Source organism: Mesorhizobium zhangyense, assembly GCF_011045115.1.
Lineage (GTDB): Bacteria > Pseudomonadota > Alphaproteobacteria > Rhizobiales > Rhizobiaceae > Mesorhizobium_M > Mesorhizobium_M zhangyense.
This window is the reverse complement of record NZ_JAAKZG010000016.1, coordinates 1-57,671: the sequence shown is the minus strand read 5'-3', so window position 1 is coordinate 57,671 and position 57,671 is coordinate 1. Positions and strand designations below refer to the sequence as shown.

The following is a 57,671-nucleotide window of genomic DNA, read 5'->3' as shown; positions in this document are numbered from 1 at the left end:
TCTTCAATGTCCCGTGGGACAACAATATTGGCGCGGCCATGGTATTCGGCGCGGCGTTCCTCATCGACGGACTGTTCCGGATTGCCACTGCCTTCCTCGTTCGCAGTCCCCGCTGGCGTGTGGGCATCGTCGCCGGGCTGATCGAAATGTGCCTGGCTGTCATGATCCTGTCCGCATGGCCCGTGCCGCATCGACTGACGGTGCCCTTCTGCTTCGCGCTGCTGCTGCTGACCTCCGGATACGCGTTGTTGCGCATGGCCCTGCCGCTTCGGCAACTGCCAGACAGTGCATCCGTGACCTCGCTTCCCCTTTACGCCGCCCGCAATTGGCAAGGCGGCAAGGTCCATCCGATTTTGAGCGATGCTTCTCATGCCAACGAGGATGATAATGCTCTCAACGTCTATGTGTGGACCGCCATCGGCTCCGCGAAGGACCCGGAGCGACGCCTGCTGATCGACCGCTATGTCGCCGCCGTCGACAAAAAGGGCGCGATCTCAACCGGGCATAGCGCGCTGGAAATGCCGCCCGAGATCTATGTCAGTCATTATCCGGCGAACGACATCGATCACAGCCCGGACGATTTTCGTGCGCTTTTATCGGCAGGCCATGAGAACGACGTGCCGGGGCGCTTCAACGAATCGTTGGCGATCGAAGCTGCCGCCTGGTGCATGCCAGACCAGAAAATCACCTTCCGCCGCTTCAATCCGCAGGCATTGAAAAGCTTCTGGGAGGCCTATTCGAAAGACACGACCTATAATCTCACCGCGCGCAATTGCTCGACCACGGTCATCCAGGCGCTCGATGCTGCCACTGAGGGTGCAGCTCATACCGGCCGGCCCTGGCGTGATCTTTTCCGGATCGTCAGCGATCCGCATTTCTGGCTGATGCGCATCGTGCGTGGCCGGGCTGAGGCCATGACCTGGACTCCGGGTCTTGTGCTCGACTACACGCGGCTGCTTGAGCAGGTGATCGAACACAGCGAGCACCGCTGGAGAAGACGGATCGGTGAAGCCTTCCGTGCGAGGCGGGAACTCATCCACAAGGACGAGCAAGCTGGCCGCAAGAGGGCAGCAGCATGACCAGGTTGGCAAGAACGACAGCGGTCGTGATTCTGACTGCTGCCACGTTCGGGCTGACATACGGCCTCAGTGCGCCGCTGATCTCGCTGGAACTTTCGGATGCCGGATATTCGGAGACGTTGATCGGCGCGAATAGCGCGATGTACGCAATCGGTGTTCTGCTCGTTGCGCCCGCACTTCCCGGCCTTTCCAGGCGTCTTGGATTCAACAAGCTCGCCAAGGGTGCGCTACTTATGGCCGGCGCGCTGTTCGCGGTCTTCCCGGCCGCTCCTTTCTTCTGGCTGTGGTTTCCCCTGAGGGCAGCATTGGGTGCTGCCTCTGAGACGTTGTTCGTGGTTTCCGAGGCGTGGCTCAACCAGATCACCAGCGAGGCAAAACGCGGCAAGACCATCGCGATCTACGTAACCGCCTTGTCGGCGGGCATTGCACTGGGGCCAGCGATTCTCACGCTTGTCGGACGCGAAGAAGCTCTTGCCTTTCTAATCGGTGCGGTGCTCGCGCTCCTTGCCTGCCTTTTCCTTCAGTTCAGCCGGCCTCACGAAGTAAGGCCCGAACGCGAAGCGGACGAAAGCCCATTCCGTTACCTGCGGCTCATCCCGGTGGCGGTCGCTGCCGCGGCACTCAACGCAGCGCTGGAATCGGCGGGGCTCAGCCTGCTTCCGCTTTATGCGATGCAGCTCGGCTGGCCAGAGCAGTCCGCCACTTTGCTGCTGACGGTCCTGCTCATCGGATCGATCCTGCTCCAACTCCCGATCGGCTGGGTTGGCGACAGGATGAACCGCCGTCTGCTCGTCGTCATTCTCGCGGCAATCTCGGCCGTTGGCGCGCTTGTCTGGCCCGCAGCCCTCGCTCATGCCTGGCTGGCCTATCCGCTCCTGTTCATCTGGGGCGGCGCGTTCGTCGGCATCTACACGACCACCATGGCCATTCTCGGCGATCGCTACAAGGGCGGTGAACTGGTCAGCGTCTATGCCCTCTTGTCCATCGCCTGGGGAATCGGGGCGCTCGCAGGTCCCCTGATCGGTGGGATGGCTATGGAAATTACGCCGCATGGGCTACCGATCTTCGCCACGCTCACTTGTGGTCTTTTCACGGGTTTTGCCATGTTCGACAAGGCCAGAAACAACAATTCCGGAAAGGGAATCGAGACGGACCCCGCGTCAGAAACGAGCTAATGAGACTGATTTCCCGTATATGCCTCCTATTTTGCCTGCTGATTGGAACTGCATTCTCCATCCAATCATCACAGGCGCAGAATGAAACTCCTCCTCAGCCGTTGATCGTAGGCGTTTATGTAAGCCCGCCCTTCGTCATGAAGGACGGCGCACATTACTCCGGCATGGCGATTGAACTGTGGGAGGCGACCGCCAAGCCACTTGATCTCGACTATTCCTACCGGGAGTATCCGACATTCGAGGCTTTGATCGCCGCAACCGAGCGCGGCGAAGTCACGGCCGCCGTCTCCAACCTGACGATCACCAAGGATCGCGTCGAGCGCATTTCCTTCTCGCAGCCCTGGTATGACACCGGCTTGCGCATCATGGTGGCGGAAAGCGAGAACGCAGGCTTCTGGCAGGTGATTGGCGGCCTGGAGCGTGCGGGCCATCTCCGCGCCATGGCTTGGCTCGCCTTCATCGTGCTGGTTGCGACGCTTGTGCTTGCCCTGTTTTACCGCCGCTTCGACAGCAGCTTTCCGCGAAGCTGGCATGAGGGCTTGTCCGAGAGCTTCTACGAGGTTGGTCTGCCCCCTGAAAAGTGATCTTTCTTGAGGTATGGCTATGAGCCTAAGAAGAACATTGAAATGGCAGCGAAAAGACACAAGGCGGAAGAGATCATCACGAAGCTTTGTCAGGTTGACGTGCTGAATGCCCAAGGCAAATCGATGGCGGAGGCGATCCGGTCGATAGGCGTGACGGAAGTTACATATTACCGCTGGCGGGCAGAGTACGGTGGCCTGAAGGGCGATCAGGTGAAGCGCCTGAAGGAACTGGAGACCGAGAACGCTCGCCTGCGCCGGGCAGTTTCCGATCTGACCCTGGACAAGATGATCCTGGCGGAGGCTGCCAGAGGAAACTTCTAAGCCCCGCTCGCCGCCGCGCTTGTGTGGATCATGTCACTGCAGAGCTGGGCGTGTCCGAACGACGGGCATGTCGGGTTCTCGGCCAGCATCGTTCCACGCAGCGCAAAATCGCAAAGACCCCGAGTGATGAAGCGGCATTGACCGCGGACATCACAGCGCTCGCCCTCCAATATGGCCGATATGGCTACCGTCGCATCACCGCGATGCTGCAGCAGGCAGGTTGGATCGTGAACGTCAAACGGGTCGAGCGGATATGGCGGCGGGAGGGGCTGAAGGTACCATCCAAGCAACCTAAGCGTGGTCGGCTCTGGCTGAACGACAGCTCGTGCATCCGGCTTCGGCCGGAATACCCCAACCATGTCTGGTCTTACGATTTCGTCGAGGACCGCACGCACAATGGGAAAATCCGCATGTTGAACGTGATCGACGAGTTCACGCGAGAATGTGTAGCCATCAGGGTCGAGAGAAAGCTGAAGGCTGTCGACGTCATCGATGTGCTCTCCGATCTCTTCATCCTGCGCATATTCGTTCGGACAATGGTCCGGAATTCATCGCCAAGGCTTTGCGGGAATGGATTGCGCTGGTTGGTGCCAAAACGGCCTACATCATGCCGGGCAGTCCGTGGGAGAACGGTTACTGCGAAAGCTTCAATTCCAAACTCCGCGACGAACTGCTCAACGGAGAAATCTTCTACACGCTCAAGGAGGCAAAGATCATCGTCGAGGGCTGGCGACAGCACTACAACACCGTGCGTCCACACTCATCACTAAACTATAAGCCGCCGGCACCCGAAGCCATCGTGTGGACGCGCCAGAACGGCCCGGCTTCAACGCCAGCAGTGGCAGAAAGGCCCAGCATGCACTAACATTAAACCCGGATCACGCCACGGGGGCAGGCCAGGACGCCCCCATCGCAGCTGTCAACGGCATAAACGCGATCAGCATATGTTCAGCATATATCTCGAAGACATCTTGTTTTTCTCGGCTATTCTGCTGGCACCGGGCAAGCAAGGTCGCCCTCCTGACAGTTCAGGTAGACTTTCAACTGCTTGGTGCGACTCTTGGTCAATTCAGCCTGACATGTTGCAGCAACCATTGGCGCCGCAGAGCCGCCATCATCGCCGCTGGATTGAAAAGTGCATTCGGCGTTGCGGAACGCGATCCACACTCTCTGCGTCTTGACGAGGCGCGTCTTGCCGTCGGCATCGTCGGCAAGTCGTTTCTGAACCTTCTGGAAAGTCTGGTTCAGTGCCTGGTCGGCTTTTTTAAAGTCTGAAGTTGGATCTGCAAGAGCGGCTATGGGAAACGACAGCATCGCGACGGCAGCAAGTAGAAAACGCATGGTTGTACTCCCCCTCAGAATTGAAGTAATCACAGGTAAACACGCATAACGGCGGCAGGCAAGGATCGGGATACCGTATAGTAACAGTAGCCGTTTCCGCCTGAACCTCTACTACTGATTGCTGCGGCAAAAGCTGACTAACTGCTTCCGTGAGGAGTCGCTGGCGCCGGCAGCGTCAGCCATTGGTCGCGCAGTGTCGCTGCGATGATACTCTTGAGCTCTTCGGGCAGCCGTTTGCGGCGACTGGCGGCAGAGCGAGCCAGCAGCCCGAGGAGATTGTAGATTTGCCGCGACGTCAGCTGCAGTTCGGTCGCCGCGCGGGTGACGGCAGCCTGCCTCGATACTGCGTCATCGAGAACTTTGTCCAGCTCACGGGCAGCGCGGCGTGCCATGGACCATTGTTCATTCGAAAAACCCCGCACCGTGTTCGCATTCCGATTTTGCAGACGTTTCGGCATATGGATCATCGTCGAAATCCTTAGCGAAAAGTTCCCCTCTTTTTACGGGCTAAGCCTAACAAGCACATGACGTTTCCAGATCTGAAATTGTAAAGTAAACGCCACAGTGGAGCTGATCGGCGACGACCGCGCCATCGTCCTCGGCGCGCTTCTTTGGATGGCCGACAGACTCAAAGGCGAGCAGGGCGGAGACGCGCGCGGCATCTGGACAAAGCTGGGGAAAACGGCCTTTGAGGCAGAATACAAAGAAGAGACGCCCGCTGTCACGCTTGAAACCGTCGCTGAAATTGGCTTTGCCCATAAGGCCTTACTTAAAACTAGGAAAGAAGGCGTCTACAAATCCCGGGGCTATTCAGATAGCTTTTGCGGTGCCGAGTTCACCTGATATTTACAGGTACGCGTTATCTCGTCCTTCATGAACGGAGGTTGGTGCAGAGAGTTGGTCGCCCTGTGTTGTCAGGCATGAACTATTACAACGTCATCGGCCTGCTGAATACAAGTATGTCAGCAATCTTCTGCGCGTCCCTGTTCGCGATTTGGCACCATCACCGTCACCTTAAATATATTGGTATATTCGGCCTTTCATATGCGGTAAGATCGCTGTGCTTCGGCATCTTCTATTTTGCCTTTGCTCTAGAGAATTCGGCTCTACGGCTGCTGGCCAACGTGTTCTTGATGCTAGCAATGCTGCTGTTGTCCATCGGGTTGTCCAACCGGTGCGGACAACGGCCTCGCTATGGCGTCCTTTTGACCATCGCGGCGATTACGTTGGGGGCACTCTATTACAATCAGTTCATAGAAATAAGCCTGCTTGCACGGGTTATTTACCTCAATACTGGGCTCGCTGCCGTCGGTCTTTTGATGCTCCTTGATGTCGCAAAGCTCTCAGATCGCACTCCGGTCGAGCAAGTGCTTTTTGGCCTAATAATCGTTTCGTGCGTAGGCTTCCTTCTTCGCCCCCTGTTCTTGCTTGCTTCCGCTATCCCGGATGAACGATTTGAAGGAGCTTATTGGCTGGTCGTCTCGATCTCGGATGCTCTTATTTGCGCGATGACGGCAGTTGGGATATTCGCGGTGATCGCGAGCGACGTGATGGACAGTATCAAATCAGACGCGCAAATCGACGCATTGTCGGGATTATTCAATCGTCGCGGCTTCGAACCCCGCGCTCTCGACGCGCTGGCGCGACAGACTACCAGCGAACCGGCTGCGATCATCATGAGTGACCTCGATCACTTCAAATCGATCAACGACCGCTTCGGACACAGCGGCGGCGACAGAATTATTCAAAGCTTTTCCGAGATTCTCAAAGAGAAAGCTCCCGGTGATGCGATCATGGCTCGCCTTGGTGGCGAGGAATTCGCGGTACTGCTCCCACCGGGAAAAGCCGGCACTGCGCACCTCTTGGCCGAAGAAACTCGGTCAGCGTTCAAAGAAGTCGCGCCTGGTATCGTTGCGGGTGAAGCCTGCCCAACGGCCAGCTTCGGAATTGCAATTGCGCGCGAGAATGAAAACCTCCACGCGTTGATGGATCGTGCTGATCGCGCACTTTATCAAGCCAAAGCCGATGGCCGCGATCGCGTTCGACTTGTCGAATAGAGAAGTCTGTGAATTCCCCATTAGGTCCGACATAACGGTTGAGGGTAACCGAGGAGAGACATGGCTGGGTTCAAGGTTCACCTGCATTTAGCTGGCTGCTTGTCGATAGCACTCACGGATGAGGTTTTGGATACTAGAACCGTCGAAACGCAATGCTCTCTATCCACATCTGCCAAAAACAGCATTTAGATTATCATCAAGCCCAGGTCTGAAAGTTCATGTTTTTCGATCAGGTTACCCTTCTGCTCGCGATCGGCGTTTCCAGCGGGGCGCTGTGCGTGACCCTGTTCGGGGCCTGGATCGGGTCGCGCCGCGATACCTTTCTGTTCGACTGGTCCGCTGGCCTGGGTTCCATCGTCCTGGGCGTCGTGCTGATCAGTGTAATAGGCCGCAACTATGATCCCGTGCTCCAGGCAGCGTCCTTCACCACGCTTCTCATAGGCTTCGGGTTCATCTATGCGGGTTCCATGCAGTTTCGGCTCGGCACGACGCATTGGGTCAAGGTGTGGGCAGTCACGGGACTGGGAGCTCTCTCAACGATCGGCGCCTTTGCCTTGGGATTTTCCGGCATAGGCACAATAATCGCCAATCTCGGGATCGCGTTCCTTCTCGTACTCACGGGGTGGCAGTACTGGGGCGGTCGCTCGGAGGCGCCGATTGCCATGGCAGCGAGCGCGATACTTTACGCCATCAGCGCGGTCTCGTTTGCCTTGTGCGGTCTGGTGATAGCCCTTGAGCGCCAATGGATCCTAACAGCCCTTCCGACAAATTGGGCCGAAAGTATCAACTCCATTGTCGTCATCATTGGTTTGACCGGCATTGGCGCCCTGTCGCTCTCCGTCAACCAAGCAAGAATTTCTCGGTTTCATCGCATGGAGGCATTAACGGACCCACTTACGAAACTTCTCAATCGGCGGGCGTTGATGGATCGTTACACGGCAGCGGCTCGCCCCCGCACCGCCGTTGTCCTGTTCGATCTGGACCATTTCAAATCGATCAATGACAGCTATGGCCATGCAATGGGCGACCTCGTCCTCTGTCATTTTGCCGAGATTCTCTCGACCAGAATCCGAATTTCGGACGTTGCCGCTCGGGTGGGCGGGGAAGAGTTTTGCGTCATCCTTCACAACGTCGACCGGCAGATTGCTATGAAATTTGCAGAGCACATTCGAGCGAAGATCGAGGAAAAAGCAGTTACGACGACCAAAGGGCCGATAAGCGTGACGGTCAGTGTCGGCGTCGCGTATTCGTCAGACCGTGGAGAGAGCTTCAACGCGCTCTTGGAGCGGGCAGATCAAGCACTTTACAAAGCAAAGACGGGCGGCAGAAACAGAGTCAAAAGCGCTACCGTCCGCCTCGTAGGATAGCCTGACGAGTGAAAGCGCCCCACTGACTTAAGGCGCTGGCCTGAAACTTGTTCAATACGGCTCAGGCGCGCCTCCGATCGAGCCACCTCTATTAGCGCTCATTGACAAAGGGTATCCATAGTTGACAGCTGCAATGGCGACGAAGCTGAGATAGGATTCCTTGGTCTTGTCGTATCGGGTGGCGACCCGCCGCCAGTTTCTTGAGTCTGTTGAAGAGCCGCTCGATCTGGTTTCGCCATTTGTACTTGGCTTTGTCGTGAGGGATCGGGTCGCGCCTGTTGCTCTTTGCCGGGATAACGGCCTCGATGTCGGCGCTGGCGATCTCTTCGCGAATGGCGTCGGCATCATAACCTTTATCGGCGAGGAACGCCTCGATCCGGTCGGAAATCATCCGGAACAATCGTGCAAAGCCTTGGATGTCGTGCGTTTGCCCGGGCGTCAGGACGAAGCCGAGCGGGCGGCCTTTCGCATCGCACCGGGCATGAAGCTTGGTGGTGAAGCTGCCGCGTGATCGACCAAGCGCCTCGGCCTCCTGAGCCCCCTTTTTATGCCGACCGCACAGTGGTGTGCCCGGACAAAGGTGCTGTCGATCATGTCGGCGGTTCGATCGCGCTCGACCATATCTGCCAGGGTTTCGAGCATTGCCTCGAACACGCCGGTCTCGACCCAGCGTCTATAGCGCCGGAAGACGCTATTCCACTTGCCGAATTCATCAGGCGGCTGTCGCCATTGTGCGCCGGTGCGCGCCATCACATCATGCCTTCGAAATACCGTCGATTGTCCTGAGCAGGGCGGCATCCCGCCCTCGTTCAGCAGGGAGAAGCGGACCGATCAGCGCCCATTCCTCGTCCGTCAACCCAATCGGTTCGCCCAAAGCTGCCTCCAAATGGAAGCCTTGAATCAAAACCGGATTCCGCAGTCAACCTTTGTCCACGTGCGCTAGTTACCACTTCATGCGGAAGCCGAGCTGTCCCTTGACGGAATAGCTGTCGCCGAAGTTATTCAGGCTAGTGTTGACAAGGCCTTCGCCGTAGATCGAGTACTTGTCATCATCCCAATTGTAGGTTCCGCCGATGCCGACGCCGCCCCATACGCGGTCATTGCGGCTGGCAAAACTCACGCCATTAACATCGACCTGCGTCCCGTCAAGGAACTCGTAATAGAGATTGGCAATGCCGTAGACATGGGTGCGGTTGAGCATGCCCTTGTCATTCTGCCACGAGTCTTCATGATCGAGCGTCAAGCCTAGGCGGCCTTGCAGGCTTTCACCACGATCGAGGCTGATACGTGAACCGAATACATCGGTAAATGCATCAAAATCGACATTGGAATAGAGCAGCTGGACTTGCGGTGTGATGGACCATGCTGGATCGATGACAATGCGCTTGCCGCTTTCCAGCGACAGCGTATAGCCAAAACCGTCATTGCCATCGGTAAGGTTTGTGCTGGCAAGAACGGAATTCAGGCCGCTTGTGTACCACGTCACCTGTCCCTGACCGTCGAGGTAAAAGCCGTTCTCGCCGTACCATGTCAGTGTACCGCCGAAGCCGTAACCGTCTGTGCTGATCTCGCCGTCGCCGTAAACAGAGCTGGTGTCGGTTCTGCCATGAACGTAGTGAACCGTGAGTCCGCCGATCAGCTTACCGTTTTCCGTTTCGGTCAGTAGCCCATCAATACCGGCCTGAAGCTTGAAGGCGCTCTGGTCGTAATCGGTGCCTGAGGTTGAGAAACGCGGTTCGATGCTGTTATGAGCACCTTCTATACGGCCCCATATGCCATTGCCTTCAATCGCAACACCGGCTTCTTCCGGCGTTGCATAAGGTGTGCCAACCGAATCGGCTCCCTGTGCGACGACATTATTACCGTTACCGGCCCAGAAGCGACTGCCGACGCGCTGCTGCAAGGTTGGTACGCCGTTAAGGCCGAGCAGTGATTGCGGGTAAGCTTCATAGGTTGGAACACCGGCCTGATAGAGGGGGTCGCCGGGATCAACTGGGTCGGTAGGATTCAATTGAGAGCGCAGATACCAGTCGCCGTCAGTCGGCGTCAACGTACCGCCCTGATAGAGCTGGTAGGCATAAGCGCCGGCAACCGCGGCTGGCCTGCCATTTACCAAATAGTCGCTAATGAGCGAAAATTCACCGTTGGAGGCACCGTTGATTTCAATGATACGGATACCTTCATCGGTTTGCGCGCCGGTTCCGCCAACATTGTTGATGCCAACATTTGTCGTGCCGGACGTGTCACCATTGATGACGACCCTATCCGTCCTGGAACGATCGTCGCCAAGTGTAACGTCGAACAGCATCTGTCCGCCATCACCGACATAATTGCCACCGATCGTAACGACATCGCCAACGGCATTATCTACCGTCGTGATGGTTCCGGCGTTTGCTACATCGCCGCTGAACGAATAAACGCCGATTCCGTCGCCAGTGCCACCAAAGATGGACGTGGCATCGATCGTCATATTGCCGTTGAAGTCGAGCGACGCCATACCGTCGAGTGTGGAACCATCATTGAGGAAAACGCCCGTTATTCCTTCATCTGGCTCACCGACATGCCATGCCCCGTCATCGATCGACAGATTGGCCCCATCCAGATTGACAATTTCCCAATTGGTGATCTTGCCGCCGTTCGTGGTTGCTGTCACACCCTCGAGCGTAAGCGTATCGATCATGCCGTCGGCAGTCGACGTGTCATCGCCGCCGTCAAGCGTCTGCGACCCGTCATAAGTCGATGCACTAACGGTTGCGGTGTCAGATCCATCCTGACCGTACAAACCACCGACCAGTACGCCACCCGTCCAGTTGAACGTATCGTTGCCTTCATGATTGGCGACACCGTCGCTGCTTTCAGCGTCGTCCCTGTCGTCGCCGTAAATATTGCCGGTATAGATTCCACCGGTCAGATTGAACGTGTCGTCGCCGAGGCCGAGGATCGCATCGCCGGTTACAATGCCGGCGTTGTTCACGACGACATCGCCGCCGATCACGTCTGAGTCAGTCGGGTCAAGCCAAGCGTTAAAGACGCTGAAGTCGGCGCCACCGTCGCGGATGGCAATTCCGGACGTTGCCGAGACCGTTGCCGATGCTGCAATATCGATGGTCGCGCCGTTTGCCGCTATCGTCTGGATAGCAGCGCCGTCTGTTCCGCTCACCTCGCCCGCAACACTGACCAATGACGGCCCGGTGCCTTCATTCTTCAGCAGAATGCCAGTAGTGCCGGTAACGGAACCAGCAGTCTGCTCCACGCTTACGCCGGTTGTCTCATCGCCGCCACGGGCTGCGATGCCAAACCTGCCGGTCCCGGTCACATCACCCGCAACGCTAACAGCGGTCGCGCCCGTTCCGATATTCACCGCAAGAATGCCAAGAGATGGTCCGGTTATTGTTCCTGCGGTTTGGTTTACGGTCAGATCGGTGGTCTGGCCGCGATTATAGGCATAAACGCCGTAAGTGCCGGTCGCGATCACATCTCCGGCCAACGTGACCGTCGTTGTGCCCGTGCCCGTATTTTCCGCAAAGACGCCGTTCCGCCCCCCTTCGACCGTTCCCTCAGTTTGTTCGATGACAATATCCGTGGCATTGCTGCCATTAAAGGCCCAAAGACCGGCACGTTCGATAGCCGTCACGTCGCCGGAACTGATAATCGCTGTTGCGCCGGTGCCCAGATTGTTGCCGAATATGCCATACCAATTGCCGGAGATCGATCCCCCGGTCTGGTTAAGGGTAATATCCGTCGCATTTGCCGCATTGTATGCATAAACGCCGAAGGTATCAGAGTTACTGGAACCGGTCTGGGTCTGCACTATTGTTCCGGCCGTGGTAACCGTCACGGCGCCGTCTCCGTAATTATCGACACGAATGCCGTGCGTCAGACCGGTAATCGTACTATCTTCTGTCTGCGTCACCGACACATCTGTTGCAGGCGAATTGTTCACCGCCCAGATTGCGGCATCACCATTGCCGTTAACATCGCCCGAAATCGTCATATCGAGCGTACCGGAGGTGCTTACACTGGAAAAAATGCCGGTCGACGAGCCTGTAATCGTGCTTCCGTTTTGTTGAGTGAAGTTGATCCCACCGTCGTTTGAACCGATATAGAGACCCTCCCCGGCTCCATTGGTGGCGTTAAAGGTGCCGTCTGCAGTAATCGTCAGCGGCGCTGCATCGCTTATCACCTGGCCGCCTGAAACGCCGGAGCAAAAATAACTGCTGTCCGGCTGCACCGTGCAGTCTGCCCATGCAGAAGAGGTTGCGCTAACCGTCGCCAGAATTGCAACCGAGCCATAAAGACCCGCGACGGATGCAGCTTTGCCCCGCCATTTGGTCATGCGTCCGCCACGATGACAGACCGTTGAATCACCCGCGAATTTTCCAGATTTGCGCTGCGCTGATTTCAAGATCGTGCTCCCCTCGTCACACGGAATATTTATTCCCTGCGCAAGAAAACGAGCCCGCCCTACTCGTATTTCATTGTGGAGCCTGAAATCAGTTGCGTGTTCTTGGCACCCACGCATTTCATTTTCCAAATACCGTAAAGCGACCCTGATTCTTACGCGGTACTTCAAGCAATAAACCACCGGTACAGACATAAATTAGAGGATGCAAGAGGGTGCATTACCCTTCGAATGCGTAACCAGTGGTTGCGCTTCGCCGCTATGCAATAGATCAGGGCGCAGTCCCCAATTGGTGGACTACTCGATGACCAAGGGCGGTATACACGCCTTACCAGAGCTCTCGTCGGCAATCTGATCGCCCGGGGCATACGGGTTAACGCAATAGCCCCCGGCCCGGTCTGGACGCCTCTCAACCCGTCCGACGAGGAAGCGCAGGACGTTTCGAAGTTCGGCGCAAAAACGCCGATGAAACGGCCGGCTCAACCTGAGGAGATCGCACCAGCCTATGTCTTCTTAGCCTCGTCCCATTGTTCCAGCTACATCACTGGCGAGATCTTTCCCATTGCCGGCGGGTATGAATGACTTTGGAGAATGTCAGCCGAGACAGACCGGTGTTGCCCATTGGAACATTGCGCCGGTTCGGCAAGAGCACGCTGGTGCGGGCTATCGCGGGTCTGTGGCCGTGGAGCGGCGGTAGCGTCAACTTTCACGCTGACAGACAGCTCTTCGTGTTGCCGCAGCGTCCCTACATCCCCTCGGGCACGCTTCGCTGTGCGGTCGCCTATCCAGCCCCTGATCTGATCCCTGAAAACTGGACCGTTCAGAATTGGAGTTTTCCGCTGTAGTTTCCCGGCTGGGAGAGGGGCGGAGAAGATGGCGGCTCTCAGATTTTGCTGATCGACCCATCCGGCAACGTTGTGGAGCTGTTTGAGCAAGCGCGCAGCTAGTTTCCGATCTGGTGGCAACGTCTGACGCGGATCGCAGCAGATTTCGGAGCGACTACGCGCTGAGATACAAATTTATTGGACATCGCCGCAGCTCATTCTACCTCTATTCCCCAAGCGGGTCGTCTGGGAGGAGCTTGTGATGAAGTCCAAGGTTCTTGTGTTGGCTGTGTCGGCGCTGGCGATAGCCGTACTACCCATCAATTTTACCTCAACCACGATCGGCCTCGAATGGATCGCCGCTTACGCCAAGGGTGGTAACGATGGCGAAAATGGCGGTGGAAAAGGCGGCGGGGGTGGCAAGGGTGCCACTGGCGAACATGGCAAGTCCGCCGATGCGAGGGGTCGTTCAAAAACCTCCCGGGGTAGTCAAGCCGTCTCGCAATCGATTGGCAGCGTCTTTGGTGCTGTTTTTGGCAAAGAACGTTCGCGTGTGAAGGGTTCAACTGCCAAAGCATTCCCCACCGGAGCGAAATCCGCGAAACTTGCAAGCAAGGCTGCCAAGTTGGCGGTTCTGCCCGCAAATGTGGCCCTGCCGGAAGCAAGGCCGAAGAATTTTCACGCCAAACTGGCTGGACTCAATTCACTGAAGCGGAACTACCATGCCTATCTGAACAGCAAGTCGCCTCGCATGGCTGCGATATCGGCTTTCGTAAAGGCCTCGGCAAATTTCGACTTGGCAAACGCAAAAGTCACGGCAGCGGCGGCCGCGCTTGCCGAAGCGAAAACAAGCTTTGCAATCGCAGTCGAGACAGCGGCAATAACGCCTTATGACGATGCGATCAGCGTCTACGACAATCCAACAGTAGAAAGTCTTGCCTCCCGGCTTGAGGATTTGAATGCAGCCACTGTTGCACCGGAGGATGTAGTGTCCTGGGAAGCCGAGGTTGCCACGGTAGAGGGATTGCTGGACAGTGCCGCGGCAACTGCTGTGAGCCAAGCCGAGACGTCGCTCAGCCAAGCCGAACTTGCTTCTGAAGCCGCAGCCGTCGGCACTGACGATGAAGCCCTCAGAGCAGCTCTATTGGATGCGGCAAACGACAACCGCGTTGCGGCCTACGGGGATAACTATGTCGACGACGAGATGATGGACTGGGCCAAGGACGTGCTTGGGGTCGGGGATGCTTACGGCAAAAATCGATGAGGTAAGGGAGACACTCGACCCGAGTAGCGAATAATAGGTCCACACGCGAATATCGCCGGTGGCGTATCGTGGGGAAGCGATCCGCCTTCGATCTTACCTCATCGACATTAAGTTCGTGATCAGACCGGCCTTAATTTCAAGCCTGGGTCGATGGGCCTCCTGATGACCTATGTTCTTTAGTTGTTCGGGTGTCAAATCTGACAGCGCCCTGCGTCTTGCAACCGTCCGCCACCACTTCCCAAAGGTAGCCATCATTGTCGCTACGCTTTTCCGCCCGGCCCCAAACAAGTGTCTTTTCGACGCGCTGCGCCGGTACGAGTTTCTGCGTGAGCCATTTTTTGCGGGCCGGTAGCTGCCCCTACCCCCATCGGGCGACCGGCTCATCTTTTCATTCGTCTCCCGTAATCGCGACGCAGGATCGATAATGGGGTCTGGCCATCGCTAGCACTGTGTCAGCGGAGGCTCGACGCCACCCGCCCAAACCCCGCGCAAGTACGTCGAGCCTCTCGATGTGGCTATGCCCTTCCTTCTACCCTGCTACACGTCTCGGGCTTCTCTGCCCGATATCTCATCAATCCAAATTGCAAAGAAAATTGGTTCGCTCGGGGTGCCGGCTTCGGGATCAATCGGCTTAAGCGCGGCAGGCTCCACCCGAGCCGGGAATCCTCAAAGTGGCCGTTGATCACTACACTTTTCCATTCACGACTTATCGGTGACCGACTAGCATTTTACAGAAAGATCGCCTTCCACTACCTTGCGACCGGCCAATCTCTTCATTCGTCTCGCATAATCGCGACGACGGATTTTCGTGCAGTCGAGAGTGCTCATGTTTCGCACAATCATCATGGCTCTCCGGCGTGCAATTTCGCTTTGGAAGCATTGAGACGCAGCTCATTGATCATTGCAATGCTCTCTGAACGGACAAACCGCCACGCGATCCCCCAACGGCATTCCAGAAGGTCGCGCTACGGGTACATCGACAGATGACGGGGCCAAAGTCGCGGGGCGTGCCGGCACGAAAACAACCGCATCTGTATATGATCGCGCAAGTCTCGAAGCTGCTGAACGATTTGCGAAGGCTCGGGCGCGAGCGAGGGGTATAGGCCGAACGCTTGAAACAATCTTAGTTCGGGCATAGCCCATTCGATCGATAGCCTCTCCACACCTTGATGTTATTCTATCGGGGCGGCTGCCGCATCGCCGCATTGGCCGGCGCGCAGGGCTGTCCCTCAATAGACCCTATCCATCGCGCCGGCCAGTCCTGGTTAATTACGGCCACCACCGATCTTGGTTCTGAAGGTTATCGAATTGTCGGCTCACGCTATATTAGCTGATGCTACTGCAGCCGCGTGAAAGACCATCAGCTTTCACGATGGCCGGCGTGGTGGTGACCAAAAAATGTTCCCCGCATGGTTCTCAATCTCTTCATCGGCACTGTCGTCATGGGACGCCAGCCAAATTCGCTTCGCAGCGTGGCGGGAATTAATCCCAACTGGAGTAAATTACTTGTTGCAGGTCAGGGCGTTGCCATATCGGCAATCATTCCTGCGAATATCAGCGCTTCTTTGCAACGCATCGATTTGCCATAGTTCCCGGAAGCGAACGGAGATGGTTCCGGAATGGCATATGTCGTCACAGAGCCCTGTATAGACGTTAAGGACGGCGATTGCACGGACGTCTGCCCGGTGGACTGTATCTATGAAGGTGGCCGAATCTTCTACATCCATCCCGAGGAATGTGTGAACTGCGGGCTTTGCCTGTCGGTCTGCCCCGTCGATGCCATCATCTGGGACGAGGAGGCTACGCCGGCCCAGTCGGCTTTCATCGCTATCAACCGCGATTTCTTCGACACATCCGTCAGTGGTCTCGGTTCGCCCGGTGGCTGGGACAAGCGTCTTTCCACCGCCACCGACCATCCCGCGGTCGCTCAATATAAGAAATCAGCGCCGTCGCATTCCTGACGGGATGTCCGGAGGAAACATGCCAGAATCAAAATTGTCCGGCCTCATCGCAGCCGTTCCCACGCCTTTCGACGCACGGCGCAAGATCGATTTCGCAGCCTTCATCGAACATTGCCGCTGGTGTCTCGCCAATGGCTGCGACGGGCTGAACGTGTTGGGCACGACCGGCGAGGCCAATTCACTCTCGCCCACCAGTCGCAAGGCAATCATGACGGCGGCAGCGGAAAACCTCGATCGATCGCGGCTGATGGTCGGCACCGGCACACCGGATCTAGAGACGACCATCGACCTGACCCGTCATGCCCATGCGCTCGACTACGCGGCTGCGCTCTTGCTGCCACCCTACTACTATAAACCGATTTCCGATAACGGCCTGTTTGCCTGGTTCGCGGAACTGATCGCGCGGACCGCAGATGCGCCGATCGGCATCTACCTCTACAACTTCCCGCAGCTTACCGGCATCGAGTTCAGCCCCGCTTTGGTGGAGCGGCTGGCCCGCGCGTTTCCCGAGCGCATCAACGGTGCGAAGGACAGCTCCGGCAATCTCGACTACGCGCGCCGCCTCGCCGAAATCGACGGCTTCGATGTCTTTCCGAGCAGCGAAGGCACCCTGTCCAGGGCCGAAATCGACAACTACGCCGGCTGTATTTCAGCGACCGTCAATATCGACCCCGCCTCCTCGGCCGATCTGGCGATACATCAGGACGATGCCGCGCTACATAAGCAGGTGCTCGGCCTGCGCCAGTCGATCTCGGCCAATCCGCTCATTCCTGCGATCAAATATCTCGTATCGAAACGCACGGGCAACCCGATCTGGCTGAATGTTGCTCCGCCGCAATTGCCGATCTCGGAAAGCGCACATGTCGCGGCACTCGACGGGATTACAAAGAGCTTGGACGAGCGACTTCACCAGCCGGCGTAGTAGGCGCGGCTTGCCTCTGCCAGGGCGCGGACACGGCCGCGCTCCTGCCGTAGACGGGGCATGTCCGCCCGCGCCTGAGCCATAAGTTCCTGGCGCGCGGCATTGAAATCCACGGTCATAAGCCTGCCCGCCGCCACGATCTCGCGTCCTTCGACATAAAGCGCACGGACATGCCCGGCGGTCATGCGCGCAAGCAGGACCTCGGCCTCGTCGACGTCATCGAACAGGCTGTCCTCGATCAACTTTTCATAGTCGACGACGACCCTGTCAGATCTCTTGCCAGCGCCTATGATGTCGGTGGCAGTCGACGTCGCCGCATGGAAAAGCGCCGCGGCCGAGAAGCCGCGTGTCAGTTCACGGTCGCCTTGCAGCAGATAGGCGACCCGCATCTCGCGCCAGAGATCCTGGTCGTCGTCCATGCCCGTTCCATCCAGTCCGATACCGAATTTCAGGCCTTTGGCTACCGCATCCCGCAAAGGCGCGATACCGGACCGCAGCCTGAGATTGGCGGTCGGATTGGATGCAAGCTGAACCCCGCGCTCGGCCAGTAGCGCATATTCGTCCGGCCTGAGCTGGACGCCATGCGCGACCGCCAGCCGTGGTGACAGGAATCCGATGTCATCGAGATAGGTGACGATGCCTTGTGGGAAACGCCGGTCGAGCCATTGCCGCTGACGCGGGCTTTCGAGCAGGTGCATGTGGATTCGTCGGCCGTTCAGCGCTGATGCTTCCGCGATGCCCTCGAGTAGCGCGTTCGAGCACCATTGAGGCCCGATCGGCCCATATTGCACGCTCACCAGCGGATTGGAATTGGCCGCCGCTACGGCGTCCACCGCCGCGATCTGCGCCTCGACTGGAGCGTAACGCGGGATGGTTCGCGAAAGGCCGTTCCAATCGGCCTCGGAAAGATACGGCTTGAGCCGTTCCGGCCCGCCATCATAGGCCCAGGCATCGAAGTCGAACAGGGGGCAGGACAGGCCGAGCAGGATACCGACATCGCCCGCAGCCCGGACCACCGCCAGCGTTTCTTCCATCAACCGGTCGGCGTTCAGCGAATTGTGGCAATGGATCGTGCCGGCGATGCCGCCCTTTGCCATGCGGGCGAAAGCGACCAGCGTTTCGAGATAGGGATCGGTGCGTGGCCTCAGCCGGAGACTCGGAATCCAGGCTTCGAGCGCATCGTCGACGCTACCGAAATCCAGCGTGCGCAAGCCATAACCGTGATCATGGGCATTGAACGGCGCGGCCATCAGCAGGTCGCCGATTGCCGGCCTGGAGGCGCCTTGCGGCAGCAACGCGGTCAGGTCGTCAACGCGGGCGGCCCTCTGGCGTCCGGGCAGGTCTAGGACCCTACCCGGCACGGCTTCACTTGCGGATGATGTCATCGATTTCCCGGCTTAATTTATCCAGTTCCTGGCTGAGGAACTCGATCACCGATTCCGTTGCATGGGTCAGCTGCCGGTCGCGTGGCGCGACGATGCCCACCTGCATGTTCTGCAGATGCGATCCCGCGATCGGCACCGCGACCACGTCGCCGGCTCGCAATTCGTCAAGCAGCCCGAGAGGCGTGAAGAAGGCGACCCCCATGCCCGACAGGATCAGCGGCTTGAGCATCATCTGGTTGTTGGTCGCGACAAGCGTGCGGCCGATGCGGTCGAGCGCGGCGAGTTCGAAGGCGATCATCGAACTCATCACCTCATTGTCCAGTTGCAGCAGCAGCTTGAACTGGGCGCATTCCTGCAATGTGACGGCCTTGAGCCTGGCGATCGGATGGTTGCGCGCCACAATCGCCATCAGCGGCATCGGCACGCCATGAACGAGCTTGATATCCTGCGGCCGCGCCAGATCGAAAGTGATGCCGATGTCGACGTCGCCTTCGGCGACAAAACGGAAGATATTGTTGTAGTTGTCGGTGCGGATGCGGAAATCGACGGCCGAGTGCTTCTTGTGGAATGCCATGATCTGCGTCGGCATGAAGTGGATTGCCAGGCTGTCGAGGCAGGCAATATGCACACGCCCCGTCTTCTTGCCCTGCAGGTCGCCAAGGTCGCTTTTCATAACCTCATATTGCTGCAGCGTCTCTCTTGCGTGGCGCAACACGATCTTGCCGGTGGTGGTCAGCCGCAGACCGTCGGAAAAGCGGTCGAACAAGGGCGTGCCGAGCTCGTCCTCCAGCTTCTTGATCTGCCGGCTGACGGCCGACGTTGCCACATGCAGATCCTCCGAAGCCTTGCGGATCGAGCCCGACCGGGCCACGGCGACGAAGTATTTGAGAATGCTGGCGTGCATCGGCTGCCCCCGGATAGCTGTCCGGCTATACCATGCTCACCGGCCGCGCCAAACAGGCGCCCGCTTCTCCTGGAAAGCCGCGACCCCCTCCAACGCATCTTCGCTGGTCAGCGCCCTGACCAGCGCCGGGGTGCGTAGCGACTGCGCTTCGGAGGGGCTCAGATGCCCGGTGCGGTTGACCGTCTGCTTGATCGCACGCAATGACAGCGGCGCGCAGGCGACGATGTCGGCAGCCCAACGGTCGACCACGGCATCGAGCTCGGCGTCATCCGCCACCTCATTGACGATGCCGAAATCGAACATCTCCTCGGCGGTGAATTGACGGCCCGTCAGCATCATCCCCATCGCACGATTGAAGGGGATCTTGCGTTGCAGAAGCACCATGCCGCCGTCGAGCGGCATGCGGCCCACGCGCGCCTCCGGCAGCCCGAATTTCGCCGTTCTGGCCGCCACCACGATATCACAGCCCAGCACCATCTCGAACCCGCCACCCAATGCATAGCCGTTGACGCGGGCGATCACCGGTACGTCCAGGCTGCGGCGGAAGGAAAGTCCGGCAAAACCATTCGGCCGGCTTTCCGCCCAGTATTCCAGACCGGACTTGTCCACGCCCTTCAGGTCGGCTCCCGCGCAGAACGCCTTTTCGCCGGCCCCTGTCAGCACCACGCAGCTTATGTCGTCGCGGCTTTCGATCTCGCTCCAGATAGTGTCGAGCTGACGCTCCACCTCGGCATTGACGGCGTTCAGCCGCTCGGGCCGATTGAGCGTGACACGGGCGATTCGCCCTTCGACCGAGAACTCGACGCTCATGCCGCGTTGCCCCGCACCATCCGCTTCTCGGCGAGGATTTCCTCATTATGCTGGCCGAGCGTGGGCGGCGCCAGCCGAACCGAAACGGGCGCGGCCGACATGTCGATCGGCGAGCCGATGAGCCTGACAGGACCGGCGGCGGTTTCGCCGGCCTCAAGGATCATCTTATTGATGAAGGTCTGCTCGTCCTGAAGCGCCTCCGGCAGCGAACGGACAGGCGCGCAGAGGATATCGACCTCTTCGAGCCGTCTCAGCCAATGTGCCGTCGTGTTCTTGGCGAAGTTCTCGCGGAACACCGCCTGAAGTGCCGGCCGGCGCAGCATCTGCTGGTCGAAATCCTCGTATTCGGGCCTCGCCGAGAGATCCTCGATCTCCAACGCGTTGCAGATATCCTGGAGCGGATTCTGCTTGAAGGCGCCGACCATGACGAGCGCGCCGTCCGTGGTATCGAATACGCCTGTCAGCGGGAACGCGCCCCAGTTCAGATCCTTGCCGCGCATCATGTGGGCAGCACCTTCCTGCATCTGCATGGCAAGCATGGAGCTGTAGAGGCTGACCGCCACCTGCTGGCCCTCGCCCGTCTTCTGTCGGTGCAGCAACGCCAGAAGGATGCCCTGCACCAGATGCATGCCCGCCGAATAGTCTGCCAGCGGCGTGGCATAGATCGACGTCGGATGCGAACTATCTGACTTTCTGCGCATGACACCGGTCAGTGCCTGCGCCAATATGTCCTGCCCGCCCTTGTGCCGGTACGGGCCTTCAAGGCCGAAGCCGGTGCCAACGGCAAAGATGATGCCGCGATTGAGCTTCTTCAGATTCTCGTAGCTGAAACCCATGCGTTCCATAACGCCTGGGCGGAAGTTGTTGACCACGACGTCGGCGGTTTCCAGCAGCGCAAGCACGGCCTGCCGGGCATCCTTCTGTTTGAGGTCGAGTGCAAGGCTCTTCTTGTTGCGGTTGAGGGAGCAGAAGACCGGATTGTTGAGACCGTCCGGATCGGAGCCGAGCGACCAGCGCGACAGGTCGCCGATGCCGTTCTTTTCGATCTTGATGACCTCGGCGCCATAATCCGCCAGCATCTGGGTGCAGCAGGGTCCGAGCATGACTTGGGTGAAGTCGACGACGCGAATGCCATCGAGGGGTAAAATGCTCATTCTGCGGCCTCCAGGTAAGTAGCGTTTTCCGAGGGCATGTCGCCGGGGTCGGCCCCCTGCGCCCGCATCATTTTTTGAATCTTGGCGACATTGGCCTGCCGCACGACCACACCCGCATTCAGCGCGACGGTGGCGGCGACACCGGCAGCCTCCCCCATCGCCATGCAAGGCGGAATCTCGCGGCTCGACTTCTGCGCCTGCGGCGTTGCGGAATAGTGCCGGCCGGCGACGATGAGCTGCTCGATTTCCCGCGGCAGCATGGCGCGGTAGGGCGTGTAGTAGTCACGGCCGCGGCAGACGGTGTCGGCGAAATGACGACGGTTGATCACGTCGTCTTTGCTTACGACATAGGCGCCTTCGAGCAGGCGGGTCTGGCGTACGCCGGTCTGCGGCGCGAAATCGACGATGTAGGACTTTTCGAAGCCGGGGAAGTTTGCGCGCGCGAAATCCAAGAGGTTCTGGATGCGGTTGCGGCCTTCCAGTTCGGCATGAGTCAGGTCCTCGACCTTCAACCCGTTCAGCTTGGGGATGTGCGGGCAATTCAGCCAGATCACACCCGGCAGCGGCGTCTTCAGCCACCAGAACGACCAGCAGCCGCCGATCAGGCGCTTGGCCTCGTGATCGAGCCGCTTGAAACGTTCCGGCTCCTCGAACTCGAAGCGTTCGGCAGCTTCGGTATCGACGCCACCCCAGCGCGACACGGTGGTCAGGATGAAGGAACCTTCGGTGTGCTGTGCGCCCGCATTTGCCGCCACGTCCAGATCGCCGGTGGTGTCGATCACCACATCGCCAAGGATAGCCTCACGGCCTGATTTGGTCTGACAGATGACGCCCTTGATGGTGTTGCCGTCCATGATGGCCGAAGAGAACCAACTGTGGGCTCTGAGCTTCACACCGGATTCACGGATGACGTCATAGGCGGCTCGCTTGAAGCCGTCCGGATCGAAGGCGGCGGAATAGCACACGGGATGCGGCATCGATTGTGTGTGGAAATCGAACAGGCCCCAACGCGCCCAGCGCCGCCAGGCTTCGGGCGTGTCGCAAATGTCGAGCTGCCGGTCGCGGTCAGTCGGCGTCACGCACAGATCCCATTTCTTCATCCGCTCGATCATTTCCATGCAGATGCCCTGCACAGTGATTTCGAGCTTGTTGGTCATGTCGTCGAGCACCAGCACCATGCCGCCGGCGGCCAGTCCGCCGACATAAGGATAGCGTTCGAGAAGCGTCACACTCGCGCCGTTGCGGGCCGCCGATACCGCGGCCGAGATGCCGGCCGGGCCGCCGCCCACCACCACGACGTCGGACCGGTCGATGATGCGGACATCTCCGCCGGGCTCTCTGATGGTTGCTGTCATGTCCAGTTCCTCCCGTTTGAGGTCGCAGAAAACCCTGCGCCGGCAACGATGGCGTCAAAGTCTCGCGAAAAGTTCAGTTTCAGTGTTGAGCGTCAGGCTTCCAGCGGATCACCCTGGATTCGATGAAGGAGACGACGAAGAACAATGCCACGGCCAGGCCCGCGGCGATGACCACGGTGGCGTAGAGCAGCGGCGAGCGGAAATTGTAGGTCGCTTCGATGATCAGCGCGCCAAGCCCATAGCTCGAACCGATCCACTCGGCGACGATCGCGCCCATCACACTGCTTGTCGCCGCAATCTTCAGCGCCGCGAACAGGAAAGGCAGCGATGCCGGCAGGCGGACCTTCCAGAAAACCTCCGCGTTGCTGGCCGACAGCACCCGCATCAGGTCGAGCATCGCAGGGCTCGCAGCCTTCAGTCCCTGCACCATGTTGACCAGAGTCGGAAAGAAGCAGATCAGACCGGCGATGATGATCTTGGGCGCGATGCCATTGCCGAAGATCAGCACGAGTATCGGCGCCAGCGCGATGATCGGGATAGACTTGACGATCACCGCAATCGGATAGAAGGCCTTTTCGGCGGTTGAACTATAGACGAACCAGACCGCCAGAAGAATGGCGATGAGGTTGCCGAAGATAAAGCCGAGAAAGGCTTCCAGCAGTGTCGGAAGCAGATTGGCCCAGAGGATCGCGCCATTCTCACCGAAGGCATGGAACACCTCGACCGGGCTCGGCGCCATGAAGGTCGGGACCGCGAAAAACCAGACCACGAACTGCCAAAGAGCGATGCAGCCCGTGACGGCAAGGATTGCGGGATAATGGCTGGCGAAGAAGCCCATCACGGCCTCCGCCACGCCGTTGCGTTTTTCCAATGGCATGGCAACGCCCTGTTTGGAACCGTGCGTGAAATCAGTCATCAGCATTCTTCCAGCAGTGCGCGAAGCTTGGCGGTGATGCGAATGAACTCCACCGTATCGCGCACGGCGAGCTTGCGCGGGTGTGGCAGGTCCACCTTCATGAACTCCTTAACCCGGCCCGGAAGCGATTCCAGCATCAACACATATTCCCCTAGGAACACGGCTTCCGGAATGGAGTGGGTGACGAACAGGATCGTCGTCCCCGTTTCCTGCCACAGCCGCAGCAGCTCTTCGTTGAGCTTGTCGCGCGTGATTTCATCCAGCGCGCCGAAGGGTTCGTCCATCAGGAGGATGCGAGGGCGCGTGACCAAAGCACGCGCAATCGCCACGCGCTGGCGCATCCCGCCAGAAAGCTCGTGCGGCAACGCTTTTTCCCGGCCCTTGAGGCCTACCAGCGCAAGCATTTCCTGCGGATCCGCCGTCGGCAGTGAACTGTCGTGTTTGCCGACTTCCAGCGGCAGGCCAACATTGTCGATGGCGCTCCGCCACGGCAAAAGCGTTGCTTCCTGGAATACGAAGGCGAAATCCCGGCCTTCGCGCGCCTTCTTCGGCGGCTGTCCCAGCACCGAGATGGAGCCGTCCGAGACATGGACCAGATCAGCCACGGCGCGCAGCAGCGTGGACTTGCCGCAGCCCGAAGGCCCCAGCATGGTGACCAGCGCGCCTTCCGGAATCTCGACCGAGACATCGGACAGGGCGGTGAACTCGGCCCCCTTGCCGCCGAAGCGGATATCCAGGTTCTTTACGGACACCGCCGAACGTGTCGCTTCGGCCGGTTGCACAGGCTGCTGCATCATCCGGGCGACCCCAAGCATCGCGCTCACCCGACCTGCTTGCGGATGTCGGCGGTGGCGTCAAGCAGAGCCAGGCTCATGACGTCATCCACCGTCGGCACCGTGCCCTTGAACTGGTCGAGATCGGCATAGGTCTTGATCTGGGCTTCCCAGTTTTCCTTGCTCATCGCGCCCCAGCCATTGGCCGCGGTAGTCTCGTTGAAAGCGAATTTCATCAACGGGCCGATGGCTTCCAGCTCGCTTGCCTTGTCGAGGTTCGGATAGGCTTTCACCAAGATATCGACAACCTCCTCCTGGTTGTCGCGGGCATAGCCCCAACCCTTGGCGGTACCTGCCATGAAGCCGGTCAGTTTCTCGGCGTTGTTCGCGAGCTGATCGTCTGTCGTATAGTAGACGTTGGCGTAAAGCTGGATGCCAGTATCCCATAGCATCATGTCGACCCGGTCGGCGCCCAATACCTTCAGCGCATTGGTGTTCGTCAACCAGCCTACGACGGCATCGGCCTGGCCGGTGACAAGCTGGTTCATGTCGGCGCCCATATTGACTACGGTGACCTGGTCCTCGCCGATGCCGTTCTTGGCCAAGAGCGCGCGCAGCAAGATGGCGCCGGTCGGCTGGATCGCCACTGTCTTGCCCACCATGTCCTCAGGCTTTGCGATCGGCTTCGATTTCTTGGAGAAGTAGGCGTAAGGATGCTTCTGGTAACCGGCGGCGATCGCTTTGATCGGAACGCCCGCCGAGCGGGCCAGCATCACCGAAGGGCTTGACGAGATCTGGCCGACATTGGACTGGCCGGACGCAACGCCGGCAACCCCATCGACATTGGGACCGCCGGGCACGATCTCAAGTTCAATGCCCTGTTCGGCATAAAAGCCCTTCTCGATGGCAACGACTTCGCCCAGCAGGCCATTGGAGGCCAACCAGCCAAGTTGCATGCGGACCTTGGCGAGTCCCTGGGCATCGGCGCCGGAAACGGTGAGCAGGTTGCAGCTTGCGGCCAGGCCGCCCATCAGCGCGGCATTGGTCAAGAAACCGCGGCGGTTCATGGTGGTGAAGTTCGACATCGTGTTCCCCTTCTGTCGTTGGCTTCGATCAATGCGGCTTCTTGTCTGACTGGGGGAGCCGTCACCGGACTGTGAGGATGATGGCCCGATTTCGCGTTCGATAAAAGAACAATTTTTCGCGATGTTGATTGCCGATTTGGCAACACCAAGTTCGGCAGGCTTGATGACGCCAGCGCGGTTGTTAGTAGTGTTGAAACCAACCTCGTTGATGCAGGTCAAGGCGGCCAACGCCACCCTGTGATTTCCTTAGCACTACGAGTTCGCATTAAGCTTCACTTGGCTGAGACTTTTAACGAGGCTGCCCGCAGGAAACATTGATAAGGATCAAAGACGCATTTTCGATGTCGGGTCGCTGACGAATCGCCAATAGATATCGAGTAACGTTCGGAAAAGGGTCGGGAGGGGTGAATTGGGGATGGCGTTCCGATCAAGCCTATGAAGAAGAGCAGCGGGTGCCTGTATTGCATCTGATAGCGATCCGTCATGCCCTCGAAGCAGCGGATGTCAAATCTCTCTCGGAGAATGGCGAGGGACCCGGCGTACGGTTGGCGCGTCCGTCATAAAAGAAAATGATCCTGTTCGGCAGGAGCGTTTGTCGCGATGCTTATCAACGACCCTCGTATCCCGCCTCTCCTGACGTGGGAACTCCGCGAAGATGATCGATGCGGGGCGACCCAGATAATGCAGCTTTCCGAAAGAAATCGAACGCAAGGGTGGCGGTCGGCGCTTTCCAAAACTGATCGAAGAACGTGCGCGCGCCGTCAACACCAGACCGTCCCTGCTTACCGCAACCACTTCGACGGACGGCTTGCGGAATACCGCGCTATCATTGCTGATGTCGAACGTTCTGGGCGGACGCCTGCGCTTTGTTTCAACGTAGAAACCTCCCGATTGCTGCTTTCCTGTCGATCCTGGTCCTTGAGGAGGTGGAAAAACATGTCGCTTGTTTCCCAACGATTTGGAATGACATCCTCCACGCTTTTGTTCAGGGCCATCAAGGGGTGCCGACCGGGGCTGGGTCAGATCGTTTGCGCCAGCAGCGGTCAACCTTGCCGGCACCGAGATGGTTCACATAATGCGCAAACGGCAGGGACGTTTCGCTTTCAACCCCGCACCAACCTTGGATCAGTTCGAGGCAAGCGCCACCTGAAATCCGTACAGCGGTCGGCTATCATAAGGTTACCTGCCCGCAGCCCGCCTCCTATCATAGCAACTGCTTATGCAACCGACCCGAAGCTTGAAAGCACGATCCGGCTCATCTGCGGAAACATTTCGGGATGATCTTCGCAAAGAACTTTGCCCTTCGTCATCAGCGAGATCGTCAGCGCCGGTTCACCCGGCTTCTGGATCCTGGCGAGGTCATGTTTGAAATAGGAGGTCCGCTCATCACCGGACCAGGGGTTCCAGCCGCATTTGCTCCATAACAGCCAATCCGCGGGGGCACCCCCGCCGAGATAGTTGTCAACCTGAAATTTTGGCATCTTGGCCTCGGGGGAATTGCGATCCCGAAACATGATGCGCTGGGCGCGTTCGCGCCCGGCCTCGGAGAGAGGCAGGTTGCCGTCGAAAAGTTCATGCACCAGACGCGCGGCCACCAGCGGTGTCAATGCGTTCAGATATCCACCATCTCGCGAAGCGTAGGTCGCCTCCCTGCCGTAGCGGATGTCGCCCATCAGTTTCTGGGAGATGTTGCATCCGGCATATTCGGGCCATTTCAGATCGTGAAAGAAGCGGTTGAGGCCTTCTCGCCTGTCGATCCATGCTTCCAGTTCGTCGCCTTCGAGCAACGTGTCTCCAGTCGTCTTGGTCAACAGGTCGATCACATAGTTCGTAGCTGTATTGGAGGACCAAAGGATCATGTCGCGCATCGCCCGATCGAGATCGTCGTGAGGCGTCAGCAAACCTGCATCGAGCGCGTGAAGCGCATGTACCAGGTGAAAGGATTTGACCACGCTGCACGGGTAGCAGACCCAGTCGCCCCGCCAGGAAAACCCCTCCGGTTCCGCACCCTTGGCGGGTTGCCGAACTATCACCATGCCGAAATTGTCTTCCTTGAGCCCACGATCTGCGAACGTGTCCAAAAATGTCGAGACACAGGTTTGTCCCAGCCCGGACATGGCATCGCTTTGTATGAAGAACATATCTTTCCCAAGCCTTTTGATGGCCCCTCGCCATCAGGATTGGAAGCCTATGCGAACCCCGGAGCACTGGAAACGCAATTTATTTCGGCAGCCCATAGTATATTTGAGGGGTTGGTCCGCACCGGAGGCGCGACGTCAGAACAGCTTTCCGCGGGCCGTGACCGGCCAGATGGCTTCTACCCGTTCGCCCCGCACTGCGACATACCAATCGTGAAGGTTGCAGGTCGGGTCGCAGTGTCCGGGCACGAGCAGCAGCCGATCGCCTACATCGAGGACACGTTCCGGATCGTCCAGAACCCCGTGTTCGTCCGTCGCGCGAACGTACCGGATTTCCGCCCGATCGACACGGGGCAGGCCGCTGTCGACAGCGAGCGCCTTAAGGCCGGCATCGCAGACGGGCCTGCCTGGAATGGCCGTGCTCATCACGCCGGCCATGACGAATAGAGCATTCTCCATCCCGCCCGGTTTTCCGCCGCCATCTTCTTTCACGCGATCGTAATGGGCATCCATGAAGATGTATGAACCGCATTGAAGCTCGTTGATGACGCCGAGCTCGGCGTCCATTGCAAACGACCCCGTGCCGGCGCCGCCCACCGTGCGGCATTCCATTCCGGCAGCCGCGAGCATTTCGACGGTGGTGCGGGTTGCCTGCGCGGCCGTTTCGGCATTCCGTCGTCGTTCGACGGGAGCCTCGATGTGCTGAAGACTGCCCTGATAGGCCTGCAGTCCTTCGAACCGGAGTGCGGGGGCCTCATTCACGGCGCAGGCGAGGTCTACGGCGGCCGCACCCGGCGCCACGCCGCAGCGATGTGCCCCGCAATCGATCTCGACCAGAACTTCCAACGTGCTGCCGTGGCGCTGGGCAGCCAGGGACAATTCTCCTACAGAACGGATGTCATCGACGCAGACAATGATCCGCGCCTTTGCGGCGAGCCACGCGAGGCGATCGGCGCGCGCATCGCCGCGGACCTCATTAGAGACCAGGATGTCAGTTATTCCTGCCCTGACGAACGCCTCCGCCTCCGAAACCTTTTGGCAGCATATGCCGCACGCTCCGCCCTCGACTATTTGCCTCAGAGCGATATCGGCCGACTTATGGGTCTTGGCGTGGGCTCGCAGCCGCAGGCCATGGCGCGCGATGAAGTTGCGCATCCGGCCGAGGTTGCGCTCGAACCGGTCAAGGTCAATAATTAGGGCCGGAGTTAAAACCTCGACGACCCGCTGACCGGGACGGGCGGGGATGTCGTAGCCGACCTCAAGTGTCTCTAAGTCCATAGTCTGCCTGTTCTCGTTCAAGGTTGGCGAATTTTGCCGGCAAAGTTCGTAGGGAACCGACAGAATCCATGCCCAATATCACGACACTTTGCGATAGCGCAGCCCGTGTGCGAGCCAGCAGCCAAGCACACATCCCGCTACGGCTCCGTTCATCCCGCGTCTGATGCTTAGCGTCCATTCTCCCGGCGCAGGGGCGTCCAGTGTCCGGCGCGTCGCGACGGTCCACGTGTCCGGTCCTGCGGGGCTCACGAGTTCCATGGGGCCGACGCCGAGGAAGCCTTCGAAACGTGAATAAACCCCACAATCTGCGGTCTCGATGATCATGGCCGCATCGAGTTCGTCGCACGCATAACGCCCGGCGATCTCTATGGCATCGGCTGTCTCGACACGCTCCAGCGGCATCAGGCGGCTGACGAGGTTCTCTTTCGGCCGCGACATCGTCAGTGTCGTTCCGGTTCTCGTCATGCTGGTAATTGGGCCATGAAGGCTTCGGTCCGAGGCTGACGTCAGTTTTTCCCGCCCAGTCGCAAAGTTGAGGGTCGCCCCTGTCTCGCCGGTGTCGACACGGCAGATGAGGCCGGTCTCGGAACACGTCCACTGTCCGCGCCAGCTTTCGTCGACGGCGGCCGTGCGCTGTTGCGGGATGCCGAGCGCGGCTCTACCAAGATGCAGCGCAGCATGGTGCGCGTCCGCTTCATGGTTGAATGCCACGAAGACGGACAGCCGTTCGGAAGCGACATGCAACCGATGGGCCCGAAAGCCCCGCAGCGCCCCGCCGTGCCCTGTCGTCTCGAAATCTCCGAGCTTCCCATGTGCTACCCCGAAGCCGTAAGCGGCTGGTGTGCCATCTCTGAATTTCACTGGCCGCGCCAGACGCGCGTAGAGCGCGTCGGCATCATCGCGATATTTGTCGATCCAGCGTTCGTAGGCCAGCATATCCTTCAGCGATGCCGAGATTCCGGCGTCACCAACCCAATAGATGCCGTTGGCGGCCGGGAAGAAACCGGATGCGGCGTTGCCCTCGTATCCGATCACGTCATCAACCGGAAAACGCGTATCCGGGGCTGAGATTGCCGTTTCCATCCCGGCCGGTTTCCAGATCACGTCACGGTAATGGCATTCCAGCGGTCTGCCGCTTTCTGCCTCGATCATTTCTGCAAGGAGCCGGAAGTTGCCATTGGAATAGGAATAGCGCGTGCCAGGCGCAAAATGGCTGCGCTCCATCGTGGTGAACATTCGAATTGCGTCTTCGCGGTCGAATATCTGACCAGCGGAGGCTCCCAGCAACACGGTGAGCGCCCAATAGTCTCTGAGACCCGATTGGTTGTTGCACAGTTCCTCTATTGACGGCAGTGCCTCCTTGAACCTGGGAAGAAGCCGCGCCACGCCCGCATCGAGACGATCGGGATGGGCAAACAGGGAAATCAGAACGCCGCAGGTGAACTGCTTGGTGATCGAGCAAATAGGCAGTCGGGTGCCGGTTTCCATCGGACGATGCCGGGTAAGATCCGCATAACCCCAGGCTTTCGCTGCGATTATCCTGCCTTCGCTGACCACCCCCGCAGTGCCGCCCGGCCCAGGATAGAGGCGCGGCAGCGCGTCGAGCGCAAGTTCAAGTTCGGCAAAGTGCAGATTGCTCATGGCTCGGGAGCGAACAGGAGGGGCAGTACTGAGAGCACCCTAAGCCAGCACATGTCCCGGCCTCGAGCCGGTAATCTCTCCACACTTCCATACAGCGGTCCCGTTGACATAGACTGAAGCGATGCCTTCCGCCGGTTGCACCGGCTTCTCATAGGTTGCGCGCTCGCTGATCGTCGCCGGATTGAAAACCACGATGTCGGCAAAATGCCCGGCGCGAAGCCTGCCGCGCTCCTTCAACCCGAAGCGATCCGCCGTAAGCGAGGTCATCCGGCGAACGCCTTCCTCGAGCGAAAAAAGCCCGACGTCGCGTGCATAGTGGCCCAAAACCCTTGGAAACGTCCCCCAGACGCGGGGATGCGGATGCGTGCCCCCTGCGATGCCGTCCGAACAGATCATCGTGTGCTGGTAGCTGAGGATCCGCTGCACATCCTGCTCGTCCATGATGAAGAATATCCCTGTGGCCGGCAGCAGCCTTTCGACCGCCTCGTCGAGGTCCACGCCCCATTCCGCCGCGACGTCGGCAAGGTCACGGCCTGTATGTTCGGGAAACGGTTCCGATTCCGCGACGATCACGCGCTCCGCCTGACGGTGCCGGCCGGAATTTAGGATCGTCGAGCTTGCCGTCCACGGGGTGGTGTCGAGACCGACGTCCTGAAGCTTCATGGCGGCGTCGATCATTTCCAGCGTGCGAACCGAAACGCCGAAGTTCGCAACCCCCGCGCATTTGTGGTGCGAGATATGCACGCCGCAGCACGAATTCCGTCCGATCTCGAGCGTTTCCTCGACTGCTTCGACGACACGGTCGCCTTCGTCGCGCATATGTGTGACGTATAGCTTTCCGTGCTGCCGCGCGACACGTGCCATCTGCGTCAGTTCATGGGTGGAGGAGGCACGGGCTGGCGCATAGAAAGGCCCCGTCGAAAGGCCGATCCCACCTTCCGCGAGCGCCTTGTCGAGCGCGCGGCTCATGGCGCGCAGCTCTGTCTCGTCGGCGGCGCGCTCCAGGTCCGCGACCTCGTTGACCCGCAGCGTGCCATGCCCGACAAGACAGCCGGAATTGACGGCCGGCGGTTCCGCGCGCAGGCGATCTCGATATTCTCCAAACGACGCAAAACGTGGTGCATTGAGCCCGAAAAGCATCCTCAGCGGCTGCGGCACCGGGTCTGGCGCAGTCAACGGAGCCAGTGAGAAACCGCAATTGCCATTTATGATCGTCGTCACACCTTGGCTGACCACGGACGCCATGTCCGGGTGGGTGAACACGGCCAGGTCGTTGTGCACGTGTGGATCTATGAAGCCGGGCGCCACCGCCAGCCCGGAACAATCTTCTTCACGCCCTCCCGCCATCTCGGAAAGTTCGCCAATGGCGGCGATGCGATCACCCGTGACAGCGACATCGCCCTTGCGTCTCGGGCCGCCCGTTCCGTCGATAATGTCGGCATTGCGGAAAATGATGTCTGCTTTCAACTTTTGGTCCTCTCGGCACAGGGTCGGGCTCGGCAGGCCCTCGACCGAGCGACACGGTCTCCGGCTCCCCTGACGCGAAAGTATATGCGGCGCACGCGCGCCGGATAACAAAATATGCTTTCCCATCTTATAGCATTATTCTATATAGTATGACCTATGAGGCGACTGACACTTCAGCGTATCCAGGTCTTTTGCGCGATCTACAAACACGGGTCGATCAACGTCGCCGCGCGGCAGCTCGGGATCTCCCAGCCGACCGCGAGCCGTCATCTCCAAGATTTCGAGGCGGCCCTGAAGGTCGTGCTTTTTGAGCGCCGGCAGGGCAAGCTTCACCCGACTCATGAGGCCCATTCGCTCTATGAGGAAAGCCGCATTCTCAATCATGGCATTTCGCGTCTCGAGCGGCATGTGGAGTCTATGGCGCTGGGCATGGGTAAGCAGTTGTCGATCGCCACGGTCAGCCTCTATGGCCGCGAGCATCTTGCCTACGCTTCCGAGCGTGTTCTGGCCCGATTTCCGGACCTCAACCTAAAGATCACGATCGGGCTTGCCGAGCAGCAGGTGGCGCTGATCCATGAGGGGCGGGTCGATCTCGGTTTTGTCTCCGGCACGGTCGATACACAGAACCTTCATTCGACCAATGTGGGCCGTGGCCGGCTTGTGGCACTGGTGCCGGAAGGATCGTCACACGTCGAAGACAACCTTTTGGAACTCGCGAAGCTCGATCCTGGCACCTCGATGATCAACATGTCGCCGCGCGGCGCCATCGGACACATCGTGAACGAGGCACTGGCGCGCCACGGCATCGCATCGGACGAGCGAATCGTCAGCCACTCGCTCGACGTGCTGCCGTTTCTGGCCAAGCAGTTCAACCGCCTGACCATTGTCGACATTTTCACGGCGCGATCGGTCGTGCTCTCAGGCATGCGGATCGTCCCGATCCGCCCCGCGCTGACATTTGAAGTGAACATGTTGTCGAGCGCCCCGGTCCGCAACGGAACTGTGGCTTGGCATTTCTTCAGGGCCATGAAGCAGGCGCTTCAGAACGAAGAAGTCTGACTCCAGAGCGATCCGGATTTGCTTTAAAGCGGCCGGAAATTGCGGAAGTCCCAGTGGCGCCCGGGCGCTGCATCGATGAGCGCGCGTGTATAAGCGTCACGTGGATGAACCAGCACCGCTTCGGCCGAGCCATGCTCGACGATCCGCCCCTTGTTCATGACGATCACGCGGTCGCATATTTCGGCAGCAACGCGAAGATCATGCGTGATGAACAAAAGCCCGACGTCTGTCTTCTCCCGGATTGATTCCAGAAGCTTCAGTATCCGGGCCTGGACGGACACGTCGAGGGCGGACACGGCTTCGTCGGCAACCAGCACCTCGGGTTCCATTATCAGCGCCCGTGCAATGCTGATGCGCTGGCGCTGTCCTCCCGAGAACTGGTGTGGAAAGCGGTCGAGAGCGGAAACGGGAAGACCCACGAGCTCCATCAGGCTTTTGGCTCGCTCCATGGCGAAGGCGCGCGGAACACCGAAATTGGTCGGACCTTCGATGATGGATTCGCCGACCCGGACGCGGGGATTGAGCGACCGGTACGGGTCCTGAAACACCATCTGGATGCGACGGAACCGTTCGCGAAACGCGTTTCCCCGAGCGTTCACCAGTTCCTCGCCGGCGAGGACGATCCGGCCGGCGCTCGGCGTCTCCAGGCCGATGACGCATCGCGCGAGGGTCGATTTTCCCGAGCCCGACTGTCCCACGATGCCCAGGATTTCACGACGGTGCAGCGTCAAATCGCAGTCTACGGCCGCTTCGACCACCGTCGATGGGCGTAATATACGGCGACGGACAAAGATCTTGGAAAGTCCCTTTATCGAAAGAACGACATCTCCTGTAACGGCCTCGCGCGACTGCGGCACGAGGCTGGGAACCGACGAAACCAGCATCCGGGTATAATCATTACGAGGCGAGCGCAGGATTTCGTCGCGCGATCCGGTCTCCACCACTTCGCCCTGGTTCATGACCACAACTTTGTCCGCGACATCAACCACGACACCGAAATCATGGGTGATGAAGAGAACAGCCGTGTTGAACTTTTGCTGCAATTCGCGGATTAGCGCGAGGATCTGCTTTTGGGTGCTGACGTCCAGCGCCGTCGTCGGCTCGTCCGCGATCAGCAGCTTCGGATTGAGGATCAGCGCCATGCAGATGACGACACGTTGCCGCTGACCGCCCGAGAGCTGATGCGGGTAGGAATCGAAAATCCGCTGCGGATCGGGCAGGTGGACCGCTTCGAGCATCTCCAGAACGCGCCGCCGCCGGGTGCGGGCATCGTCGCTGCAATGGATCTCCAGCACTTCCTCGATCTGCGCCCCGATACGTTCGACCGGGTTCAGCGCAGTCATCGGTTCCTGGAAGATCAGGGACATGCGAGTCGCACGCAACTCGCGCAGGCGGCGCGGCGTTACTGTCAGGACGTTCTCGTCCTCAAGCAGGATTTCGCCGGCGGTGCAGCGCAGGCTCTCCGGGTCCAGAAGTCCCATGACCGAGTAGGCCGTCAGCGACTTGCCGGAACCGGATTCGCCAACCACACACGTGATCTCGCCCGCTTTGACCTCGATGTCGACGTCGCGAAGCAATTGCTTGCCGCCGCGCCCGGCCAGCGCGACGCACAGACCCTTGATCTGCAGGACGGTTTTGTCCGACATGGCCTTCTGGGCATCCGTCATGCCCGCTTCTCCATTTTCGGATCGAGCCGGTCACGCAAGACGTCGCCGATGATGTTGACGCTAAGCAGCGTCATCGCAAGCGCGAAGCCGGGAAAGAAGATGAGGCCCGGCTTGAGCTGAAAATACATGCGCCCGTCAGCCATCATGTTCCCCCAGGATGGGATCTCGCTGGGGAGTCCCGCACCGAGGAAGCTCAAGGTCGACTCCGTCAGGACGGCCGACGCGAAGACAAACGTCGCCTGAACAGTCAGCGGGGCGACTGTGCTCGGTATGAGATGCCTCCACAGGATGCGCCGGATGGGACTGCCGAGGGTGATCGCGGCCTCTACAAAATCTTCCGATCTCACGCTGAGAATGACACCCCGTACAAGACGGACGACGCGAGGGACCTCGGGAACGGTAATGGCCACGAGAACGGTGGCCAGCGAGGCACCCGTCAACGCGATCAGTGCGATCGCCAGAAGAATACCCGGAATGGCCATGAGGCCATCCATCACGCGCATAATGACCATATCGAAGGCGCGGAAATATCCCGCGAATACTCCGACGACCAGCCCGAGCGCGACACTGAAGACTGTCACTCCTGCGCCGACCGTCAGCGACAGGCGCGATCCGTAGACGATGCGCGAAAAGGTATCTCGACCGAGCGCGTCCGTTCCCAGGAAATGGGCGGAAGTAGGCCCGAGCAGGCGTTCTGCCGGTGCTATCGCGGTGGGGTTGGCGGTGGCGATCAAGGGAGCGAAGACCGCCATCGCCACAACACACATCATCACCACGGCGGCCAGCCATGCCGGGATGCTCGAGAGCGCGGCGCGCAGAATAGCGTTTGCGCCAGCTGGCGCGGCTTCCTCACGGCGTATCGGTCCTGACTCTTGCAATGACGACATTCGCGGCTCAGTACCTGATCCGGGGATCGAAGACGGTGTAGAGGATATCGACGATCAGATTGACAAGGATGTAGATGAACGAAAACAAGAGAATCAGCGCCTGGATGACCGGGTAGTCTCGTGCAAGGACCGCCTCGACCACCAGCCGCCCAAGGCCTGGCAGATTGAACACAGATTCCGTGACCACAACGCCAGTGATAAGGGACGCGACACCCGCCCCAACGACCGTGACGATGGGAATGGCGGCGTTGCGCAAGGCGTGGCGGATCAGGATGGCGGTTTCCGTGGCGCCCTTCGCACGGGCGGTGCGAATGTAGTCTTCGCCCTTGACCTCGATGATGCTGCTGCGCGTCATGCGTGCGACGAGCGCGATATAGGCGCCACTCAGCGCGAGAGACGGCATGATCAACCGCTGTGCATGAGCCCAAAAGCCGCTCGACAGCGGCTCGTAGCCCTGAACCGGCAACCATCGAAAGCTGATGGCGAAGGCATACATCAGCACATACCCTATCACGAAGACGGGCAGCGACAGTCCGAGTGTCGAAAGGCCCATCAGAGCCCTGTCAACCAGATGGCCCGGCTTGCGGGATGCGAGGACCCCAAGAGGGATCGCCACCATCATAGTGAACAGGAACGAGCTCGTGCTGAGCGCGATCGTAGGCCCGATGCGGTCGCCGATGAGATCCAGAACTGGGGCGCCCGAAATGAGTGAAACGCCCAGATCGCCGGTCGCCAATCGCTGCAGCCACGTCCCCAGTTGAACCAGGATCGACTGATCCAGACCCATGCTGACGCGAATGGCTTCGAGTTGCGCCTCCGTCGCATCTTCGCCCGCCATGATGGTGGCGGGATCGTTCGGCGTAAGTCGTAGTGCGGCGAAGACGATTATTGCCACAAGGACCATGACCGGCAGTGCGGCAAGGATGCGTCTGAGCACGTAGAACAACAACATGCGCCTTGGACTTCCTGGGGTCGTCGCGGGCTCCGTCTAAGAGACAAGCGACATGCTACTAGGATTCTGGAAACGGGACCGGAAGGAAGCCGGCCCCGTTGACGTGCTCAGTGTTAGTCGGCGGCTTTGCGGACGTTCCAGAATACGGTCACTGGCGCCTCCAGAAAACCGGTCCACTTGTTGCTGAAGGCCGCAGGAACCTGGAACTGGCCGAGCGGTCCAGCCGCCACTTCCTCCATGGCCTTATTCTGAATCTCGACCGTGATCGCCTTGCGTGCTTCGGCGTTCGGAGCCTTGGCGTACTGCATGCGCAGGTCGAGGATCTCCGGAACATTGGGACGGGTCACAGCCTTGCCGTCAGTTGCCAGCATCGAATTGCCGAACGGGTCCTTGGCAATCGCTATGCTCGCGCCGGTGATGAAGATGCTCCAGCCACCCTCGTCAGGGCCTTTGTCATTGGTCAGGTTGCTGACCGCTGACTGCCAGTCCATGGTCTTCAGTTGCACGTTGAAGCCGACGCTTCGCAAAGCCTCGCCAATGACGACCGGCTGGGTGGAGAAAAGTGCGATGTCGGTGGGATGAAGAATGACCACGGGCTCGTTGTTGTAGCCGGCCTCCGCCATCAGAGCTTTGGCCTTTTCCTTGTCGGCTTCGACGATCCATTCCTTGCCGGTCTCGTCTCCGTTCACCGTCCCGCACCCCATGATCGCGGCGCAGGGCTTAGAGTATTCGGGGTTGCCGACCATGGCATCCAGAATGTCCTTCTGTGCAACGGCGGCGAGCGCGGCCTGTCTGAGCAACTTGTTGTTGAATGGTGGCTGCCGGGGGTTCATCGTGAAATATGTCCATGAGCCGAGATGGTCCAGCACCTTCACGGTTACGTCTGGATTGTCCTTCAGAAGCGGTATCAGGTCGTAGGGGAGTTGCTGGATATAATCCACCTCGCCATTTGCCAGCGCGTTCACCGCCGTCATCTGGTCGGGCATCGTCACCCATTCCACGCGCTCGACACCCACAACCTTGCCGCCAGCGGTCCAGTCAGCGGGCTCGTCACGTGGGATGTAGTCGGGATTCTTTTCGTAGACGGCCTTAATGCCGGGCTGGAACTCTTCATTGACGAAGCGATATGGCCCAGAGCCAGTGTAATCGGTGATTGCCTCGGAAGCAGGGGTTTCCGCGACCTTCTTCGGCATGATGAAGAGCGGCCGGGCGCCGAGCTTCGAGAGACCTTCAAGAATGAGTTCGGTGGGCTGCGTCAGTTTGATCTCGAAGCTTTTTTCGTTCAGCGGCTTCATTTCATCGACCAGCGTCATTAGCGGGCCACCGGTTCCGTCGACTTCAGCCCAGCGGCGGATCGAGGCGATGCAGTCTTCCGATGTCACCGGCGAGCCATCATTCCATTTGAGGCCGTCCCGCAGCGTGAAGGTGTATACGAGACCATCTTCCGACGTCGTCCAGTCCGCCATCTGCGGGCGCACCTGAAACTTCGAATCGAGGCCCAGAAGCGTGTCGTAGATCATGTAGCCATGGTCGCGGCTGATGTAGGCCGTCGTCATGATCGGGTCCATGAGGCGCAGGCCCGTTTGCATGACGACGCGCAGCGTGTCCGGCTGCGCATGGCTCGCGGCGGGATTGATTATCAGTGTACCGAGCGCCAGCAGGCAGGCGCGGCTGATCGAACGGATCGACGGTGGTTTCATGCGACATCTCCATAGAAAGAACCGGGGATACGCTTGAGAGCGGGCGTGTCGTAGACGCAGGGCAGAATCGGCATTGAATGCATAACTGCATCAATGATGCCTTGGCGACTTTCGCCCACACTTTCGCCCTCACCAGATGACATATGTTCCCCATTTTTGTCGTGTATCTTGCATCGGGTGCAGTGCCGGATGATAGGGAAACACCCGGGGGCAAGAAAGAAACTTTCTTTTCGCGTTCTATAGCATATTGCTATCGGCTTGAGGAGGCTTGAGCAAGCGGCTTGAACCTGGAAAATATGCGGCGCGCTACGTTGTCCCGGCAACAGGTTGGAAATTTTCGGCCCACGGCACCGCCATCGCCGGTCTGATAGGTGCACGACCGGTGTCTGCTCAAGGTTTGCCGGTAGAGAGTCCGAACAAAGTGTCGATCAATCTGCCCTTTGCCGGCGTAGACCCCTTCTGCCGGATCGTTCCGATTTCGACGAATTTCGACCCCGATCCGGAACAGCTCATCTTTGCCTCTATGCCGAACTCATCAATGCCGATGTTATCGTGGTTCCAAGGGACATACCCGACCCGAGGCCGGACGCTGGCCGCTTGGCGCCGAAGAAGTGTCTTTTTTGACTTTGGAATTTTTAGTCCCGGAAGCACTTGCCACACGAGCCTTCGGTTATTTAGCCTTCTGAGAGGCTTGTTCTTTCTTAGGCGTTTCCTGTGCAGCGGCGATTGGGCTGTCTGCCCGCTTGGTTTCAGCGTCTTTCAATTCAGCCATTATCTTTCTCCTTGATCAAGTTCCTAAACCTTGGCTTGCGTGGCAAGCATTAAAGAAGAATGTCTGACAGTCATCGACCGGCCGGAGTCTTAAGAAGTGGTTTGAAAGCAGATGGTCCTGGTTTGCCGTTCATAACGGCCCGCCCCGGGGTACACCCGGGGCGGTTTTGCGTTCGTCACCGGCCCTCCCATAGAGACTATTCTAGACCCTCATAGCCTTGCGCTTGCGAAAGTTCCTAGAGTGGGATTGGTCCATTCGTCTTGACGTTTTCCATAGAAACGCAGGTTCGAAAGCTTTTGACGTTGCCACCCTCGAAGAAGAGCTCACGCGTCATTTCATTGTATTCGGCCATGTCCTTGACGTTCACGATCAGAATGAAGTCCATTTCCCCGGTTACATAATAGCACTGCTGCACCTGCCTGCAGCGAAGGAACCGATCCTTCATGGCGTCCAATAGATCCAGGCGCTCATTCTCTGTCGTCACGTGAACGATAATCGTCAGTGGGCGGGCCACGGCCGTTTCGTTCACGATTGCGATGTCCCTTCTAATGACACCGCTTTCACGAAGCTGTTGAAGCCGCCGGGCAACCGCCGGAGCCGAAAGTCCGATCCGGTCCGCAATTGCCCGCTGCGGCATCATGTTATCGACCTGAACCAGCTGGAGAATCTTTAGATCGAAATCGTCGACCGTTACCACCGGTTGCTTCTTCACCAGACCCTCCTAATCTCAGACAATTTGCAAGAAACTTGCACATTCATATCCAAATGAGAGCACAAATAAACTCTGTCTTGGAATATTCTCTTAGAAAATCAGGCAAGAGAGTTCCATGCAGTTGCATTTCTATAAAGCCGCCGATCGTCAGTTAAATGAGGCGGACAGACGCATCGTCGGTGTTGATGCCCCTGATATCGTGCGCCCGTTTCTCGCGCTGTGGGGGCAGAACGAGACCCCTCCCTTGATCTCACTTCCCGAGCTGGCAAAGCAGACAGGGACCGGACACGTCCTGATCAAGGACGAAGGGCAGCGATTGAATCAAGGTAGCTTCAAGGCGTTGGGTGGAGCCTACGCCGTGATGGCGATCTTTAAATCCATGCTGGAAGAACACCTGGGAAGCGAAGTCGCAATACCCCAACTTGTCTCCCCCACGGCCAGAGAATATGCAAGATCCATAACGTTCTGCTGCGCGACAGACGGCAATCACGGGAAGTCGGTCGCTGCCGGCGCGCGACTGCTCGGTTGCAAGGCGGTTATCTTCGTCCATGAAGGGGTAACTCCCGCAAGGGCCAATGCCATTGGCGCTGACGAGGTCATCCGGGTTGATGGAAACTATGACCACTCCGTCGCGGAAGCAGAAAGAATAAGTGCAGAGCGCAAATGGATTCTCGTGTCTGACACATCCTGGCAGGGCTACGAGTCAATCCCAAGTCTGGTAGCACAAGGATATACAGTCCTCGCGGACGAAGCGCTTGAGCAATTTGCGCTCCAGGGACTTCAACCGCCCACTCATGTCTTCCTTCAGGCGGGTGTCGGCGGCTTTGCCAGCAGTATCTCGGGGTATCTTTCCGAAGTCCTGGGGCGCGACAATATTACCGCGATCATCGTCGAGCCGGACCGCGCTGCGTGCCTTTTCGAGACGGCCACCGCAAGCGAACTGCGCTCCTTTACGCCAACCCAACCAACCATCATGGCGATGCTGGAGTGCTATACGCCGTCGCTTGTCGCATGGCGGATACTGCAAAGGACAGCAGATGCTTTCATGACTGTTTCCGAAGAGGACGCAAAGCATGCGATGCGTTCGCTCGCGTTCCGTGGCCAGGATCAAGAGGGAATTGTGGCAGGTGAAAGCGGGGCGGCCGGGTTGGCAGGACTTCAGGTGGTAGCCGCAGATGCCGAGGCCCGCGCGATCTTGAAGCTGGATGAGCACAGCCGCGTGCTTCTCATCAACACGGAGACTGCCACCGACCCGGCTTCCTACGAGGAGATTGTCGGAGTATCGCCCCAGTCAGTATCCGGCGCTCCTGCCCGCGCAGGTACTCCGACCGCCCTGGTTCGATAGACGGATCAATCTGCCTACGCCCTCGGCGTAGAACGCACAATTTTGGAAGGACATGCTATGCAAAACCAACTGATTGTTCCGAGGAGAGGCTTCTCGTCCGCGGAATTCGAGGCACGCGTAGCCCGTGCTCAAAAGATCATGAGCACTCACGGATTTGATGCACTCCTTGTCTCCGCACCACCGAACGTAAGATACTTTACGGGATTTGACTCTCAGTTCTGGGAAAGCCCGACAAGGCCGTGGTTCATCGTCGTTCCTTCGGCTGGAGAGCCTATCGCCGTCATCCCGGAGATCGGCGCACCAGAAATGGCCCTGACATGGATGAAGGACATACGGACCTGGCCAGCTCCGGTGCCGGAAGACGACGGTCTTTCTCTCCTCAAGGCAACTCTGGAAGGCCTACCGAAACGCTTCGGGAGGATCGGTGCGGAAATGGGCCGGGAAATGGCGCTGCGCATGCCTGTCTCGGAATTCCTCAGGCTTCGCGAAACTGTCGGGTCCAGTATCGAGGACGGTTCGCCATGCCTTTGGGAGATCCGCATGGTGAAGACCGTCGCTGAAATCGAACACATCAACTACATCTGCCAGATAGCGAGCGACGCCTACGAAGCATTACCGTCGCAGATATCCATCGGCGAAAGCGAACGCGAGGTTGCCCGCAAATTGCGCATCGACATTGCTCGCCGGGGGGCGGATTCGACTCCGTTCCTACCTGTGATTTCCGGTCCCGGAGGGGTCGAGCAGATCGTTTGCGGGCCTCACGACCGTGTTCTGGAGAAAGGCGACATCCTCTTCATCGATACCGGATCGACATTCGACGGCTACTTTTGCGATTTCGACCGCAACTACGCCGTCGGTACCGTCTCCGATGATGCGCACAGGGTGCATGAAGCACTGTGGCTTGCGACGGAAGCAGGGATCAAGGCTGCAGTTCCCGGTGCCACCACCGATGACATGTTCCGCGCGATGTCGAAGTTCATCGAGGACGCCGGCGCGATCGGAAACAATGTCGGCCGCCTCGGTCACGGGCTTGGGCTTCAATTGACCGAGCCGCCATCACATCGGCTCGGCGATGGCACCGTAATCCTCGAAAACATGGTCCTGACCATCGAACCCGGAATGGAATACGCGCCCGGCAAGATGATCGTCCACGAGGAAAACATCGCAATCACCCGCGATGGTCCACGCCTGCTGACGAAAAGAGCGCCGCGGGAACTGCCAGTAATTCGCTGAGGACGAATGGGAGGAGAACCGTCCATCTGAGACAGATGGTCTGTCTCACAATCAAGGGGAATAAAAAAATGAAACTCAACATCAAAATCGCAGCTGTCGCCAAATCGAGTATGGCGATGGCAATTCTTGCGATCACGCTGGGCTCTGTGGGAGCTGCCCGTTCAGAAGATGTCGGCACGATCACCGCTGGCAAGCTTCTTGTTGGATCAGATCAGGTCTACCCGCCCTATGACTATTTGGAGAATGGCGTCACCAAGGGGCTGGATGCCGACGTCCTGGCCGCGATCGCGCCCAGGCTCGGGCTTGAAGTCGAGTTTGTCGACACTCGCTTCGCCAGCCTCATCGGAGGGCTTCAAGCCAACAAGTACGACGTCATCGCATCCGCTCTCTATGTCACGGCTGCTCGCGCCAAGGTGGTGGACTACATTCCCTATGCCAAGACCGGCGGTTCCCTGATGGTGCGCAGCGACGACGATTTCGCGCCGAAGAAGCCGGAGGATCTATGCGGCAAGCGAGTGGCAAACCTCAAAGGCGCGGCCTGGGTTCCGGAACTTCAGAAAACGTCCGACACCAGCTGCGCATCCAATCCCATTGACGTCAAGGAATTCGCCACGTCCGCCGAGGCGGCACAGGCGCTCCTGTCTCGCGGTGCGGACGTCGTTTTCGATGATGCGGGCGTTTCGAAGGCTGCCGTCCTTGCAACGGGAGATCGGCTGAAAATCACATCCACCGAGATTCTGTTCCCTGTCGTGATGGGAATTGCCGTCAAGAAGGGCAATACCGAGCTGCTGGATCGGCTCAAGAACGAGTTGCAGACGCTGGTCGCATCGAAGGAATACGATGCAATCCTCGCGAAATATAATCTGGCGCTGCCCTCTGAAGAAGAAATCGCCAGGTCACTCTCCGAGTAAAACTAGCAAGCCCGCGCAATCGTAGCCCCTTTGGGGCTACGCCTTGTTGGCAGCACCGGAAACGAAACAATGGAATTTGACTGGTCCTATACGATCGGGCTTCTCTGGAGCCGCGACTTCTGGAACGCAACCCTGCTTGTTGTCGAACTCAGCCTGGCGAGCTGGATCATCAGCGTGATACTTGGATTCTTCGTCGCCCTCGCACATCGGTCCAGTTTTCTCGCAGTAAGAAAGATCGCGTCTGTCTACGTCTGGTTCTTCCGGAGCCTACCGCTACTGGTGCTGCTGATCTTCGTCTACAATCTCCCGCAAGCGTTCCCGTCGACAGGGGCTTTCCTCTCGATTCCCTTCATCTCCGGTCTGATCGCACTCGTTCTAAGCGAGACAGCCTATATTGCCGAGATTCACAGAGGCGCGCTGGTTTCCGTCAGCAAGGGACAATATGAGGCGGGAAATGTGCTTGGCCTCTCGCGCTCCGGCATCCAACGGCTCGTGGTCATTCCGCAAGCGCTACGAATTGCTCTCCCGTCGCTCGCAAACGAGTTCATCTCGATCGTCAAGCTGACCTCGCTCGTCTCCGTCATATCGCTGGCTGAAATACTTCTTGTGGGCCAGCGCTACTACACACAGAACTTCAAGGTTATCGAAACCATGGTAGCGGTCGCGTTCTACTACGTGCTGATCGTGACAGTTTTTGACACTTTGCTCAAGGCGCTGGAACGGCACCTCGATTTCTCCAATCGCCTCACCGCGCTTTCGAAGGCTGGGATTGAAGATACGGATTCGCCGGCCGCGCCGTCGGTCATGGAACGGGACGACAGCCAACCGGTAATCCGACTTGACCGCGGCGGGAAATCCTTTGGCGACAATTCCGTATTCAGCAACTTGAATCTGGCCGTTCGTCAGGGGGAAGTTGTCTCGATTATCGGACCGTCAGGGTCTGGAAAGACCACCCTTATCCGGTCACTGAACGGGCTGGAGACGCTTGATCAGGGCGTCGTCTATCTGAAGGAGAAGCCCTTCATAGCCGGTCGTGAAGAGGGGCTCAGCATGAGCCTGCCGAAAGCCAAAACCGAGATGCTGGAACTCGGGATGGTGTTTCAGAGCTTCAATCTCTTCCCTCACAAGACGGTACTCGGGAACGTTACGCTAGGACCCCATTACCACAATCGTGGAAGTGTCGGCGAGATCCGGGCCAGTGCCAGGGCGATCTTGAGCCAGGTCGGAATGCTCGCGCACGAAAACAAGTATCCGCATCAGCTTTCCGGCGGGCAACAACAGCGTGTCGCCATTGCAAGGGCTTTGGCGATGAACCCCTCGGTCTTGCTGTTTGACGAACCGACGTCAGCGCTGGATCCGGAAACCGTTGGCGAAGTGCTTCGCATCATGGCCGATTTGGGAAAATCCGGCCGGACTATGATCATCGTGACGCATGAGATGAAATTCGCGCTCGAAGTCTCGGATCGGGTGATTTTCATGGAAGGCGGGAAAGTTGTCTTCGAGGGCTCACCGGATGCGCTGCGTGACGAGTTTTGCGGGATGCCCGTCTCGCCGATTTCGTCCGCCTTTGAAAATGAAGGAACCAGATGACCGCCTTGATTGTCGATGGCGAACGGCTTGTTCGCCGACTGAAGGAACTGGGGAGCCTCGGCGTCGACAAGGACGGCCGATTGACAAGGCTTGCTGCCACCGACGCCGACAAGCTTGGCCGTGATCTGTTTGTGCGCTGGGCGAAGGAAGCCGGTCTGGTGGTTTTCATAGACCGCATCGGCAACATTTTCGCGGTTTACGAAACATCGGAAAATGCTGGGGCGGCACCCGTCATGATGGGCTCGCACATCGATACGGTCATCGATGCAGGGATTTTTGACGGATGCTATGGCGTTCTGGCGGGGCTTGGCGTTATTGAAGCGGTCAAGTCCGCGGGAATTCATCTCCCGAGACCGCTCGTCGCCGCCGCTTTCGCCAACGAGGAAGGCGTGAGGTTCACCCCTGATATGATGGGTTCCCTGGTATATGTGGGTGGAATGGACGTGGAAGAAGCGCTGCAGGCAGTTTCAATCGACGGCAAGCTGCTTGGCCGAGAGCTGGAACGCATTGGATATGCGGGAAAGCTCAATCCTGGATTTCTAACTCCCGAAGCCTATGTCGAGCTTCACATCGAACAAGGACCCATTCTGGAATCCCTGGGAATGCAGATAGGCGTTGTCGAGAATCTGCAGGGGATTTCATGGCAGCGCATCACGATCGATGGCGTCGCCAACCATGCCGGAACAACCCCAATGGATTTGCGGCGCGATGCCGGATATGCGGCGGCGAAAGTCATGAACTTCGTACATGACCTTGCCCTGAACCACAGAACGGAAATGGTCGGGACGGTTGGGTCCATCCATTTCGAGCCCAACGCGATCAACGTAATACCTTCACGCGCCACCCTTACGGTGGACCTGCGCAGCCCAAGGGAAGAACGGCTCCTGGTGGCAGAGACGGCGCTTGCCGATGAGATCATATCGATCTCGAATGCCCTCGGCGTAACTGTGAGAAGTGAGACGCTCGCGCGAACACAGCCGGTAGAATTCTGCGACGAGATCGTCGACAGGATCGAGCGGGCCGCAGAGCTGCGAGGTTTTAAATGCGTGAGGATGACGTCGGGAGCCGGACACGACGCTCAGATGATGGCCCGCCTATGCCCGACCGCAATGATCTTCGTGCCAAGCGCACGAGGCATCAGCCATAATCCCGACGAATATACTCCGGACGGCGACTTGATCAACGGAGCGCAGGTCTTGCTGGAAGTTGTAACAGACCTGGCGAGCGAGCACTGACCGCGTTCCTTTAACGCAACTGTCGACTGGCCACGCTTTCGTAGAGCATTTTTGCCTCTTCGACGAAAGAAGTTCCTAGATCATCTGCGTCGGCGAGCAGGACCAGTAAACCGTAACCATCCGGCCAGGGCCGCAGGTTGCGAGAGCAAAGCCGCGCAGCGCCCGTTCGGCGGCATTGTTGGTGAGACAAATCCGGCCATCTTCCTGGCTGGCATCGGCTCCCAGCTCCTCGAGCTGCAACTCCATCTGCTCGAGAAGACGCGCCTTGCGCTCCGATCTGCTGCCTTGGATGTCGCGGTTGAGCTTCTCGATCTCAAGGCGCAACCGGGCGATAAGCGCATACGAATGCGCGTTCACCGCCTGTGCGCGAGCCGCAATGGCCTCCGCTTCACGGCGTGCCGCGCGCTCGGCGAGGATCATCGTATGCGCGCTGGCAAGGTCGTCCGGGAGCTGATCGGCCACGCAGTTCATAGCCAGACGGAATCATATTCGGCCCTACGTTACCAGCCATTTCGGCTATCCAGCGGAACTCGGACGCCAGGTTTTTTGCGGCACTCACCAGTCGATCCCTTCGAGCGGATAACCGAGGCGATGCCGAAATGACCCCGACGGTTGATCGGCTAGGGTTCCTTGCAATCCGCATCTAGGATAATAAGCCGCAAGGCCATTGCTAAAAGAGACCCTTCGCATATCTTGTATATTATAGTAATTTGGTACCGTTTACCTTTCAACGATTTAAGCATACTGTACGACTATGAAGCTGCTCTCCGAACCGTTACTTCACTTCACGGTCAGTGGTGCTATTCTGTTTTCAGCCTATGCTTGGCTGAGCGGGAACAAGCCGCCCTCCGATGGCGTCGAGCCAGTACGCATTGGTGCTGGTGAGATTCAATGGCTTAAGCAAACCTATTCAAGCCAGTGGTTGAGGCCGCCCGACACCAACGAGCTTCAGGGGCTGGTCACAAATCTCGTAACCGAGGAACTTTTTGCGCGCGAAGCACAAGCAATCGGCCTCGGCGAGAACGATACGATTATTCGGCGACGCCTGGCGCAGAAGCTTAAATTCCTCGTTGAGGATACGTCACGGTTGGCCGAGCCAACAGACGCTGAGTTGCGCCGATATTTCGAAGCGAATGCGCCTCATTTCGAGGAAGGCCCTCAGCTGTCTTTCTCCCAGATCTATTTCAATCCGGAAAGCCGCAAGGACCCGGTCAAGGATGCCCGCCTCGTCCTCGCCGGCTTAAGCGCTGATGTCAACGTCGAGGAAGCAAAACTCGGAGACCGGCTTCTGCTTGAAACAGAGTTGGCGCATGCCGACCGGCAGGCCGTCGCCAACGCGTTCGGGACCGAGTTCGCCGATGCGTTGCTGGCGGTCGAGCCCGGCAAATGGACCGGGCCGTTGAAGTCCGGCTATGGAATGCATCTCGTGTTCGTCAGCGAAAGGCAAACCGCCCGAATGCCGCCGTTCGAAGCGGTTCGTGACAAAGTGGTCACGGAGTGGCGACGCGAGAGCGAACAGAAGGCGAGTCAGGATTATCTCGCACAGCTGCGCCAGAAATACGGTGTGAAGGTCGATGACAGCGCGAAGGCGCAGCTCGAACCGCAGCCGGCAACGAACGTGTCAATGCGATGACCCGGCACCAGTTTCTCGTCTGTCTTCTGGTATCCTTCTGCGCAGCCATCGCATCCCCCATAGATGCGGCCGCGCACGAAGTCAGGCCCGCCTATCTCGATGTCCGAGAAGAGACCCTCGGCGTGTTCAGCGTGTTGCTCAAGACACCGATGCAGGGCAACGCACGGCTGGCCTTGTCTGCCACGTTCTCCGGCAAGGTCGAAAGGCTCGCCCCGGTCGTCTCACGCCCAACGGGCAACGCAATGCTGCAGTCCTGGCAAATGCGAGCTGTCGAGCCGCTCGAGGGTCAAACGGTTTCGATCCACGGCCTGCAGAACACGATGACGGACGCACTCGTGCGCATCGAATTTCTCGATGGCTATGTCTGGCTGGAGAAGCTAACGCCGGGCTCGCCCTATGCAACGATCCCGGCCGTGCAGAGCAACTGGACCGTAGCGAAGACCTATATCGTCAGCGGTATCGAGCACATCCTTTTCGGCTTCGACCATTTGCTGTTCGTTGCCTCGCTGATGCTGATCGTGCGGGATTGGCGCATGCTGGTGAAAACAGTCACGGCGTTCACTGTGGCGCATTCGATAACACTCACTTTCGCCACGCTCGGCTGGGCAACGCTGCCCTCTGCACCGGTCGAGGTGATGATCGCGTTCAGCATCGTCCTTGTTGGAGCGGAGATCGTCAGAATGGAGCGCGGCGAGATCAGCCTGACCATCACCTGGCCCTGGGTCGTGGCTTTCGTATTTGGACTTCTACATGGTTTCGGCTTCGCCGGAGCACTAGTCGATCTGGGCCTGCCGCGCGGCGACATTCCCCTTGCCCTGTTCTCCTTCAATGTCGGCGTCGAAGTCGGACAGCTGATGTTTATTGCGGCCATTCTGGCGATCGTCGCCTCGGCAACTCGCTTCTTCACGATCCCGCGGCAGGCAATCGTCGCATCTGCATATGGGATCGGCACGATAGCAGCATTTTGGGGCGTCGAGCGGCTCGATGCGATGCTGCGAGTTCATGGATGATGAGGCGCTCGATCCGATAAATCAAGAAGCATGCGCGGAACCATTGATACGGCCGCGAAACGGGAGGGACAATGATGACCGACACTGGGTACACCCTGAAGAATGCTCTCTTGCGCAGTATCGCGACTCTCGGATTGTGGACAGCACCCTCCATGCCATCGCTGGCTCAGGAAGCCGTGCACACCGATGTCGGCGACATCGATGCGAAGACCGGCACTGACATTTTCCCGACGAAGCGTCCCTATTCGCCCTGGGCGGGACGCAACTTTCCGATGCGGCCCTTGTTCGGCGACACGCATCTCCACACAGCGCTTTCCTTTGACGCCGGCGCCGCAGGAGCGAGGATCGGACCTCGCGAAGCTTATCGCTTCGCCAAGGGCGAGGAGATCACAGCCTCAAGCGGCCAGCCAGTAAAGCTGTCGCGTCCACTCGATTTCCTAGTTGTCGCGGATCATTCCGACAATCTTGGATTTTTCGCCGACTTCCTCGCGGGAAAACCGGAAATCCTGCAGAACCCGCAGGGACGGAAATGGTATGATATGGTCCAGTCAGGAAAAGGCGCCGAGGCTGCGTGGGACATTGTCGTCGCCTTTTCGCAGGGGAAATTTCCGCCGGACATTACCTACCAGCCGGGCAACCCGGCCTATCGATCGGTATGGCAAAGCATTATAGATGCCGCCGAGGAGGCCAATGATCCTGGGCGGTTCACCGCTTTCATTGGCTACGAGTGGACCTCTCTCGACAAGGGAAACAACCTACATCGTAACGTGATCTTTCGCGACGGTGGCGAAAAGGCGGCTCTCATTGAGCCGTACACTACACAGCCGCCGCTCGGCAGCAACAACCCGCGTGACCTGTGGAAGTGGTTGCGCAACTATGAAGAGAAAACAGGCGGCAGTGTGCTGGCCATCGCCCATAATGGCAACCTCAGCAATGGGACCATGTTTCCACTGGTCGAGCCATCCACCGGAAAGGAAATAGACCGGGATTACGCTGAGCAGCGAAAGCGCTGGGAAATCCTTTACGAGACCACCCAGATGAAGGGAGACGGGGAAAGCCACCCGACGCTGTCGCCGAACGACGAATTCGCCAATTTCGAGAAATGGGACAAGGGTAACCTCGATCTCAGCGAGGCCAAGAAACCGGAGATGTTGGAGTTTGAATATACGCGCTCCGCATTGAAAAACGGCTTGAAACTCGAAGCGAAGCTTGGCGTCAATCCATACAAATTTGGGCTTGTCGGCTCAACAGACTCACACACTGGCCTTTCTACAGCTGATGACGACAATTTCTGGGGCAAGATTTCTTCAGGAGAGCCAAATCCGGGCCGAACAAGCCACCCATTTATGACTAATCCGAAGCTTGGACTGAAGATCCTGGGCTGGGAGACCACGGCGTCGGGCTATGCCGCTGTGTGGGCCCAGGAAAACACGCGTGCCTCGATCTTCGACGCCATGAAACGCCGGGAAACCTATGCCACCACCGGGCCACGTATTCTGGTGCGCTTCTTCGGCGGCTTCGATTTCACAGCCGATGACGCCAATTCGAGGAGCCCAGCTCTCGCTGGCTACAGCAAAGGCGTGCCGATGGGCGGCGACCTGACAGATGCACCCGCTGGTAAGGCGCCAAGCTTCCTCGTTGCCGCTCTCAAAGATCCGATCGGCGCTAACCTCGATCGCTACCAGATCGTCAAGGGCTGGCTCGACTCTGCCGATGAAGTACACGAGAAGGTCTACGACGTAGCTTGGTCGGGTGATCGCAAGCCGGGCACTGATGGCAAGGTGCCGCTGGTGGGCGATACGGTGGATGTGCAAAACGCCACATGGACCAACACGATAGGCGCTCCGGAACTAATCGCGGTTTGGAGCGATCCCGAGTTCGATCCGAAGCAGCGCGCTTTCTACTACGGCCGCGTCATCGAAATCCCGACGCCACGCTGGACCGCTTATGATGCCAAGTACTTTGGCCTGACCATGCCGCCGGAGGTGCGGATGACCACCACGGAGCGCGCTTACACATCGCCGATTTGGTACACACCAAAGTGAGGATGGGAACATGCAAAAATCAAACTGCACTGTCTCAAGTCGATCCGTTATGCGGTGGCAAACCCGCCCAGTGCTCGCCGCCGCCGTCGGGCTCGTGCTTTCCTATGGCCCAGCCTGGAGCCAAAGTGCCATAGATAAGGACGCCGACGACATCCTCGTCGCGATGTCCAACCATCTGAAGGGCCTGAAGGCATTCAGCGTCGACTACGATACCGATCATGAGATCGTCGACACGGCCGGACAAAAGATACAGTATAGCGCTTCCGGCTCCATCGCGGCCTCGCGCGGCGAAGGGTTCCGCATGACCCGCAAAGGTCCCTATGCCGACGTTGAGGTCACCTTCGACGGCAAAGTTATCTCGCTCTACGGCAAGGGCATGAACGTCTACGCCCAGCTTGAAAGCCCGGGGCCATCCTTTGATGAGGCGATCGAAGAGTTCAGGATTTCGACTGGGTTGGACGCTGCCGGCGCAGACCTGCTTTCGGCCGATCCATACGCAGTTATGACCGAAGGTGCGATAGAGGGAAAGCTGATCGGTGAAGCCTCTATCGGTGGGGTTCAGTGCGATCATCTGGCCTTCCGCACCGATGCTGTCGATTGGCAGATCTGGGTGCAGAAGGGAGAGCAGAAGCTGCCATTGAAATATGTGATCACCACCAAATGGGTGACCGGCGCGCCCCAGTACGCGCTGAGGCTGAGCAACTGGAACGTGACATCCGAAAACGATCCTAAGCTATTTGCCTTTGTGCCGCCGACCGACGCGAAGAAACTCGAGCAGGTATATTCGGACGAGGTCGGCGAACTGACACTGGAGAGTGGCGAATGAACACGCAGCGCAAGCTTTTCAAATATCTCTCTATCGCGGCTGTGATCACAGCCATCCTGATGACCGACGCCTGGCTTGGTGGCCAGTTCGTTCCAACCGGCTCGATCGTCTCCAGCGCCGAGGCGCGTGTAGGCAGGCCGGGGACACCGAGAAGCGTGGCTGGTGTCGCGCGCCGAACGACGCGGCGCACGGTACGGCGATCGGCGATCTATATCGCAACACTGCCACCGGCCTGTGCACGGGTAAGTGTAAACGGGATGTCGCTGTGGCGCTGCGGGGGTGCGTATTATCAGTCGTCCGGTGGCCGCTACGTCGTCGTTTATGTCGATTAATCCTGTCTAGTTGATCCGCTGTCGCGCGCCAAAGTCAAATTCGCGCCAAAAGGAAAACCAGTGAGCACCATCAGCGGCCGCTTAGCGTGCACAAGGTCATTTTCTTTCGCTGGAAGTGTCCAACGCTTATTTCTGACCTCAATCCTGTCTGTTGCCTTGTTGGGGTGTGCAGGGCGTCCAAAGGACGTACTCCTGCCGGTGGCTGACACCTCACCAACATCCAGCAAGGTCGAAATGCTTGTAGCTACAACCCGCAGCCGTTCGTCCAAGCCGGGGGAGATGTTTACGGGCGAGCGCGGTCCGGCCCCCGCATTCGCTGACATCACCGTCTCGATACCTCCAAGCAACGTCCGCAAGGTAGGGGAAGTGGCCTGGCCAAAGAAATTACCTCCCAATCCAGCGACCGATTTCGCGGTCCTCAAGGGCGAGGAACTCACCTTGGAGGGAGCGAAAGTTTGGCTTAGCGCCTCTGCCAGGAAAAGCCCGGATCATAGCGTTCTTGTGTTCATCCACGGCTTCAATAATCGGTTTGAGGACTCGGTTTTCCGGTTTGCTCAAATTGCCAATGATGCAGGAACCGACAGCGTTCCCATTTTGGTCACGTGGCCTTCACGTGGAAGTACCTTTGCCTACGGATATGACCGCGAAAGCACCAATTACACGCGAAACGCACTGGAAACGCTCTTTCAATATCTGGCGCGTGACCCCGGCGTAAAGGAAGTATCTGTTCTCGCCCATTCTATGGGAAACTGGTTGGCGCTGGAATCGCTACGCCAGATGGCCATCCGCAACGGTGGTCTTCCACCGAAATTCAAGAACATCATGCTCGCTGCTCCCGATGTCGATGTGGATGTATTCCGTTCTCAAATCGCCGACATGGGCAAACAGCATCCCAAATTCACACTCTTCGTTTCACAGGATGATCGCGCGCTGGCTGTTTCGCGTCGGGTCTGGGGTGATGTCGCCCGGCTCGGATCGATCGACCCGGAACAGACGCCCTACAAGGAGGAACTCGCGGCGAACAAGATAACGGTAATCGACCTGACAAAGGTCAAATCCGGGGACAAACTCAACCATGGCAAATTTGCGGAGTCACCTGAGATCGTCCAACTCATTGGTTCGCGTATCTCGGACGGTCAAGCTCTTACCGACAGTCGGGTAGGTTTTGGTGATCGGATTGTAGCTGCTACAGCTGGCGCGGCGGCAGTGGCTGGCACTGCTGCTGGCCTCGCCATTGCCGCTCCTGTTGCCATGGTCGATCAGAATACTCGGGATAATTATGCAAACGAGGTTGGTGCACTGGGCGTCACGACGCCGCGCGGGCGAACAGGGCAGCGCAGCCCAATCAACAACGATTGCGGTGCCGCGAACGTCGGGACCAGGAGCGTATGTGATCGGTAGCTGATCGAGGTAGACAAGGTTGGCTGTCATCGAGTTGGAACGTTGGGGAGGGATATATGAAGTCTGGATTTGTGAACATACTAGCCTGCGCCGGAATTCTCGTGGTCGCCGACAGCGCCGCCGCTGCTGACGTTTACTCGCCGGTGGCGCCAGAAACCCACCAGCTTGTGATCGAGCCGGGCTGGACGTTTTCGGTCGCTCCCTATTTCTGGGCCGCGGGACTATCGGGCGAGGTAGGTCAGTTCGGCCTGCCGCCAGTCGACGTCGATGCCAGTTTCGGCGATATCGTCGACCATCTCGACTTTGGTGCTATGGCGATCGGCGAGGCGAGATATGGCCGCTACAGCATCTTTGGCGACATCATGTATTCGAAGATTTCGGGCGTTGCGGGGACGCCCAGAGGCATTCTGGCGTCAAACGTGGCAGTATCATCAGAGACGTTTGCGGGTTTGGTAGGAGCAGGCTACTCCTTGTTTGAAAGCAACTCCGGTCGCCTCGATGTCGTTGCCGGTGTCAGAGTGTGGTCGGTCGAAAACGACATCTCCTTCAGCGGTGGCATTCTTGATGGGCTCTCGCAAAGCGACGGCGCGACTTGGGTGGATGGGATGGCTGGCTTTCGCGGAAACTATTCAATCACGCCCAATATCTATTTGACGGCATGGGGGCTTGTCGGCGCCGGTGAAGCCGATATCGACTGGGACGTTGCTGGGGCCATCGGCTACCGGTTCAACGATCAAATTTCGGCGGTGGCGGGTTACCGGGCACTGGGTGTCGACTACAATAACGACGACGGATTTATCTTCGATGTGGTCCAACAGGGCCCAATCCTTGGGCTGGTGGTGCGATTTTAGGTGCAAGAACCCCCTACATCTCGACCTCTCAGTTTGGAGGCATCGCCACGAGGAAGCCACTGGCCAGCAGATATTCATAAAGATGTCGAAGAGGCGGTGCGGGGCGCAACTGCTCTGCAGTTATCCATTGCCGATTACCGTCGACCTCCCATCCATGTCCCGACTCGGTCGTGAGCAGGTGAAGCAACTCGTCGCGAGGGCATGGACAGGCCAGTAAACGTACGTTCGAGCCGAAAAGTCGCGCGATACCCTCAAGCAGGCGGCCCTCCAGTTGCTGATATTTCACATCATCAAAAATCCGCATCAACGCAGGCAGCGGCATCGCGAAACGCAACGGCGCCTGCGTATATCGACGCACGAATGCAGTGATGCGATACAACTGGCGATGCCGTGTGATCATCGCCGCCCCCTCGCCCGTTGCAGGCAGCGACGCATCAGTATCGACGACCATTAGGCGCACATCGATGACATCCTTCACCTCAGGATTCCCAGCTACCTCGTAGCGGAGCGTTTCCAAGCACGCCTTAATTGCTTCTGGTGAAAGGTTGTCTAGCGGGTCGGTCGTGAATGGTACGATCACCACCGACTTTTTATACAGAAACTCGTTGGCTGTGGCGGCCGCACCGTCACCATCCAACGTCACTGCCTCAGCCCGACCGTCGCGTGCCAAGGCTGTGTGCAATTCGCCCATATCGCAACTCTCGAACGCGCTGCCTCGCGCTACAATCCGATCAATTTCGAGGCGATCATTTGTAAGGTTGGCGAACATCCTCGCAGGCAAATCGCCGGTGGCTGCCCGCTCATTCAGCAGCGCGTGCAGCAGGTTCACACCCAGAACGCCCATCGCTTCCTGCTGAAGGAGGTTGGAATTGTCGAGAAGGTTTACATGCAGCAGAACGTCGCTCGCCTCAGCCCGCGGTTGATCCTGAAAGCGGACGCCGACCCAGCCGTGGCAATCGTTGGTGCCGGCAAAGTTGCGGGCGGCAATGGTATTGGCGAACGCGAACAAGCGCGTGTTTTTGCCGCGCGCATCACCGACCTGTTGCACAAGCGATTTCCATTCACAATCAAGCATGGTCTCAAGCCGCGGCCTGGAGACGTAGCGCGTCCCGGAGCCATAAAGGTCATCGCTCACTTCCTTGTCGTAGGCTGAGATGGTCTTGGCAACCGTGCCCGATGCGGCGCCGACGCGCAGAAACCATCGCGCAACTTCCTGACCCGCGCCGATCTCGGCGAACGAGCCGAAACTCGTCGCATCGAGATTGACCTCCAGCGCCTTCTGATGCGTGTCAGCAACGGCGTTATCGGATCGACCAGTCACAACGGTAGGGGCAGCATCATTCATGGCGGGCTCTGTGCTGTAGACTGTGGTTGCATTTGAATACTAGCGCCAAGTGCAAATTGATCCGCCGTGCGAGTTGCTTGTTCTGAACGAGCAGCAAGCCAGCATGCGCGAGGCAGTCGCGGTAGCACGATACATATGGCGGTCGGTAGCAGCGGCTTGCCGGAAGCATGACAGTCGACTTTGTCAAGAAGCGCTTGCCCCACCTGCGGGCCGCTTTGAGGCAGCCAGTCAACAAGCCGGCAATCACCAATAAAGTATGATCACTCTGCGACGATTGCCGCCATAGTGAACTGGTTCAAAACTCCCGGCATTTACCTGCATCGCCCATCCTGGGCGAGCACGAACGCCCATTGACGTAATACTCACCGTAGTAACTATCGTCGTAGTATCTGCCTGGATAGTATCTTCTTCCGTAGTACCTGTCTTCGTACCCGTCATAGCCGCCGTAGTAGTTACCGCTGTTGGCGATTGCGCTGCCGACTATAGCCCCTGCAATGAATGCACCCCCTGGAAACCAGAGTCCATAATGCTCGCGATAGCCGTGACGATGGTGGCGATAGCCACGATAGCCATTGTGCCAGCCATAGCTGTCCCCCCTCCGGAAGTTCTGGCGCCATCTGGGGCCGTCCCGGATCTGGACGACATCGGATTGGGCTGTCTGTGCCTTTGGGAGGAATAGTGGCGTGGCTGTAGCCGGGAGACTGATCGGGAGTGTAAAAATCGCGGCCAAAGCGGTCGCACATATGCCTGGAAGGGGTTGCATGGTCGAGGTCCTCGCTGTTGGCATTTCGATGCTCGAACGGCGTCTATCCCCTCATTCCCTGATTAGACTGCAAACAGTTGCAAAGTACAATGTGTAAAAAACCGCGAGATTGGCGAGTTCCTGCAAGTTTTTCGGATTTCTTTGACGCTGGTCAAGATCACAACGGAGCGCGGGCAAAGTGAGGCGATTGAACCTGACCTACGGTGCTGCCTCAGCTTTTGAATCAAATGCGCTTCGTCCGATACACCGGAGGCGTCCAAATCGTTAACGGCAGGCAATGACCGCAGCATATTGCATTCCTATTGAATGCTGGCATTCTCGTCGGGCTGTCAGTAGGGGCTCGTATCACAAACCTCCTCGGTTACTTTCGCCGAGCCTCGCTTTCGGGGAAGTGGGTCGATACCTGAATTTTGAGATACCAATCTCGCCTGCATTTTGCACAAGCTTGCAACTTCCCGTGTAAGGAGTTTGGCTGGTGGCATCGGATGAAGCGATAGCACTCTTCGAACGTCTTATTTCAGATGAACTTCGACAACGGGAAGGGCTGCTGTCGATGGCTTCATCGGGCAACACGAAGGGCACGGAAATGGCGATCAAGCAGAGTGATCGACAGATTGCTACTTACCAGATGCTCATCGAGATGGCGAAAGACCTCGCACGCGCTAACAGCGGTGACGGCGACGCGCCGGACACAGTGTGAACCCATCATTTTAAAGCAGAGCCTGCTCCAGTTATGTCCTCTGAAGCGGAGTCGGCTATCGGCAACACACGGAGACAACCGCTTTGCGTTCCCTTGTAAGACTCCTCTCTCACCGCGCTGATTTCAATGTCCTGAGAGGACGAGTGTCTGCACGGGCAGAAGCAGCGCCTGCAGTCTCAGTATGATGGCGTGCACCACTCCGACCGTGTCGATGACATGGAGAAACACCCATTTTGAGGTGCTCAGATCCTTTGCCGCGAGAAGGTCGTGATTGTTGGTATAGGCATTGACGATGCAGCTGCTTCCGGGCGGGACGCCGTCGAGCCCGCCCTCGAAAAGCGGCTCCATGAAGACGGTGATCGTGCCGGGCTTTACCACCTGTTGAGGGTCGATCAACTGGTCCGATGCCCGGACCTGGCCGGCTGCGATAAGATCCTGCATCTCGGTTATGACCATAGGAATGATGGTCATCGGCTTTGAGATGCAGGTGGCTTCGGTA

Annotated in this window: 48 protein-coding genes and 5 pseudogenes (1 of these 53 running past the window's edge); 28 read left to right on the top strand and 25 right to left on the bottom strand. The window is 58.4% G+C overall.

All coding sequences use genetic code 11. From position 1 onward, the window contains the following. The 4 genes and pseudogenes from G6N74_RS25880 to G6N74_RS25865 all read left to right on the top strand — a co-directional run. Nucleotides 1-1,079 carry the 3' portion of an HdeD family acid-resistance protein gene (locus tag G6N74_RS25880; RefSeq protein WP_165120879.1) on the top strand. 271 nt of this gene lie to the left of the window's left edge, so 1,079 of the gene's 1,350 nt are visible here — the last part of the coding sequence; its start codon lies off the left edge, out of view; it ends in the stop codon at nucleotides 1,077-1,079. Then, nucleotides 1,076-2,254, top strand: coding sequence for an MFS transporter (locus G6N74_RS25875; RefSeq protein WP_165120878.1), 1,179 nt, complete (start codon nucleotides 1,076-1,078; stop codon nucleotides 2,252-2,254). The genes G6N74_RS25880 and G6N74_RS25875 overlap by 4 nt, the downstream gene beginning before the upstream one ends. A gap of 101 nt (nucleotides 2,255-2,355) precedes the next feature. Beyond that, complete coding sequence (locus G6N74_RS25870) at nucleotides 2,356-2,838, top strand: transporter substrate-binding domain-containing protein (protein WP_165120877.1); 483 nt, start codon at nucleotides 2,356-2,358, stop codon at nucleotides 2,836-2,838. A gap of 42 nt (nucleotides 2,839-2,880) precedes the next feature. Next, a pseudogene (locus tag G6N74_RS25865) lies at nucleotides 2,881-4,024 on the top strand (IS3 family transposase). Between the two features lie 119 nt (nucleotides 4,025-4,143). Here G6N74_RS25865 and G6N74_RS25860 read toward each other — a convergent pair. Then, on the bottom strand, nucleotides 4,144-4,500 hold the full coding sequence (locus G6N74_RS25860) for a lysozyme inhibitor LprI family protein (RefSeq protein WP_165120876.1): 357 nt from the start codon (nucleotides 4,498-4,500) through the stop codon (nucleotides 4,144-4,146). Between the two features lie 137 nt (nucleotides 4,501-4,637). Continuing rightward, the gene (locus G6N74_RS25855; protein WP_246245947.1) at nucleotides 4,638-4,967 is read right to left on the bottom strand and encodes a hypothetical protein; all 330 of its coding nucleotides are present in this window, start codon (nucleotides 4,965-4,967) and stop codon (nucleotides 4,638-4,640) included. Nucleotides 4,968-5,064: 97 nt separating this feature from the next. Between G6N74_RS25855 and G6N74_RS25850 the strand changes: the two genes are divergently transcribed. The 3 genes from G6N74_RS25850 to G6N74_RS25840 all read left to right on the top strand — a co-directional run bounded on the left by G6N74_RS25850 (nucleotide 5,065) and on the right by G6N74_RS25840 (nucleotide 7,924). Next, complete coding sequence (locus tag G6N74_RS25850; protein WP_165120875.1) at nucleotides 5,065-5,343, top strand: conjugal transfer protein TraD; 279 nt, start codon at nucleotides 5,065-5,067, stop codon at nucleotides 5,341-5,343. 77 nt (nucleotides 5,344-5,420) lie between these two features. Next, a complete protein-coding gene (locus tag G6N74_RS25845; protein WP_165120874.1) occupies nucleotides 5,421-6,557 on the top strand; it encodes a GGDEF domain-containing protein in 1,137 nt (378 codons plus the stop codon). Between the two features lie 218 nt (nucleotides 6,558-6,775). After that, nucleotides 6,776-7,924: a GGDEF domain-containing protein gene (locus G6N74_RS25840; RefSeq protein WP_165120873.1), complete on the top strand. Its 1,149-nt coding sequence runs from the start codon at nucleotides 6,776-6,778 to the stop codon at nucleotides 7,922-7,924. 91 nt (nucleotides 7,925-8,015) lie between these two features. On the opposite strand, the gene G6N74_RS30925 is transcribed toward G6N74_RS25840, so the two are convergent. The 3 genes and pseudogenes from G6N74_RS30925 to G6N74_RS25830 all read right to left on the bottom strand — a co-directional run bounded on the left by G6N74_RS30925 (nucleotide 8,016) and on the right by G6N74_RS25830 (nucleotide 11,918). Further along, entirely contained in the window at nucleotides 8,016-8,486 is a 471-nt protein-coding gene (locus G6N74_RS30925) for an IS5 family transposase (protein WP_246245954.1), read from the bottom strand. A 128-nt stretch (nucleotides 8,487-8,614) separates the two neighbouring features. Beyond that, nucleotides 8,615-8,674: pseudogene (locus G6N74_RS30920) on the bottom strand (hypothetical protein); the annotation flags it as partial. Nucleotides 8,675-8,867: 193 nt separating this feature from the next. Then, on the bottom strand, nucleotides 8,868-11,918 hold the full coding sequence (locus G6N74_RS25830; RefSeq protein WP_446685594.1) for an autotransporter family protein: 3,051 nt from the start codon (nucleotides 11,916-11,918) through the stop codon (nucleotides 8,868-8,870). Nucleotides 11,919-12,606: 688 nt separating this feature from the next. Here G6N74_RS25830 and G6N74_RS25825 point away from each other — a divergent pair. The 6 genes and pseudogenes from G6N74_RS25825 to G6N74_RS25800 all read left to right on the top strand — a co-directional run. Beyond that, nucleotides 12,607-12,908 (top strand): annotated as a pseudogene (locus tag G6N74_RS25825) (SDR family oxidoreductase); the annotation flags it as partial. A gap of 59 nt (nucleotides 12,909-12,967) precedes the next feature. Then, nucleotides 12,968-13,150 (top strand): annotated as a pseudogene (locus G6N74_RS25820) (hypothetical protein); the annotation flags it as partial. A gap of 262 nt (nucleotides 13,151-13,412) precedes the next feature. Continuing rightward, entirely contained in the window at nucleotides 13,413-14,414 is a 1,002-nt protein-coding gene (locus tag G6N74_RS25815; protein WP_165120872.1) for a hypothetical protein, read from the top strand. 1,409 nt (nucleotides 14,415-15,823) lie between these two features. Further along, complete coding sequence (locus G6N74_RS25810) at nucleotides 15,824-16,003, top strand: hypothetical protein (RefSeq protein WP_165120871.1); 180 nt, start codon at nucleotides 15,824-15,826, stop codon at nucleotides 16,001-16,003. A 30-nt stretch (nucleotides 16,004-16,033) separates the two neighbouring features. Next, nucleotides 16,034-16,375, top strand: coding sequence for a ferredoxin (gene fdxA, locus G6N74_RS25805; RefSeq protein WP_091918054.1), 342 nt, complete (start codon nucleotides 16,034-16,036; stop codon nucleotides 16,373-16,375). Between the two features lie 19 nt (nucleotides 16,376-16,394). Further along, complete coding sequence (locus tag G6N74_RS25800) at nucleotides 16,395-17,297, top strand: dihydrodipicolinate synthase family protein (RefSeq protein WP_165120870.1); 903 nt, start codon at nucleotides 16,395-16,397, stop codon at nucleotides 17,295-17,297. Here G6N74_RS25800 and G6N74_RS25795 read toward each other — a convergent pair. The 12 genes from G6N74_RS25795 to G6N74_RS25740 all read right to left on the bottom strand — a co-directional run bounded on the left by G6N74_RS25795 (nucleotide 17,282) and on the right by G6N74_RS25740 (nucleotide 32,203). Then, complete coding sequence (locus G6N74_RS25795; RefSeq protein WP_165120869.1) at nucleotides 17,282-18,682, bottom strand: amidohydrolase family protein; 1,401 nt, start codon at nucleotides 18,680-18,682, stop codon at nucleotides 17,282-17,284. The two genes, G6N74_RS25800 and G6N74_RS25795, sit on opposite strands and share 16 nt — an antisense overlap. After that, nucleotides 18,663-19,586: a LysR family transcriptional regulator gene (locus tag G6N74_RS25790; protein ID WP_165120868.1), complete on the bottom strand. Its 924-nt coding sequence runs from the start codon at nucleotides 19,584-19,586 to the stop codon at nucleotides 18,663-18,665. Before G6N74_RS25790 ends, G6N74_RS25795 begins: the two co-directional genes overlap by 20 nt. A gap of 36 nt (nucleotides 19,587-19,622) precedes the next feature. Next, complete coding sequence (locus G6N74_RS25785; RefSeq protein ID WP_165120867.1) at nucleotides 19,623-20,396, bottom strand: enoyl-CoA hydratase-related protein; 774 nt, start codon at nucleotides 20,394-20,396, stop codon at nucleotides 19,623-19,625. Beyond that, a complete protein-coding gene (locus tag G6N74_RS25780) occupies nucleotides 20,393-21,550 on the bottom strand; it encodes a CaiB/BaiF CoA transferase family protein (RefSeq protein ID WP_165120866.1) in 1,158 nt (385 codons plus the stop codon). Before G6N74_RS25780 ends, G6N74_RS25785 begins: the two co-directional genes overlap by 4 nt. After that, nucleotides 21,547-22,905, bottom strand: coding sequence for an FAD-dependent oxidoreductase (locus G6N74_RS25775; RefSeq protein ID WP_165120865.1), 1,359 nt, complete (start codon nucleotides 22,903-22,905; stop codon nucleotides 21,547-21,549). The genes G6N74_RS25780 and G6N74_RS25775 overlap by 4 nt, the downstream gene beginning before the upstream one ends. A 79-nt stretch (nucleotides 22,906-22,984) precedes the next feature. Further along, on the bottom strand, nucleotides 22,985-23,782 hold the full coding sequence (locus G6N74_RS25770; protein ID WP_376767760.1) for an ABC transporter permease: 798 nt from the start codon (nucleotides 23,780-23,782) through the stop codon (nucleotides 22,985-22,987). 38 nt (nucleotides 23,783-23,820) lie between these two features. Beyond that, nucleotides 23,821-24,636: an ABC transporter ATP-binding protein gene (locus G6N74_RS25765; protein ID WP_165120863.1), complete on the bottom strand. Its 816-nt coding sequence runs from the start codon at nucleotides 24,634-24,636 to the stop codon at nucleotides 23,821-23,823. A gap of 5 nt (nucleotides 24,637-24,641) precedes the next feature. After that, nucleotides 24,642-25,679, bottom strand: coding sequence for an ABC transporter substrate-binding protein (locus G6N74_RS25760; protein ID WP_165120862.1), 1,038 nt, complete (start codon nucleotides 25,677-25,679; stop codon nucleotides 24,642-24,644). A gap of 1,217 nt (nucleotides 25,680-26,896) precedes the next feature. Continuing rightward, complete coding sequence (locus G6N74_RS25755) at nucleotides 26,897-27,820, bottom strand: serine hydrolase (RefSeq protein ID WP_165120861.1); 924 nt, start codon at nucleotides 27,818-27,820, stop codon at nucleotides 26,897-26,899. A 135-nt stretch (nucleotides 27,821-27,955) separates the two neighbouring features. Further along, complete coding sequence (locus G6N74_RS25750; RefSeq protein ID WP_165120860.1) at nucleotides 27,956-29,095, bottom strand: DSD1 family PLP-dependent enzyme; 1,140 nt, start codon at nucleotides 29,093-29,095, stop codon at nucleotides 27,956-27,958. 78 nt (nucleotides 29,096-29,173) lie between these two features. Further along, the gene (locus G6N74_RS25745) at nucleotides 29,174-30,736 is read right to left on the bottom strand and encodes a D-aminopeptidase (RefSeq protein WP_165120859.1); all 1,563 of its coding nucleotides are present in this window, start codon (nucleotides 30,734-30,736) and stop codon (nucleotides 29,174-29,176) included. Nucleotides 30,737-30,775: 39 nt separating this feature from the next. Further along, nucleotides 30,776-32,203, bottom strand: a complete 1,428-nt coding sequence (locus tag G6N74_RS25740) for an N-acyl-D-amino-acid deacylase family protein (protein ID WP_205826864.1) — start codon at nucleotides 32,201-32,203, stop codon at nucleotides 30,776-30,778. A 156-nt stretch (nucleotides 32,204-32,359) separates the two neighbouring features. Between G6N74_RS25740 and G6N74_RS25735 the strand changes: the two genes are divergently transcribed. Then, nucleotides 32,360-33,262 (top strand): LysR family transcriptional regulator, encoded by a 903-nt coding sequence (locus G6N74_RS25735; RefSeq protein WP_165120857.1) that lies wholly within the window; start codon nucleotides 32,360-32,362, stop codon nucleotides 33,260-33,262. 23 nt (nucleotides 33,263-33,285) lie between these two features. On the opposite strand, the gene G6N74_RS25730 is transcribed toward G6N74_RS25735, so the two are convergent. The 4 genes from G6N74_RS25730 to G6N74_RS25715 form a co-directional block, all read right to left on the bottom strand. Beyond that, nucleotides 33,286-34,929 (bottom strand): dipeptide ABC transporter ATP-binding protein, encoded by a 1,644-nt coding sequence (locus G6N74_RS25730; protein ID WP_165120856.1) that lies wholly within the window; start codon nucleotides 34,927-34,929, stop codon nucleotides 33,286-33,288. Further along, entirely contained in the window at nucleotides 34,926-35,816 is an 891-nt protein-coding gene (locus G6N74_RS25725) for an ABC transporter permease (protein ID WP_165120855.1), read from the bottom strand. The genes G6N74_RS25730 and G6N74_RS25725 overlap by 4 nt, the downstream gene beginning before the upstream one ends. A gap of 7 nt (nucleotides 35,817-35,823) precedes the next feature. Further along, nucleotides 35,824-36,765 (bottom strand): ABC transporter permease, encoded by a 942-nt coding sequence (locus tag G6N74_RS25720; RefSeq protein ID WP_165120926.1) that lies wholly within the window; start codon nucleotides 36,763-36,765, stop codon nucleotides 35,824-35,826. A gap of 116 nt (nucleotides 36,766-36,881) precedes the next feature. Then, nucleotides 36,882-38,468, bottom strand: a complete 1,587-nt coding sequence (locus G6N74_RS25715) for an ABC transporter substrate-binding protein (protein WP_165120854.1) — start codon at nucleotides 38,466-38,468, stop codon at nucleotides 36,882-36,884. 268 nt (nucleotides 38,469-38,736) lie between these two features. On the opposite strand from G6N74_RS25715, the gene G6N74_RS25710 reads away from it, so the two are divergent. Next, nucleotides 38,737-39,255, top strand: coding sequence for a hypothetical protein (locus tag G6N74_RS25710; RefSeq protein WP_165120853.1), 519 nt, complete (start codon nucleotides 38,737-38,739; stop codon nucleotides 39,253-39,255). A 220-nt stretch (nucleotides 39,256-39,475) separates the two neighbouring features. Here the strand turns inward: G6N74_RS25710 and G6N74_RS25705 are convergent, their stop codons facing one another. Continuing rightward, a complete protein-coding gene (locus G6N74_RS25705) occupies nucleotides 39,476-39,952 on the bottom strand; it encodes an Lrp/AsnC family transcriptional regulator (protein ID WP_312857919.1) in 477 nt (158 codons plus the stop codon). Nucleotides 39,953-40,067: 115 nt separating this feature from the next. Here G6N74_RS25705 and G6N74_RS25700 point away from each other — a divergent pair, with 115 nt between their 5' ends. From G6N74_RS25700 to G6N74_RS25680, 5 genes are all read left to right on the top strand, one after another. After that, nucleotides 40,068-41,297, top strand: a complete 1,230-nt coding sequence (locus G6N74_RS25700; RefSeq protein ID WP_165120852.1) for a diaminopropionate ammonia-lyase — start codon at nucleotides 40,068-40,070, stop codon at nucleotides 41,295-41,297. Between the two features lie 57 nt (nucleotides 41,298-41,354). Further along, the gene (locus G6N74_RS25695; protein ID WP_165120851.1) at nucleotides 41,355-42,530 is read left to right on the top strand and encodes a M24 family metallopeptidase; all 1,176 of its coding nucleotides are present in this window, start codon (nucleotides 41,355-41,357) and stop codon (nucleotides 42,528-42,530) included. A 68-nt stretch (nucleotides 42,531-42,598) separates the two neighbouring features. Next, entirely contained in the window at nucleotides 42,599-43,441 is an 843-nt protein-coding gene (locus G6N74_RS25690; RefSeq protein ID WP_246245945.1) for a transporter substrate-binding domain-containing protein, read from the top strand. Between the two features lie 69 nt (nucleotides 43,442-43,510). Further along, entirely contained in the window at nucleotides 43,511-45,031 is a 1,521-nt protein-coding gene (locus G6N74_RS25685) for an amino acid ABC transporter permease/ATP-binding protein (RefSeq protein WP_165120850.1), read from the top strand. After that, nucleotides 45,028-46,266, top strand: coding sequence for a Zn-dependent hydrolase (locus G6N74_RS25680; protein WP_165120849.1), 1,239 nt, complete (start codon nucleotides 45,028-45,030; stop codon nucleotides 46,264-46,266). The genes G6N74_RS25685 and G6N74_RS25680 overlap by 4 nt, the downstream gene beginning before the upstream one ends. 75 nt (nucleotides 46,267-46,341) lie before the next feature. Here G6N74_RS25680 and G6N74_RS31275 read toward each other — a convergent pair whose 3' ends face one another. Continuing rightward, nucleotides 46,342-46,737 (bottom strand): IS66 family transposase, encoded by a 396-nt coding sequence (locus tag G6N74_RS31275; protein WP_376767753.1) that lies wholly within the window; start codon nucleotides 46,735-46,737, stop codon nucleotides 46,342-46,344. 283 nt (nucleotides 46,738-47,020) lie between these two features. On the opposite strand from G6N74_RS31275, the gene G6N74_RS25670 reads away from it, so the two are divergent. The 7 genes from G6N74_RS25670 (at nucleotide 47,021) to G6N74_RS25640 (ending at nucleotide 54,364) form a co-directional block, all read left to right on the top strand. Beyond that, entirely contained in the window at nucleotides 47,021-47,899 is an 879-nt protein-coding gene (locus G6N74_RS25670; RefSeq protein ID WP_165120848.1) for a peptidylprolyl isomerase, read from the top strand. After that, complete coding sequence (locus G6N74_RS25665; protein ID WP_165120847.1) at nucleotides 47,896-48,909, top strand: HupE/UreJ family protein; 1,014 nt, start codon at nucleotides 47,896-47,898, stop codon at nucleotides 48,907-48,909. Before G6N74_RS25670 ends, G6N74_RS25665 begins: the two co-directional genes overlap by 4 nt. Nucleotides 48,910-49,061: 152 nt before the next feature. Then, the gene (locus G6N74_RS25660) at nucleotides 49,062-50,954 is read left to right on the top strand and encodes a DUF3604 domain-containing protein (protein WP_376767759.1); all 1,893 of its coding nucleotides are present in this window, start codon (nucleotides 49,062-49,064) and stop codon (nucleotides 50,952-50,954) included. A gap of 70 nt (nucleotides 50,955-51,024) precedes the next feature. Beyond that, nucleotides 51,025-51,780 (top strand): DUF2092 domain-containing protein, encoded by a 756-nt coding sequence (locus G6N74_RS25655; RefSeq protein ID WP_312857918.1) that lies wholly within the window; start codon nucleotides 51,025-51,027, stop codon nucleotides 51,778-51,780. 59 nt (nucleotides 51,781-51,839) lie between these two features. Then, on the top strand, nucleotides 51,840-52,112 hold the full coding sequence (locus G6N74_RS25650) for a hypothetical protein (RefSeq protein WP_376767758.1): 273 nt from the start codon (nucleotides 51,840-51,842) through the stop codon (nucleotides 52,110-52,112). Nucleotides 52,113-52,244: 132 nt separating this feature from the next. After that, a complete protein-coding gene (locus G6N74_RS25645; RefSeq protein ID WP_246245953.1) occupies nucleotides 52,245-53,513 on the top strand; it encodes an alpha/beta hydrolase in 1,269 nt (422 codons plus the stop codon). A gap of 56 nt (nucleotides 53,514-53,569) precedes the next feature. Further along, nucleotides 53,570-54,364, top strand: coding sequence for a hypothetical protein (locus tag G6N74_RS25640; protein ID WP_165120843.1), 795 nt, complete (start codon nucleotides 53,570-53,572; stop codon nucleotides 54,362-54,364). Between the two features lie 28 nt (nucleotides 54,365-54,392). Here G6N74_RS25640 and G6N74_RS25635 read toward each other — a convergent pair whose 3' ends face one another. Continuing rightward, entirely contained in the window at nucleotides 54,393-55,709 is a 1,317-nt protein-coding gene (locus G6N74_RS25635) for a hypothetical protein (protein WP_165120842.1), read from the bottom strand. A 1,238-nt stretch (nucleotides 55,710-56,947) separates the two neighbouring features. On the opposite strand from G6N74_RS25635, the gene G6N74_RS25630 reads away from it, so the two are divergent. Further along, on the top strand, nucleotides 56,948-57,172 hold the full coding sequence (locus G6N74_RS25630) for a hypothetical protein (RefSeq protein ID WP_165120841.1): 225 nt from the start codon (nucleotides 56,948-56,950) through the stop codon (nucleotides 57,170-57,172). A gap of 123 nt (nucleotides 57,173-57,295) precedes the next feature. Here G6N74_RS25630 and G6N74_RS25625 read toward each other — a convergent pair. Continuing rightward, nucleotides 57,296-57,671: pseudogene (locus G6N74_RS25625) on the bottom strand (HlyD family secretion protein); the annotation flags it as partial.

Bases quoted from the DNA above. Each gene is read 5' to 3' on its own strand.
- G6N74_RS25875 (WP_165120878.1), top strand. From the start codon at position 1,076: ATGACCAGGTTGGCAAGAACGACAGCGGTCGTGATTCTGACTGCTGCC.
- G6N74_RS25860 (WP_165120876.1), bottom strand. From the start codon at position 4,500: ATGCGTTTTCTACTTGCTGCCGTCGCGATGCTGTCGTTTCCCATAGCC.
- G6N74_RS25855 (WP_246245947.1), bottom strand. From the start codon at position 4,967: ATGATCCATATGCCGAAACGTCTGCAAAATCGGAATGCGAACACGGTG.
- G6N74_RS25845 (WP_165120874.1), top strand. From the start codon at position 5,421: ATGAACTATTACAACGTCATCGGCCTGCTGAATACAAGTATGTCAGCA.
- G6N74_RS25840 (WP_165120873.1), top strand. From the start codon at position 6,776: ATGTTTTTCGATCAGGTTACCCTTCTGCTCGCGATCGGCGTTTCCAGC.
- G6N74_RS25830 (WP_446685594.1), bottom strand. From the start codon at position 11,918: ATGACGATTTCGGGCGATGTTAACGGCAATGGTGATGCCGCAATCTGG.
- G6N74_RS25815 (WP_165120872.1), top strand. From the start codon at position 13,413: ATGAAGTCCAAGGTTCTTGTGTTGGCTGTGTCGGCGCTGGCGATAGCC.
- G6N74_RS25810 (WP_165120871.1), top strand. From the start codon at position 15,824: ATGGTTCTCAATCTCTTCATCGGCACTGTCGTCATGGGACGCCAGCCA.
- fdxA (WP_091918054.1), top strand. From the start codon at position 16,034: ATGGCATATGTCGTCACAGAGCCCTGTATAGACGTTAAGGACGGCGAT.
- G6N74_RS25800 (WP_165120870.1), top strand. From the start codon at position 16,395: ATGCCAGAATCAAAATTGTCCGGCCTCATCGCAGCCGTTCCCACGCCT.
- G6N74_RS25795 (WP_165120869.1), bottom strand. From the start codon at position 18,682: ATGACATCATCCGCAAGTGAAGCCGTGCCGGGTAGGGTCCTAGACCTG.
- G6N74_RS25790 (WP_165120868.1), bottom strand. From the start codon at position 19,586: ATGCACGCCAGCATTCTCAAATACTTCGTCGCCGTGGCCCGGTCGGGC.
- G6N74_RS25785 (WP_165120867.1), bottom strand. From the start codon at position 20,396: ATGAGCGTCGAGTTCTCGGTCGAAGGGCGAATCGCCCGTGTCACGCTC.
- G6N74_RS25780 (WP_165120866.1), bottom strand. From the start codon at position 21,550: ATGAGCATTTTACCCCTCGATGGCATTCGCGTCGTCGACTTCACCCAA.
- G6N74_RS25775 (WP_165120865.1), bottom strand. From the start codon at position 22,905: ATGACAGCAACCATCAGAGAGCCCGGCGGAGATGTCCGCATCATCGAC.
- G6N74_RS25770 (WP_376767760.1), bottom strand. From the start codon at position 23,782: ATGCCATTGGAAAAACGCAACGGCGTGGCGGAGGCCGTGATGGGCTTC.
- G6N74_RS25765 (WP_165120863.1), bottom strand. From the start codon at position 24,636: ATGCTTGGGGTCGCCCGGATGATGCAGCAGCCTGTGCAACCGGCCGAA.
- G6N74_RS25760 (WP_165120862.1), bottom strand. From the start codon at position 25,679: ATGTCGAACTTCACCACCATGAACCGCCGCGGTTTCTTGACCAATGCC.
- G6N74_RS25755 (WP_165120861.1), bottom strand. From the start codon at position 27,820: ATGTTCTTCATACAAAGCGATGCCATGTCCGGGCTGGGACAAACCTGT.
- G6N74_RS25750 (WP_165120860.1), bottom strand. From the start codon at position 29,095: ATGGACTTAGAGACACTTGAGGTCGGCTACGACATCCCCGCCCGTCCC.
- G6N74_RS25745 (WP_165120859.1), bottom strand. From the start codon at position 30,736: ATGAGCAATCTGCACTTTGCCGAACTTGAACTTGCGCTCGACGCGCTG.
- G6N74_RS25735 (WP_165120857.1), top strand. From the start codon at position 32,360: ATGAGGCGACTGACACTTCAGCGTATCCAGGTCTTTTGCGCGATCTAC.
- G6N74_RS25730 (WP_165120856.1), bottom strand. From the start codon at position 34,929: ATGACGGATGCCCAGAAGGCCATGTCGGACAAAACCGTCCTGCAGATC.
- G6N74_RS25725 (WP_165120855.1), bottom strand. From the start codon at position 35,816: ATGTCGTCATTGCAAGAGTCAGGACCGATACGCCGTGAGGAAGCCGCG.
- G6N74_RS25715 (WP_165120854.1), bottom strand. From the start codon at position 38,468: ATGAAACCACCGTCGATCCGTTCGATCAGCCGCGCCTGCCTGCTGGCG.
- G6N74_RS25700 (WP_165120852.1), top strand. From the start codon at position 40,068: ATGCAGTTGCATTTCTATAAAGCCGCCGATCGTCAGTTAAATGAGGCG.
- G6N74_RS25695 (WP_165120851.1), top strand. From the start codon at position 41,355: ATGCAAAACCAACTGATTGTTCCGAGGAGAGGCTTCTCGTCCGCGGAA.
- G6N74_RS25690 (WP_246245945.1), top strand. From the start codon at position 42,599: ATGAAACTCAACATCAAAATCGCAGCTGTCGCCAAATCGAGTATGGCG.
- G6N74_RS25685 (WP_165120850.1), top strand. From the start codon at position 43,511: ATGGAATTTGACTGGTCCTATACGATCGGGCTTCTCTGGAGCCGCGAC.
- G6N74_RS25680 (WP_165120849.1), top strand. From the start codon at position 45,028: ATGACCGCCTTGATTGTCGATGGCGAACGGCTTGTTCGCCGACTGAAG.
- G6N74_RS31275 (WP_376767753.1), bottom strand. From the start codon at position 46,737: ATGAACTGCGTGGCCGATCAGCTCCCGGACGACCTTGCCAGCGCGCAT.
- G6N74_RS25670 (WP_165120848.1), top strand. From the start codon at position 47,021: ATGAAGCTGCTCTCCGAACCGTTACTTCACTTCACGGTCAGTGGTGCT.
- G6N74_RS25665 (WP_165120847.1), top strand. From the start codon at position 47,896: ATGACCCGGCACCAGTTTCTCGTCTGTCTTCTGGTATCCTTCTGCGCA.
- G6N74_RS25660 (WP_376767759.1), top strand. From the start codon at position 49,062: ATGCCATCGCTGGCTCAGGAAGCCGTGCACACCGATGTCGGCGACATC.
- G6N74_RS25650 (WP_376767758.1), top strand. From the start codon at position 51,840: ATGACCGACGCCTGGCTTGGTGGCCAGTTCGTTCCAACCGGCTCGATC.
- G6N74_RS25640 (WP_165120843.1), top strand. From the start codon at position 53,570: ATGAAGTCTGGATTTGTGAACATACTAGCCTGCGCCGGAATTCTCGTG.
- G6N74_RS25635 (WP_165120842.1), bottom strand. From the start codon at position 55,709: ATGAATGATGCTGCCCCTACCGTTGTGACTGGTCGATCCGATAACGCC.